Source organism: Corynebacterium sp. NPDC104732, from assembly GCF_055583565.1.
The window spans coordinates 110292-165087 of the sequence record NZ_JBVJNS010000002.1 but is presented as its reverse complement, the minus strand read 5'-3'; the positions used below and the strand labels follow the sequence as shown (position 1 = coordinate 165087).

The following is a 54796-nucleotide window of genomic DNA, read 5'->3' as shown; positions in this document are numbered from 1 at the left end:
GGCAGAAGTAGAACGGCTCCACGAGCGCGGAATCGAAGTATGGATGACAGTGACAAACCCGCAAGACGCAAGGGAAGCGGTAACCCGAGGCGCCGATGCCCTGATTTTGCAAGGCCCTGAGGCCGGCGGACACCGTTCGACGCTCACAGTAGCTGAAGAACCGGATCAGCGATCGCTGCTTGAGTTGCTCGGGGCAGTGGACGTCGATAAGCCCGTGCTTGCTGCCGGCGGCCTGACCACCGCAACCGCCGTCCGGGCCGCACTTGACGCCGGCGCCGTGGCTGCCGCGTGTGGCACCGCCTTCCTGCTTGCTGACGAAGCAGGCACCGCAAAGCTCCACCGCGAGAAGGTCGCCCGTGGCGGAAAAACCGCCCTCACGCGCGCATTCTCCGGCCGGTGGGCGCGTGGCATCGAAACACAATTCATGCGCGACCACCTCGATGCCCCCGCCATCTACCCCCATGTGAACACTTTAATGAAGCCCGTTCGGAGCGTTACCTCGGACACAAACTACGTCGCTGCATGGGCAGGTACGCAGGTAAAACATGCTTTTATGGGATCCGTAGCGGAAATCGTTTCCGCCCTGACTGAGGGGTTGCCAGACAACCAAAGCAAAACCCGGTAAATTCGAATATGTATGTCAACTAAACCATCACCCGTGGAGGACCACATGTCGGAGCAGACCCCGATTTCTCAAGCTGACTGGAACGAGCGCGTGGAGCTCGCCGAGAAGATGATCCCGCTGATCGGCAAGCTGCGTCGTGAGCACAACGTTGTCGTCTCGATCTTCGGCCGTCTGCTGGTTACCGCGACCGAGATCGACATCATCAAGTCTCACCGCTACGCTCGCCGCATCACCGAGCAGGAACTGCCACTGTCCCAGACCCTGCCAATCCTGGAGCAGCTCGTGGACATGAACCTCGGCACCGCTTCCATCGACCTCGGCGCACTGGCTACCAAGTTCGAAGCAGAAGGCGGCGACCTGCGCGCATTCCTCGAGCGTGAGCTTGCCGACGTCATCGGAAACGCCGACGAAACCCCACAAACCGACGTTGTTCTCTACGGCTTCGGACGCATCGGTCGCCTGCTCGCCCGCATCCTGCTGGCCCGCCAGGCAATGTACAACGGCCCACGCCTCCGCGCGATCGTCGTCCGCAAGAACGGCGACCAAGACCTCGTCAAGCGCGCCTCCCTGCTGCGTCGTGACTCGGTCCACGGCGCTTTCGAAGGCTCCATCACCGTCGACCACGACAAGAACATCATCTGGGCAAACGGCGCACCGATCCAGGTTATTTACTCCTCCGACCCGGCCACCGTCGACTACACCGAATACGGCATCAACGACGCCATCGTCGTCGACAACACCGGCCGCTGGCGCGACCGCGAAGGCCTCGAGCAGCACCTGAAGTCCAAGGGTGTTGCCAGGGTACTGCTCACCGCACCAGGCAAGGGCGACATCAAGAACATCGTGTACGGCATCAACCAGAAGGACATCACCCCAGAGGATCGCGTCCTGTCTGCCGCATCCTGCACCACCAACGCCATCACCCCAGTACTCAAGGTGGTCAACGACAAGTGGGGCGTCGAGTTCGGTCACGTGGAAACTGTCCACTCCTTCACCAATGACCAGAACCTGATCGACAACTTCCACAAGGGCGCCCGCCGTGGTCGCGCAGCCACCCTGAACATGGTCCTCACCGAAACCGGTGCAGCCAAAGCCGTATCCAAGGCTCTGCCAGAGTTCGAAGGCAAGCTCACCGGTAACGCCATCCGCGTTCCGACCCCAGACGTCTCCATGGCAGTGCTCAACCTGAACATGAAGTCCGACGTCACCGTCGACGAAGTCAACGACTACCTCCGCCAGGTATCCCTGACCTCCGTCCTGCGTCAGCAGATCGACTACATTAAGTCCCCAGAGGTCGTCTCCACCGACTTCGTGGGCTCCACCCACGCCGGCATCGTCGATGGCCTGGCCACTATCGCCAAGGGTAAGCAGCTCGTGCTGTACGTCTGGTACGACAACGAGTTCGGCTACTCCAACCAGGTCATCCGCATCGTCGAAGAAATCGCCGGCGCACGACCAAAGGTTCGCCCACACCGCCTCGAGCTGACTGAGGTTTAATATCGGTTGAATTTCTGGTTCTGTTTGACCAAAACAGGGGTAAGTTTTGGCCAGATGGAGCTGGAAATTCAGCACGTAACTAAGCCCGCCACACGGATCCCCTTCCGTCTGGCGGGCTTTTAGGGTTAAGCAGCAAAATGCGTGTCCGGCCGGGCGCTTTTATGTTGTTACTCCACCCCTGGGTCTACGGCCACGGCCCCGAAGTTTTTTGCTAAAACCCGGGAAGCATTTCCAGGGTCTTGGGCCGAAAGCAGTGAAATAGCAGGTGTGAAGCTTAAAAAATCACCGAAACCCGGGGAATGCTTCCCGGGTTTTGTGGGGTTAAGTAAAGAAAAGTGTGTGCCTTTACCCGATATTGCGCTTATTTGCTGTGAATACGATTCTGCGCCGCGGCCAGTCCCTGGGTAACGATCAACTCGGCGCCCTCGGCCGCGTCCGCGCAGATGGCTCCTAGGTCAGCGGCCTCTTGCACACTGAATGGTTTGAGCACGTAGGAAGCAGGATCTTGTCGTCCGGGCGGGCGGCCGATACCGATGCGGATGCGGTAGTAATCCCTGGTTCCAAGTGTTTGGCTAGTGGAGCGCAGACCGTTGTGTCCGTTTTCGCCACCGCCTTGCTTGAGACGCACCGTGCCGAAGTCCAGGTCTAGTTCGTCGTGGATGACGATGACATGGGCGGGTGGGATTTTAAAGAAGTCGCACAGTGCTCGGATCGGGCCACCGGAGAGGTTCATGAAGGTACGTGGCTTGGCGAGGACCACCTTGGTGTTGGCAATCCGGGTTTCTAAGATGTCCGCGTTTGATTTTTTGTGGACGCTGAATGAGCCCATGTGATCTTCGGCGATCTCATCGATGGCCATGAATCCCACATTGTGCCGGGTGGTTTCGTATCTGGCTCCGGGGTTGCCAAGGCCGACGATGAGGAATGGTTCAGACATGTTCTCTATTGTGGCACATCTGTTGAGGGGTGGGCTGAGGGTGTTTACTCCGACTGACTGTTCCGAACAGTGGAACAGTGACGTGGATTGTGTTTTGCGGCATTTTAGACTTTCGATACACAAATACCGAGAGTTTAAGGAGCTTGACTTACCATGCCGATTGCTTTGCTGGCCATGTCACACAGCCCGCTTCTTGGGATCAATGAGCTTCCGAAGGATGCTGAGCAGAGTTTGCACGCTGCGCTGAAATCCGCGAAGGATTTTGCGCGTGATTTTGATCCTGATCTGATTGTGACGTTCGCTCCGGATCATTACAACGGGTTCTTCTATGATTTGATGCCGCCGTACTGCATTGGGTACAAAGCTCGCAGCGTGGGTGATTACAACTCTCAGGAAGGTGAGCTCGATGTTCCTACCGAGCTCGCTGAAGAGATGGCCCAGTTTGTGATCGATAAGGGAATTGATATTGCAATTTCTCGCAAGATGGAAGTCGATCACGGTGCGGTTCAACCTGCAGAAATTGTCTTTGGTGACATTGCTGCCCGCAAGACCGTCCCGGTGTATGTCAACGGATTGGCCCGTCCATTTGTGCCGATGCAGCGCGTCCGCTTGATGGGAGAGGCGATCGGTGAGTTCCTGAAAGACCGCGATGAGAAGATTCTTCTTATTGCTTCCGGTGGACTGAGCCACGACCCGCCGGTGCCGCAGTGGGTGACCGCGAACGAAGAACAGCGGGCATTGCTTCTCGACGGCCGGAACCCAACTCCGGAAGCCCGCAACGCGCGCCAAGAACGCGTGATCAACACAGCTAAGGCGTTCGCTGCTGGTCAGGCTGAAATTCAGGACCTGAATCCGGAGTGGGACAAGGAGTTCATGAAGGTCTGCGCGTCAGGTACGCCAGCACTCTTTGACCAGTACCAGGCTGATGAGATGGACAAGCTTGCTGGCCATTCCTCCCACGAGGTCCGCACGTGGGTGGCGGCGTTTTCTGCGTTGGCTGCTGCACATCCTGAGTATGCGGTGGATTACCAGTTCTATGAGCCGATCAAGGAATACATCGCTGGTTTCGGCATTATGACCGCTAGTTAAAGGAAGAAGCTTTTTGATGAACGTAAACTACGAGGCAGTTGCGAAGGAACTCGCTGAGGCGTACACGACCAAGCAGCCAATCACTCCACCTCGAGAGACTCTGCCTGGTTTGGATCTGTCCGGTGCGTACCGGATTCAGCAGATTCAGGAGGAAATGCTGGTTGCTGCAGGCGAGAAGATCGCTGGCCGCAAAATTGGGTTGACGTCCCTCGCGATGCAACAGCAGCTGGGGGTCGATTCGCCAGATTTTGGTTTCTTTACCGAGAAGCAGGTATTCCGGTCCGGTGATGTTATTGACGCTTCCCAGTTTATTTCTCCAAAAGTTGAGCCTGAGTTGGGTTTTGTCCTGAACCGAGATCTGCCGGCCACCGCCACCATGGATGAGGTGCGTGAGGCGATCGGGGAAACGTTCCTGGCTGTGGAAATCATTGACTCTCGCGTCCGCGATTGGGACATCAAGCTTGTGGATACTGTTGCCGACAACGCATCCTGCGCTGCGATCGTCTTGGGCAAGGTTGCTGAAGAGATTGCTTTTGATGACCTGCCGTCGGTGACGGCAACCATGACCATTGATGGTGAGGCTGCGGGCACGGGCGAAGGTTCCGCTGTAATGGGACACCCGGTTGAGCCTCTCGTGTGGCTCGCCCAGACCTTGGGGGAGCAGGGAGTTGGACTGAAGGCCGGCGACATTGTGCTCACCGGAAGCTTCTGTGCCGCTGCGCCAGTGATTCCTGGTTCCACCGTTGATGTTGATTTTGGTCGTTATGGCCAACTGAGCGTTTCGTTTAGCTAATTAAAAAAGAATAAGGGGAGAAGATGGCAGAAAAGCTTAAAGCAGCTATCGTCGGGCCAGGAAATATTGGTACGGACCTGCTGATGAAGCTGCAGAAGAATTCCAAGAACGTTGAGCCGATTTACATGATCGGTGTAGATCCTACGTCGGATGGTTTGAAGCGAGCTGAAGATTTGGGTGTCCAGTCGTCGGCAGGCGGCGTGGAATGGATGCTGGAGCAGGATGTTAAGCCTGACCTGGTGTTCGAAGCGACCTCCGCGTATGCCCACCAGGCTAACGCGCCCCTCTACCGTGAGGCGGGCATTCGGGCGATCGATCTTACCCCGGCAGCGGTGGGCCCATACTTCTGCCCAGCGGTGAATCTGGATGAGCTGCAGGACGTGGACAACGTCAACATGATTACTTGTGGCGGTCAGGCGACCACCCCGATTGTTGCGGCAGTCTCTCGCGTCATTCCGGTCGAGTACGCCGAGATCGTGGCGTCTATTTCGTCTCGTTCTGCCGGTCCTGGTACGCGTGCCAACATTGATGAGTTTATGCAGACGACTGCGGCAGCGTTGGAACAGGTCGGCGGTGCGAAGAAGGCCAAGGCGATCTTGATCCTGAATCCAGTCGAGCCGCCGATGATGATGCGCAACACCGTGTACTGTGCGTTGCCTCCGGAGGCCGCGGCCCCGGGTGAGCTGCGGGATCAGATTCGTCAATCCATCGAGCACATGGTGGAAACGGTGCAGGCTTACGTTCCTGGGTACCGTCTTACTGCCGAGCCGCAGTTTGATGAGGCTCGCGAAGATTGGCAGGGGTGGGGCCGGGTGACCGTCTTGCTGGAGGTCGCTGGAGCTGCCGATTACCTGCCGGATTATGCCGGAAACCTCGATATCATTACCGCCGCTGCGGTGGCGACCGCCGACCGCATGGTTGATGTGCTGCGTGGGGAAGGAAAGTAACATGACCAAGATTCGTATCAATGACACCACTCTCCGCGATGGTTCCCACGCAGTGCGTCACCAGTACACAGAGGAGCAGGTGCGCGCCGTCGTACGCGCGCTTGACGACGCCGGAATTCAACTCATCGAAGTCACGCACGGCGATGGCCTGGGTGGTTCTTCTTTCAACTACGGTTTCTCCAAGACCAACGAGCTGGATCTGGTGTCCGCAGCCGTGGATGAGGCGAAGCAGGCAAAGATTGCGGTGTTGTTGTTGCCGGGCCTCGGCACTGTGGCCGATCTGAAGGAAGCGCATGCGCGTGGCGCTGGGATGGTCCGTGTGGCGACGCACTGCACGGAAGCAGATGTCTCCATCAAGCACTTCCAGGCTGCCCGTGACCTTGGCATGGAAACCGGTGGTTTCCTCATGTTGTCCCACCGCCTGGATCCTGCCGGCCTAGCTAAGCAGGCCAGGATCATGGTGGACGCTGGCTGCCAGTGCGTGTACGTGGTGGACTCCGCTGGTGCGCTCATCATGGAAGAGGCCAGCGACCGCGTGAAGGCTATCCTGGACGAGATCGGCGACGAAGCTCAGGTTGGTTATCACGGTCACCAGAACCTGTCCTTCGGCGTTGCCAACTCTGTTCTTGCGGTCCGTGCCGGTGCACAGCAGATCGACGGTTCCCTCGCAGGCCTGGGAGCCGGTGCAGGTAACTCTCCGACGGAAGTGCTCGCGACTGCTTTTGACCGTCTGGGTGTGGAGACCGGCGTGGATATCCCGAAGATTCTGTCCGCGGCGGAAGACGTTCTCAAGCCTATGGTGCCTCGCCTGCCAGCGATGGACCGCGGTTCGATCGTCCAAGGTCAGATGGGCGTCTACAACTCCTTCCTGCTCCACGCCGAGCGGGCGTCGGAGCGCTACGGCGTACCTACCGCTGATATCTTGCGGGAAGTTGGCCGCCGTGGCTATGTGGGCGGTCAGGAAGACATGATTATTGATGTTGCTGTGGCCCTGAAGAACGCCTAAAGCCTTGGCTTGGCCGCTAGCCAGCGTGGATTACGTGCTGGCTAGCGGTTTTTTCGTTCCTGTTGGCGCTGGAAATTCAGGAGGGACTTGCTTGCGGCGGCACAGGTGCGTCGTAAAGCATTGGCAAAAACGTCGGGTTTAAACTGCGCGGCGTGCCCCGAAATGGACATCGCTGCTACTGCCTGGTTATTTCGGCCGAAAATTGGAGCGGCGATGCAGGACAGGCCGAGCGCGATTTCTTGCTTGTCATATGCGAAGCCCTCGAGACGAACCTGTTCCAGCTCCTGGCGCAGTTCCTCAGGGTCAGTGATGGTGTAGGGCGTCCATTTCGGAAGACCACGTTGCAGTGCGGACTCGAGTCGGGTCTCGTCCCACGCGAGCAGGGCCTTACCAATTCCCGTGCACACCGCAGGGGCGCGCCCGCCGATGCGGGAAGGGGAGGATACGCGCTGGGCCGAGAACAGCTTGTTCACGTACACCACCTCAGTGCCTTCCAAATACCCCAACTGCACCGTGTGCCTAGTCTGCTCAAACAATGCGGCCAGGTGAGGAGTGAGTACTTCACTGATCATTTCGGCGGACTCGCTGACCGACTGCTGAGTCAGTTCGAAGCAAAGCGGGCCGAGTCGGTACACATCGTCAGCTCGTTCCACCGCGCCATTGGCCACGAGCATTGCGAGCAGCCGGTGAGCAGTGGATTTGGATAGCTCAGCACGGCGAGCGAGTTCACTCACGCCGACGCCGGACGCGTCATTGGGGCTGAAGCAACGCAGCAAACTGAACGCCTTGTCGACGGCGCTGCGGGTGTCTGGCGCGGTAGCCACGGGAGGAACCTCTTTTCATTTTTTCTTACATCGTACTCGGTGGGCGATTCCCAAAAAGTTCGCAAGCGTTGTGACTAACCCCGGGGGTGGCAGTCATTGATTCACTTGGGAAAACCGAGGACCTGGCTAGCTGAGATGTGTTTCATTATCGCCAGCGGGGGTAAGCGCTCATATCAATCGTTCCGCTAGGCGGAACGGCAGTTTTAATTTGACTCACATCGGGAGCAAAGTAATGCCATCACCCAATTGTGAACCGGATTACAAAAAGTCCTGAATGGTCGGTGGATCTCAAATGGGATTCCCCGTAGTAATCAAGGAGGAACTATGTGCACCCCTGACAACCCCATGCCTCGGGCAGGGCTCACCAGGCCGGAAGGCTTGGAGGAGAACCTTGACGTCACCGGCATGGTCAACCCAGAAGGTGGCCTAATCGATCGACGTATCTTCTCTGACGAGAAGGTCTACAACCAGGAAATGCGTCGCATCTTCGCCCGCAGCTGGCTGTTCATCGCGCACGAGGATCAGTTCAAGAAGCCAGGCGACTTCTTCCAGACCTACATGGGCGAAGACCCAGTCATCGCTTCTATGAACAAGAAGCGCGAAATCCGCGTTCTGCTGAACAACTGCCGTCACCGTGGCGCCCGCGTCTGCCGTGCAGACATGGGATCCACCAAAAACTTCACCTGTACCTACCACGGTTGGTCCTACGACCTCGATGGCAACCTCGTCAACGTACCAGCGCAGGAGTCCTACTCGTCCGACTTCAATCTCGCGGACTGGGGCCTGGTGACCGCACCACGTGTCGAAAGCTACAAGGGCCTCATCTTTGCCAACTGGGACAAAGACGCCGAACCGCTGGAAGACGCGCTCGGAGAGATGAAGTGGTACATCGATGCCTTCATGGACCGTGATCCAGAAGGCACCACCGTTGTCGGGGGCGTGACCAAATGGGTTTTGGAAGGCAACTGGAAGCTCGCAGCTGAACAGTTCGCAACCGACTGGTACCACGTCAACATGTCCCATGCATCCGCGCTGATGGTGATGTCTCCAACGGGCAAGGGACCAAAGAAAGAAATCGCGCAGCGTACCGGACGCCAATACACCGACGAACGCGGCAATGGTGCTGGCTTCCCAGTCCACCCGAAGAACCGCTTCGACGCCCAACCAGTACACGAATACTACGACTACGACTTCCTCCGTGAGCGCCTGTCTCCAGAGCAAGTCATGGGACCGCTGACCAACGGTCACGCCACGGTGTTCCCTAACTTCTCCTACCTTCCGGTGAACGGTTCCATCCGCGTCTGGCACCCAAAGGGCCCGAACAAGATGGAAGTGTGGTCCTGGACCGTCCTGGATAAGTCCATGCCCGAGGAAGTACGTCGCGCTCAGCGCCTCTACAACCTCCGCACTTTTGGCCCGTCCGGCATCTTCGAGCAGGACGACGGAGAAAACTGGTCTGAATGCCAGGCCAACGCACACGCGTTCATGGTCGGCAACACCGCGCTCAACTACCAGATGGGTATGGGTACTGAGCAACAGCGCGAAGACTACCCAGGAACCACCTCCGAGCTGTACTCCGATGCAGCAGGTCGTGGCCTCTACCGCAGGTGGCGTGAGCTGATGTCCACGCCAGCATGGCATGAAAACACCGATCAGTAACCGACACCGAACATAGGAGCATACCCATGAGCAATCCCGTCAAAGTAGCCCAGGTCGACGACATCGAGCAGGAGGAAGCAATCGTTGTTTCTCCAGAGACGTCTGGCCACCCAGTAGGCATCGCAGTCTTCCGCACCGATGAAGACGAATACTACGCGCTCGATGACATCTGCACCCACGCAGATGCGTCACTGGCAGACGGCTGGATCGAAGGAAACGAAGTTGAGTGCCCGATGCACTCCGGTCGTTTCTGCCTGAAGACCGGCAAGGTCCTGTGCATGCCAGCATCCGAGGACACCAACACCCACAAGGTTGAGATTCGTGACGATGAAGTGTGGCTTTACCCAGGCACTCCGGCGGAGGCCACCGATGAGTAATGTCACCATCGTAGGTGGCGGTATCGGCGGTTACACCGTGGCTTCGGAACTGCGCAACCGTGGCTTCGAAGGCGCCGTGACCATCATCGATCCACTCGGTTACCCCTACGATCGTCCGCCACTGTCAAAGGAAATCCTGCAGGGCTCCAAGAACGCCGAACAACTCCTGCTCGCACCGCGCAGCTGGTATGAGGAAAACAAGGTCACCCTGGTCAAGGCAAAGGTGGATCGGATCAAGCCCGAGGAGCGTGAGCTCGTTCTCGACGGCGGTGAGACCCACACTTTTGACAAACTCGTGCTGGCTACCGGTGGGCTACCACGGCCGCTGCCAGCTCCGGGCTTTGATGACCCAGATCTATTCGTGCTTCGTACCACTGAAGATGCGCAGCGTCTGAAGAAGGCCCTGGGCAAAGGCACTCGTTTGGCCATCATCGGCGCTGGTCTGATTGGTGCCGAAGTTGCGTCGAGTGCCCGAGAGTTGGGCGCTGAAGTCACCCTCATCGATCCTGTTCCAGTAGCGCTGGTACCAGCCGTCGGTAAGGAAATTGCCGAGCGTCTGCATGCGCTGCACGCTGCACACGGTGTTGAGACGGTGACCGGCTTTACGACGGGCATCCGTCGAGAAGGCGCCACCTTCGTCATCGACATCGATGGCAAAAACACCGTGACTGCAGACGTAGTCCTGGTTGCAGTGGGCATCATCCCAGAAGAAAACCTGGCCAAGTCCGCAGAACTGGAATGCGACGGTGGCGTTCTGGTCGATCATGCTCAGCGCACCACCGCTGACGGGATCTGGGCGGTAGGTGACTGCGCTCGCGTGCGCAATGCCGACGGCACCCTGGCACGACGCCACGAGCACTGGGAGTCCGCAATCTTCGACGCGCAAACCGCTGCCGCTGACATCTGCGGGCAAGAGCTACCAGAGCACGGCGCATCCTGGTTCTGGACAGACCGCTATGGCGTGCACGTGGAAGGCGTCGGCTCAATGACTGCCGAAGGCGAGACCGTGATTCGTCCAGATGAAGAAGGACAACCACAAGTGGTGTTCCGCGTTGCGCCGGACAACACCATCGTTGGTTGCACCGCGTACGACAAGGGAATGGCGGTACGCGCAGCCCGACGCCTGATTGATCGCAAGGTTGTGGTGGACCCCGAGGCGCTTGCTGATCCCGCGGTGAATCTGAAGAAGTTGGCTCGTTAGGCCGCATACCACTGACATACATAAGGGATGATTGAAGATGACTGACTTTCTCCGACGTGAAGACGTCACACTAGGCGATCGGGTCAGCGCTGAGACGTACTACGACCTGCAAAGCTTCTACTTTGAAGAAGCGGATCTGCTCGACGACGGCCGGTACGTTGACTGGCTGGAAAAGTTTGATAAGGACCTGTACTACTGGGCTCCTACCCGCACCAACCGGCTGCGCCGTCAACAGGCACTCAGCATCGCTGGGCCTGAAGAAGCAGCGTTCTATGACGAGACCTATGACTCGTTGGCGTGGCGCATCCGTCGTTTCGACTCCGGCATGGCTTGGGCTGAGGACCCACCGTCCCGCACCCGCCACCTGATCACCAACCTGCAGGCGCACCACGCTACTGACCCCGAAGGCACTGAGGTGATTGAAGCGCGTACCAACTTCCTCGTCTGGCGTACCCGCTTGGAACGCGAGCGCGATATCTTCGCTGGCACCCGCACTGACCTGCTGCGTGTCACCGACGAAGGCTACAAGGTGTTCGATCGACGCATCCTGCTGGACATCAACGTCCTGCCATCTAAGAACATCTCCACGTTCTTCTAAGGCGGTCACCAGATGTCCTTGCAGAACAAAACTGTATTTATCACCGGGGCCGGTTCCGGCCTCGGGGCTGCACTCGCACGTCGGTTCTACGACGCCGGAGCGAATGTAGTCTCGGTTGACATCGACGAAGCACGCGCACAGCAATCCATCAGTGATTTCGACGCTGACCGCGTCCTCGGTGTCGGTGCGGATGTCCGTGACTCAGATGCACTCGCTGCAGCAGTAGCGGCTACGGTGGAAAAGTTTGGCGGAATAGATACCGTCATCCCGAACGCCGGTATCTGGGACTACAACCGTTCCGTCACGCGTCATAACGGCCACGAGCTGGGCCAGATGTTCGACGAGATTTTCTCCATCAACGTCAAGGGATACCTGCTTACCGTCGAGGCGACCTGGCGCGAACTGGTGAAAACACGCGGCTCGATCATTATGACACTGTCAAACGCAGCGTTCTACGCCGCGGGTGGTGGCCCGATTTACACCGCCAGCAAGTTCGCTGACCGTGGCCTCATGTTGGAATTTGCCTATGAACTCGCACCAAAAGTGCGTGTCAACGGGGTTGCCGTTGGTGGTATGAAGACGGACCTGCGGGGCCCAGCCGCCATCGGAATGGAAAACCGCAGCTTCAAGGACACTCTGGAACGTCGCCGTGATGAGGGAAGAAACCCGTACATCCCACTGCACGACATTTCCACAGATCCATCAAGTTTCACCGGACCATATCTGATGCTTGCCGACGACGCAGAAGGCGGCAACATCACCGGCGCCATCATCAACGTCGATGGTGGCATTAGTGCCCGGGGCTTCGCCCAGGCAGCAGGAGGAGATGACCTGTGATTATCACTGGTGTAGAGCATCGTGCTGAAACGATCGACGTCAACCCATGCGCCCAGCTGGTACGCCACGCTACGTACCAGCCGGACCGTGTGGCCATCATCTATGGTGATGAGCAGTTCACCTACGGTGATCTTGAGAAGGTCGTGCGCAAATGGGCTCACTACTTTGAAGAGTCTGGCGTTCGTCAGGGCGATCGCATCGCTTACTTGGGCATGAACTCGAAATCCTTCATTTTCGCCATGCTGGGGGCGTGGCGAGTGGGCGCCACCTTCATGCCATTTAACTTCCGCCTCAGCGCCCCAGAAGTTTCGCAGCTATTGATGCAGGGAACACCGCACAGCGTGGTGGTGGAAGGGCCATACCTGAACCAGGCGAAGCACATCTACGGCATCGAGCGCCACCACGTGATCGTGGTTGACGACGATCCCATAGCAGAACCCGACGGCCGTGTGCCACTGTACTGGAATCAGACCTCCACCATGCCGGAAGCACCAGAACAGGCAGTGCGACCTCGCCCAATGGTGATGACTGACCTGGCATTGCTGCTGTTTACTTCTGGCACCACCGGCCTGCCAAAGGGAGCACAGCTCACTTTCGGCAATCTGTGGTGGAACTCCGTCAACGTGGACACCATGGTGGATTCCCGCCCTGGCGACGTCACCCTGGTGGCGGCCCCATTGTTCCACGTGGGAGCACTGAACTCCTTCGCTATTAAGGCACTGTCTCGGGGAAACACGGTTCTTATCCACCGCGGTTTCGACCCGGCACAGGTACTGAGCGATATTGAAAACCACCAGGTGGGTTCCACATTCATGGTTCCTGCTCAGCTTGAAGCACTCTATGCGCATCCGAATTTTGCTGACGCGAAGCTCGACTCTATGCGCGCCACTATCTGTGCTGGTGCGCCGGTGCCGCCTATCCTCATTCGCCGTTACCTGGAGAAGGGGATTGCTGTACAGCAGGCATGGGGGCTGACGGAGACAGCTCCGTTCGCTACTTATTTGCCGCCAGAGATGACAGAGAAGAAGATCGGCTCCTGTGGCATCCCTATGCCGTACACCGAGATTCGCCTCATGGATCCGGATACCGGTGAGGAAGTGAAGGAAGCAGGCCGGACCGGTGAACTGTGGGTGCGTGGGCCAAACGTAGCGACAGGCTACTGGAACAACCCAGAAGTAACCCAGAAGGCGTACACCGCCGGCTGGTTCCACTCGGGTGACCTTGGCCACCGCGATGAGGATGGCTACTACTACATTGTGGATCGACTCAAGGACCTCATCATTACGGGTGGCGAAAATGTGTACCCAGCTGAGGTGGAGCGCGTCATTGCAGAGCTGGATGGTGTTCGCGGTAACGCCGTCGTGGGACGCCGTGACGACAAGTGGGGTGAAATCGTGGTTGCGGTTATCCAGCCGGACCGTGACGCTGAAGTGAACCTCGAGGATGTGCGTAACCACTGCGAGCGCCACCTGGCTCGCTACAAGCTGCCGAAGCAGCTCTACGTGGTTGAGGAAATTCCACGTAACTCCGCAGGTAAAATCGACAAAATTGCCGTGCGTCAATTCGTGCGTGAGCAAGAGGAGCAGTAATGAACCATATTCTCATTCAAGATTCACCACTGCGCCATACCTACCCGTACGGGAAAGATGACGTGGAACTGGTTTTTGGATCCATCGATGAAATGACCGCAGAAATCCGCGAGATTTTCACCACCAATAAGGCTTGCCGCCGCGTGGTTGTTGCGGTTCCTGAGGGGGACCTCAGCGCCATCGCACAGTGTGAAAAGGCCGGTATGCGCTATGTCTTGGACGTGCAGCTTCGCGACGGCAATGATGTATCTCTCATGGTGGCAGAGCCGGATTGGGTAGTTAATCAGCCTAAGAACATGGATGAAATGGAGCTCAAGTGAATTTCAAAGAGCAGTGGGACGATTTTTACTCCCGCGTCGATGACGTAGCTATTACGCTCGGGCTGTACCCGATCTCTGGGTCTAAGGAGGAAGTCCGGGTCGGGATGCCGTTGTCAAAGGAGGTATCCCAACCAGCGGGAATGTTCTCCGCTCCAGCGTTGTTTGGGCTTGCTGATATTTCCGGCACGTGGCTGGCGATGCAGCAGGTGGAACCCGGGGTATTCCCGTTAGCTGTTGCCAGCTCGGTGAACGTCGTCTCGAACAAGAAGGAAGGCGACGCGATTGCGGTGTCTACGATTGTGCGTGCAGGGCGTAGCGTGATCGTCACCGATACCAGCGTGATTTCTTCCGTTGACGAGTCGATTCTAGCTAAGGTGGTCACCACCTATACGGTTCCGGCGCCTAAGAAGTAATTCCGTAAGGTTTACCGTCGCCTATCTCTAGTGTCCTGGGGAGGCGGCGGTTTTGTTGTTTTTGGGTGGTTAAGGGAGCAAAATGTGTGTCCGGTCGGCGTGTTGTCGGTTGTTACTTCACTTCTGGGGGCGTTGATCACGGCCCCTGAAGTTTCTTACTAAAGCCCGGGAAGCGTTCCCCGGGGCTCGGGCCGAAATCAGTGAAATAGCAGGTGTGAAGCCTAAAAAATCACCGTGACCCGGGGAATGCTTCCCGGGTTTTGCGGGGTTAAGCAACACAAGGGTGCGAACCTGCGGTTCAGACTCCTTCGGGAGATACCTCACGAGCCTGCAGTATCGGTCATTGCGGTTGAGCTGACGACATAAGCATGGAAGGGCCGGAAGGTTGCTGCGTGTGTGTGATCAGCTTTGGTTTTGGTGGTCGAAGCGTCACCTGGTGGTGCCGTTGTCTTTGCCTTTGTCCCAGGCAGACGGGGCATCGGGTCGGTTTTTGGTCACCGGAGTAAGGTGACCGCACCTGCAAGCACAGGTGCGGTACCACTGGTGGTATTGAACAAGATTTGTGGGTTTAAAGGGCCCGAAACAATATACAGCACCTGTTTACATGCCCTGACCTGGCTTTACTGTGGAATTCAGACACACATTTTGTCCCTTAGTCCTTTTTGGGTGCAGCAATCACATTCACTCCATGGTGTTCCAGTCTGTGGAACACCGCTCCCAACTTTACTGTGAGCGGGGCTACATTTACTTTCAACGATCGGCATAACCGCATTAGGAGGGTAATGTGAGTAAGATTTCAGAATTGATTGATCCAGTAGGCGGCTACGTCTCCGGGCGCATTTTCGTTGACGATGACATCTACGCCCAAGAACTCGATCAAGTGTGGCAACGTACCTGGGTTTTCTTAGCCCACGAAACCATGTTGCCCAAGCGAGGAAGCTACATTCAGACCTACATTGGCGAAGACCCAGTGATCGTCGTTCGCCAGAAGTCCGGTGAGGTCAAAGCGTTCCTCAACCAGTGTCGCCACCGGGGCATGCGCATTTGTCGAGCTGACCGAGGAGTGGCGAAGGGCTTCATGTGTTCCTTCCACGGTTGGGCCTACGACCTGGAAGGCAAACTGATCAACATCCCGCATGAGGAGACCGCGTACCCGCAGGGGATCGATAAATCCAAGCTCAGCGCCATTCAGGTTCCTCGGATTGAAAATTACAAGGGATTCATTTTCGGCTCCTGGGACGAGACCATCCCGCCTCTGGAGGAATACCTCGGAAACGCCAAATACTACCTGGATGGTTATGTGGATCGCTACGAGGGTGGCATGGAAGCTATCGCTGTTCACAAGTGGGTTCTTCCCGCAAACTGGAAATTCAATGTTGAGCAGCCAACCTCTGACATGCAGCACTCTGAGATTAGTCACGTGTCCGCAGTGGAAGCGCTGTCGTCCGGGTCCGATACCTTCGACCGTAAGAAGGGACGCGAAAAGATCCCGACGGGACGTCAATTCTTCAGCCCGTATGGTCACGGTGGTGCATTCTTCGGCGTCCGAGGCAAGGAAATCCCTAACACGGCCCCTGCGCTGATTGAATGGGAAAACACGGTGCGCGACTCCATTGAGCAACGCCTCGGCGAGTTCCGTGAGGTGCGTGGCCACATGAACGTGTTCCCGAACTTCATGTTGCTGGGCAACTACACCTTCCGCGTGACGCACCCACGCGGGCCACACGAGATGGAGATCTGGTCGTGGGCGTTCGTGCCTAAGGATGCTCCGGAGGAAGTTAAGGAAGCAATCCGTGTCGACGTGATGCGTACCTTCTCTCCAGGCGGCATGTTTGAACAGGACGACGCTGAAAACTGGGAAGAGATGCAGCGCATTCTTCGCGGTGCGAAGTCCCGTCAAACGGGTTTCACCTACAACATGCGTGGCGTGCCAGTAGTTCAGGACGACGACGGCTACCCGGGAGGGTCCACCGCACACGTCTATTCTGACAACGCAGCCCTCAATATGTATGGCTTCTACCGAGACCTGATGGAGGGACATTCCTGGGAGGAGCTAAAAGAGATGAGAGGCGGACGCCCAGAAGTGGAGACCGCTGATTTCAGCGCGGTCATGTCGGAGAACACGGAAAAGTAAGGAGAACTGAGGGCATGGACACTACAACGCTGCGAGTAGACGCGGAGACCGAACGCGCAATCACGCGCTTTCTTTACGACGAAGCCGAGCTCGTCGACAACATGCGCTGGGATGATTGGCTCACGTGCATGCACCCTGACATCTGCTACTGGGCCCCGGTGCGTGAGAATCGCGTCGCCCGCGAGCGCAAAGAAGAGTTCTACCCGAAGGGCACGTCCGTGTACTTCGAGGAAAACCTGGCGTTCTTGAAGCAGCGGGTATTCCGGCTGCAAACCCACATGGCATGGGCAGAGGAACCGCCGTCACGCTCACGGCACATGATTTCCAACGTGCGCATCGACGCCCGCGAGGACGGCAATTACAATGTTCGCTCCAATTTCCTGATCTACCGCTCCCGAGGCGAGCGCAGCCAAGACACCATCGCTGGCGAGCGACGCGATATCATCGTCGCCAACCCGGACGCCCCATTCGGGTTCCAGGTGCTGGAGCGCGAAATCCGCTTCGACATGGCGACGATCCTGGTGAAGAACCTCAGCCTTTTCTACTAACGAACAGGAGTAACGTATGAAGACCACACATCTCAATCGCATTGGCGTCGTGGTGTACGACCTGGACGCCACAGTGAAAGAGTACGAGCGAATCTACGGCATCACCAAGTGGGAGTTCGCAGACAACGCGCCCACTGACGGGGAAACAAACGGACGTCGCAATAACACTACGCCAGGAACGTGGCGCAGTGCCGTCGGGTCCACAGTGCCTCGGGAAGGGGAGGAAGGGCCAGGTGGTGAACCGGCACGGGCCCTCACCTTTGAACTCATCCAGCCAGTGTCTGGCGAATCCCCCTTCATGGAGCACCTGCGCACCAAGCGGGAAGGCATTTGCTTCATTCAGGTCGCCGCGGAAGGCGATGGGATTGAGGAGCATTTTGCGTCGTTAAGCGTGCCTTGTGCCTACCGCGCCACCGTCGGAGGCGAGCAGCGCTCCTTCTACGACACCCGCGAGCGCCTCGGTGGCTTCTACGTGGAAATGGTGACCAAGGTGCAGCAGCCGATCAGCGATCAGGGGGCTCCGTCGCCGCTGCCGACGCAGGGCATGTACCATTTCGGTGTCCTCGTCCACGATGTGTTGGCGACTCTGGATGACTATCGGGCGATTTTCGGAATCCAGCGCTTTGAGATGAAGACGTGGGAAACCGGTTTCGGCAGGTTGGATGCGCCACAATACCGTGGCGAGAAGGTCGACCACGGCTACTTCACGGCTCAGGGCTTTGCCGGCGACTTCGGCTTCGAGATCATCCAGTGCAATCACGGTCCAAGCCACTACAACCGCGAATTCTTCGATATCCGTGGCCCCGGAATCCACCACATTTTTAGCTGGATGACCAAGGATGATGCGCAGTGGCAGCGAGTAGTGGACGATATGACTGCCGCCGGACACCCACTGTGCATGGGCTCGACACTGCGCGGCGAAGCAGCAGAATTTGGATATTTCGACCTGTTCGATGCACTTGGCGGGTACTTGGTTGAAGGCGTGGTGCGTCGTCGACCTGCCGCGCCAGAGTATCAGGCACCGGACTGGGTCATCGACTTCGAGGAGCAGGCATGATACGCCTCACCGCCAGGTTTGCACAGCTTGACGACGCCCTCCTGACTGAAATCGCTGCTGCTCGCGAAGCGGTAGCGCAGTGTGAGGTGTACCGGAGCCTCGCAGCAGGTGAAGAAGCATACGCGCTGGCCATGCTGTGTGACGACGAGAAAGACATAGCCGCGCTTCTGGAGCGAAGCGGGCAATTACCAGCGCTATCCCAAATCTTCACAGATGGAGACGTGGAGATCTACCGTCAGTCCTCGTATCAGCTCGCCGACGGGTGCTGGACGCCCACCGATGCGACGACCGAACCTGGGCCCATCATGTGGCCCGCCGCCGGGCCGGTATCCATCGTCATTCAAGGTGCCTACCAGCCCAATGAGCTGATGCGGGAGCTGACGGCGCGAGAAATCGCAGAAACGCGACGTGAACCCGGTTGTATCCACTACGCCTGGTACGAGAATATCGAGCTTCCTGACCACCTCATGCTGCTCGAGTTATGGGCCGATCAGCGGATCTACGATCTCCATTGGCAAGGAAGGATGCGCAGCGTCGAGCTACGTGGTGATTCCGGTCGTCAACCTGCGCCGATGCTTCGGGGAGAACCGTCACGAGAGTTTTACCGTCAGCAAGCCTTTGAACTTCACTACGGAATGTTCCTGCCACGTGAACCCGAGCGTTATGCGGAGACTGTGCGCTGGGAAGCACGCTAACAGTGTTCCGTCAGGTGGAACGCATTCCCCCTTTGTTTCTTTGAAGGGGGAACAATGGCAACAACGATCTGCTAAGTGACAGTGAAGTGAGGAAGAAAAATGGCTCAGATCCCTGATTACCGCACCGATGACTTTTTCGGTTTGGAAGACAAATGGCTGGAAACCGCTGAAGGTGAAATCACGCACTACCACGAGCTGGGCGAGGGCGCACCTATCCTGTTCCTCCACGGCTCTGGTACGGGCGTCACCGCTGCTGCCAACTGGTGGCTCAACCTCCCTGAACTAGCAAACTATGGTCGCTGCATTGCGATTGACTCCGTCGGCTACGGCCAGACCGTTGTCGCAGAAGGGACCAAGTACGGCATTAAAGAGTGGGTTCGCCACGCAGTGCGCGTTCTGGACGCGCTGGGCATCGAAAAGACCTGGATCGTTGGCAACTCCCTCGGCGGCTGGCTGGCCTTCCAATTTGCCATTGACTACCCGGAGCGCTTGCTGGGCATCGTCTCCATGGGTACCGGTGGCGCAAAGCTCACCGGTGCACTGAAGGGACACTCGAACCCGAACCTCACCCCAGAAGGCATCCGGGATACCCTGGAGTTGTTTGTTGTCGATCATGACTTGATTTCCGACGAGTTGGTGCAGCTGCGCTACGAATCCGCGCTCAATGACACCGCGTCGGATCGACTCAAGGAAGTGGTCGCTGCTCGTGACCGCGACCGCAACGAACTGCCACTCGACTTCGACGTCCTGGCCAAGCTCGACATCCCCGTCTTGCTTATCCACGGCGTACAGGACCGCGTGATCCCGGTGTCTCGTACCTGGGACATCCTCAACGTTGTGCCACACGCTGATGCACACATTTTCTCGCAATGTGGCCACTGGTCTCAGGTGGAGCGAGCAGAAGAATTCAATGAAGTGGTAGGAAAGTGGCTCGAACGCCACATGTAATCGCACAAGAATATGGGGCTGCGCCAGCGGGCGTGGCCCCATTTTTATTGGCCAGGAATCCCAATGTTTTCGCAGGTCAATAGTGGTGTGTTTCGGGGAACGGAACACCATAGCAATTAATTGTGTGCTCTGCCTTACTCTTTAGAAACCGCTGTATGTTAAGTCACATTGCATAGAGAGTAAGGTCCCGATGACTAATACTTTGACTCATAGCCAGGAACTGGTTGCGGAAAGCAAGGATCCGACGTTGCGTCGGAAAGCTCAACTTTCCAGCTTTCTCGGCAGCGCCGTGGAATACTACGACTTCTTGCTGTACGCAGCAGCCGCCGGACTGGTCTTTCCCTCGTTGTTCTTCGGCAACCTCAGCCCAGCAATGGGAACCACGCTATCCTTCATCATTCTCCTCATTGGGTACATCTCCCGCCCAATCGGCTCCATGGCATTCGGTCACTTTGGCGATAAATATGGTCGCAAGAACGTCCTGATTGTCACCCTGCTCACTATGGGCATCGTTTCGGTTTGTATTGGCCTGCTTCCTTCGGCCAACCACATTGGTGTCGCAGCACCGATCATTCTGGTGGTGCTACGCACGGTCCAGGGCATAGCTGTTGGCGGTGAGTGGGCAGGCGCAACGCTCATGGCTATGGAACATTCCAAGCGGGAAAGCAAGGGACTAGGTGCATCCTTTGCTATCGCTGGTGGCCCTGCCGGTGCTGTGCTGTCCACGCTCACGTTGGCGTTATTCTCAAACATTTCTGGAGATAGCTTCGCAGATCCTAGCTCGTACTTTGTTACTGACTGGGGCTGGCGTGTTCCGTTCCTACTCTCCGCGGGAATTGTAGTGTTCGGCCTGTACCTGCGTTCCCAGGTGAGTGAGTCCCCTGAGTTCGAGCAGGCACGCAAACAAGGCAATGTGCAAACTGGTGTCCCGCTGATGAAGATGCTCAAAGATTCTCCGACCGAGATCGTTTTGGGGTCGTTGGCTGCGATGGCTGGTCTGTTCATGCAGGGACTGCAGGGCACCTTTATGGTTCCTTACATCGTAAAGTTAACTGCGGGGACGGAGAATCCGATTGACCGCGCAGATGGCCTAATGATGGTCACCATCGGCTCCATCATCGCGATTTTTGTGATGCCGGCGATCGCGGCGTTGTCGGACGTGTACGGACGTCGTCGAGTGATGATCACTGGTGGCATGGTCTCGATCGCAGGGCTGTGGGGTGTCACGAGCCTGATTGAAACCGGCGAGCCACTGCTCATTTGGATCGGAATGATCTTGATGGTGTGCGTAGTCCAGCCGGCACAGTACGGCCCGATCGGTGCATTCCTATCTGAGAAGTTTGATGCAGCTCACCGCTACACCGGCTCCGGAATGACCTTCCAGCTCGGTTCCATCCTCGGTGCAGGTACGGCTCCGCTGGTGGCAAATCGCCTGGTTTCTGCAGAATCCGGACTCACTCCAATCGTCATTTATGGTTCTGTCCTCTTCGTCATCAGCTCCTTGGCTATCTACTTCTCCAAAGAAACCGCACATACCGAAACTCATGCGGAGCGCTTCGAAGAGACCTCCGTGTTTAAGGCCTAGAACTGTTGCAGCTGGATTAGGTTGAGTATTCGCGCATAGAACGAGCATCTTGGACAGGCGCCTGATAGGGATTAGGGGCGTGAGGAGAAACTACGCTAACGTAGCGCATTTACCGCGGTGAATAGTAAGGAAAGGCGTAGGCACTAGATCCGCAACGCAAATCCCTATCAGGTTCCAAAAACAAAAATGCCGGGAAGGTAGTCACCCTCCCGGCATTTACGCTGTGAAGAATTATTCTTCGGTTTCCTCAGCTGCTGGAACCTCTGGAGCGTCTTCAACGACGCCAGCTTCAGCAGCAGCCTCGTCGGCTTCAGCTTCGTTGTCTTCTGGGGCAACGAAGTTGATCATGAGCAGCTCTGGCTCGTCGACAAGCTCAGCGCCTGCAGGCAGCTCGATGTCGGCAGCGGTGATCTGCTCGCCCACCGTCTTGCCCTCGATGGAGATGGTGATCTCTTCTGGGATGGACATGACGTCTGCGAGGATGCGGATGGTGTCGGTCTCCTGCATGACCATGGTGCCTGGGCCAGGGGTGCCTTCTGCAACAACTGGAACCTCAACCTCAACGGTCTCGCCCTTCTTGATGGCGAGCAGGTCAGCGTGATCGATCTCCCAGGTCAGAACGTTCTGGTCAACGTGCTTGATCATGGCGAGCTGCTTCTCGCCCTCGATGTTCACGGACACAACAGCGTTCACGCCGTGGTTACGGACAATCTTGGTGAACTCGATGCGGTTCACGTTGATGTGAACTGGCTCGAAGCCGTTAGCGTAGATGACGGTAGGGATCAGGCCGGCCTTGCGTGCACGACGTGCGAAGCCCTTGCCGAATTCCTTACGTGGGGTTGCGTCCAGGGAGATAGCCTGGTTGGACATATTCAGCCTCCTTAAAGTTCATTGTGTGAAGGCCGCATGACAAGCAAAACGCCTGCGGCCAACTCGCGGAATGTGTCGTCGTCGAGTTTTCGCAGGCGTGTTCTCAAAAACTATCGCGTCGATAACGGCCCAGATTAGGTGCCCTCGCCGAGACGGTGATAACTTACCATGTCTGTGAGGTATTTCCAAAGCAGCTGCGGGGTATCAGATCGTGTCGTCGTCTTTTGCGAGAAGGCGTTCTTTGGACGCACAATGAGGATAACCGAAAATTTGTCTAGATAGGCCCTTGCATCGATGACTTCTTCCCATGATTCCTTAGAGAATTTCGGCGTTGCCCCCGTGCGAGATGATGTCGGCACCGATAAGTGGTTCAACCTAATCTTTGGTGGTCTGCTCATCGCTACCGTAGTGAGTCTCTTCCTGTGGGCTACCGGACAAATCGGAGCGGGAAACCACGTTGTACTTCTGATAACTACCATCGCCTTCGGCTGCTTCATGGCCTTCAACATCGGCGGCAATGACGTAGCCAATTCCTTTGGCACGTCCGTGGGGGCCGGCACGCTGACGATGAAACAGGCCTTGCTCATCGCAGCGGTCTTTGAAGTCGGTGGTGCGGTCCTGGCTGGTGGCGATGTGACGGACACGGTGAAGTCCGGCATTGTCAAGTTTGAGGGTGTCAGTCTTCAGCCGATGGATTTCGCCTACATCATGTTGGCTGCGCTGTTGGGGGCAGCGTTGTGGCTCCTGGTAGCAACGAAGCTGGGGTGGCCGGTGTCCACGACGCACTCCATCGTGGGCGGCATCGTGGGGGCCGCGGTGACTCTCGGCTTCGTCTCCGATGCGACGGGCGACATGAGCCCATGGGCGATCGTCCAGTGGGGTGAGATCGGCAATATCGTGATCAGCTGGTTCCTATCACCCGCGCTCGGCGGACTAGTGGCCTACGCGCTGTACTTCACGGTGAAAAAGACGATCCTGGTGTACAACGACAAAGCAAACGCCAAAATTGAACAGATCCGCCAGGAGCGTACTCAGCTCGCAGAACAACAAAAAATCAAGCTCAGTCGTCTCAGCGGCGATGAGCTTATCCGGGTCAATGATGCAATGGCGCGAGATGCGGTGACCACCTCGAACGGCACCTACGCGGTTTCTGACCTGGAGAGTGATTATTTCCGACAGCTGCACCGGATTAACTCCCAGGTAAAGGGGGTCGGTACCCACCGCGCTCTCATCCGCTACGTGCCGCTTCTGGCACTGTTCGGTTCAGTGGTTATTACGTCGATGATGCTGTTCAAGGGGCTGAAAAACATTGGCCTGCACTTGACCACAATGGGGAACCTGAGCATTATTTTGATGGTCGCTGCTGTGGTGTGGATGGCTGTTTACATCTTTGCGCGCACCATGGTGGGCAAGGACTTGGAGCGATCAACCTTCGTCCTGTTTTCTTGGATGCAGGTGTTCACCGCGGCGACGTTCGCGTTTTCCCACGGCTCCAACGACATCGCCAACGCCGTAGGACCGTTCGCCGCGGTCCTGGATGTGCTCAAGCATGACGCGATCCAGGCGAAGGCAGAAGTGCCGATGCCACTGATGATCACCGCCGGTATTTCCCTGGTGGTGGGGCTGTGGTTCATCGGGCGCCATGTGATTCAGACCGTGGGCACCGGGCTGACGCAAATGCACCCGGCGTCAGGTTTTTCGGCGGAGCTCTCGGCGGCCGGCGTGGTGATGGGCGCGTCGCTGTTGGGCCTACCCGTGTCCTCCACCCACATCCTCATCGGCGCGATTTTGGGTGTGGGCTTGGTCAATCGCTCCGCCAACTGGGGCTTGATGCGCCGAATCGCGATGGCATGGGTCATTACTATCCCAGTGTCCGCGGTCGTCGGCGCCGTAGGCTTCGTGGTCTTACGTGCGGTATTCGGTGCCTAACAACCGCAGCGTCCGCAGCTGACCCTCGACGCTTGGTGCAGCGAGGGTCGTGATGAGTTCGTCTGCCTGCACCTCGCCGGCGAACTCACGGAAGTACTGCGCTACCTCCGCAGGCTTACCGACGGCGGTGTATCGCAACATTTGCCGCACCTGTTCGGCGGCAGGTGATGCCAACAACAGCTGCTTATCGGATTCGCTGAACTTACGATTCCTCCCAATCAGGGCTTCTACCCGCAGTCGGAAGGACTCCTCAGCTTCAGCAACGGCCTGGTTGGGGTCGTCGGAGACGATCGCGTTCAGTGCTGCGATGAAGTGTGGCTCAGGATGAGCCTCGGAGGGCTGGTAGTTGTCCCGGTACACATGGGCAGCTTGTTTCAGATGCGTCGGTGCGAAATGCGAGGCAAAGGCATAGGGTAGCCCCAGTTTTGCGGCAAGTTCGGCGCCGAACAATGACGAGCCCAAGATATACAGTGGCACGTTCGTACCGCGGCCCGGATACGCATTCACATCGGTGGTAGACCGGCCTTCTCCGAGCAAGGACTGCAGTTCAGCTACATCAGCGGGAAAATGTTCCGCGGCAGCAGGGGAGCGTCGTAAAGCGCGCAGCGTCACCTGATCCGTGCCCGGCGCACGCCCGAGCCCGAGGTCGATGCGGGGGCCGTGAATGGTGGCTAGGGTGCCGAACTGCTCGGCAATCACCAGTGGGGAGTGGTTGGGGAGCATCACGCCACCGGAACCCAAACGGATCGTGGAAGTGTGGTTCGCAACATGGCCAATCAGGACCGAGGTGGCGGAGGAGGCGATGGTCGGCATGTTGTGGTGCTCGGCGTACCAGACGCGGTGAAAACCGTACTGCTCGGCCTCCTGGGCGATGCGAACCGAGTTAGCGATGGCAGACTGGATGGTCATGCCGGGGCGGACATGGACGAGATCGAGGATGGAAATCATAGAAATGAGAAATCTCCCTATCGAGTTGAGTTACCCCATGGTAAAACACCCAACCCGATAGGGAGATGAAGGCAGCTTTTAGGCTTGGCCTTCGAAAAGGGTAGTCACGGAACCGTTTTCGAAGATTTCCTTGATCGTGCGGGCCAGCAGCGGAGCGATGGACAGCACGGTGAGGTTGTCCCAACCCTCGGTGGACTGAGGCAGGGTATCTGTGGTGATGACTTCCTTCGCACCGCACTGGGACAGACGCTCACGAGCTGGCTCGGAGAACACGCCGTGGGTGCAGGCAATGATCACGTCGGAAGCGCCAGCTTCACGCAGCACGCCGACGGCGCCTGCAATAGTTCCACCGGTATCGATCATGTCATCGAGCAACACACACGTCTTGCCAGCGACGTCACCGACAACGCGGTTCGCTACCACCTGGTTGGCTACCTCGGTGGAACGGGTCTTGTGCACGAATGCGAGCGGGGCATCGCCGAGGGTGTTCGCCCACTTCTCTGCGACCTTCACGCGACCGGCATCAGGGGAGACCACGCAGATGTTTTCCAGCGAGTAGTTTGCCTTGATGTAATCCGTGAGGATAGGCATGGCATGCATGTGGTCGACTGGGCCATCGAAGAAGCCCTGGATCTGGTCAGTGTGCAGGTCCACGGACACGATGCGGTCTGCACCAGCAGCCTTGAGCAGGTCAGCAACCAGGCGAGCGGAAATAGGCTCACGGCCACGGTGCTTCTTATCCTGGCGAGCGTATGGGTAGAACGGCAGGATCGCGGTGATGCGCTTAGCGGAGCCACGCTTGAGCGCATCGATCATGATCAGCTGTTCCATCAGCCACTTGTTCAGCGGCTGAGTGTGGGACTGGATGACGAAGGCATCGGAACCACGTACCGACTCCTCGAAACGAACAAAGATCTCGCCGTTAGCGAAATCGCGCGCGGTCATCGGGGTGAGCTCAACACCCAGTTCTTCAGCCACAGCCTCGCCGAGTTCCGGGTGCGCACGCCCGGAAAACAGCATCAGGTTCTTCTGGCTTTCGGTCCAATGTGCAGTCATAATGACGCAGCTTAGCCTTCCTGCTCGGAGTTTTTGGCGTTTTCGGCATCCCGCAAAGCCGCCTCAGCCGCTTCGGCTGCTGCGGTGCCTGGGCGCTTCCGCTGGACCCAGCCTTCGATATTGCGCTGGCGTCCACCGGAAACGACGAGAGCTCCTGGCGGGACATCGTCCTTAATTACTGTACCCGCTCCGGAGTAGGCACCGTCACCGACGGTCACTGGAGCGATAAACATCGTGTCGGAACCAGTGCGGACATGCGAGCCCACCACGGTCTTGTGCTTGTTCACGCCGTCGTAGTTGACGAACACAGAAGAGGCACCGATGTTGGAATGCTTGCCGATCGTTGCGTCCCCCACATAGGTCAGGTGCGGAACCTTCGACCCTTCGCCGATCTGGGCATTCTTGGTTTCCACAAAGCCACCCAGCTTGCCCTTGGCACCCAACTTCGTGCCAGGGCGCAGGTAGGTAAACGGTCCGACGGTCGCTTCCGGGCCGATCTCGGAGTCGAACGCGTGGGTGCGGACCACGGAGGCACCATCACCCACAGTGACATTCACCAGCGTGGTGTCCGGACCGACTTCCACGCCATCGCCGATGACGGTTGTGCCACGCAGCTGGGTGCCCGGGTGAATAACAACATCCTGTCCGATTTTCACCTGGACATCGATGAAGGTGGACGCGGGATCAATAAGGGTGGCGCCACCACGCATCGCCTTTTCTCGCAGGCGTGCGTTCATTTCTGCATTCATTGCAGTGAGCTGCACGCGGTCGTTCACGCCGGCAATCAGCATGGCGTCGTCAAGCATGTGCCCGCGCACAACCTTGCCTTGCCGACGCGCAATGCCCACGACATCGGTGAGGTAGAACTCGCCTTGAGCGTTGTTGGTGTCCAACTGGGTGACGGCTTCGCGCAGCAACGCAGCATCGAAGGCATACACACCAGAATTGATCTCGGTGATCGCGCAGGTGGCCTCGTCAGCGTCCTTCTCCTCCACAATCGCGGTGATACCAGCCTCATCGCGGACGATGCGACCGTAGCCCGTCGGATTGTCGATGTTCGCGGTAAGAACTGTGACAGCAGCGTCAGAGCCATGCTCGGCGATCAAGCCTTGTAGAACGTCGCCACTGAGCATCGGCACGTCGGAGGTGGTGACTACAACCGTCCCGTGAAAATCCTGCGGAAGCGCCTCCAACCCACACGCAACCGCGTGGCCAGTGCCGTTTTGCTCCTCCTGCACTGCCGTCTTCACTTCGGCAACGGGCAGAGCTGCGGTCTCGGCTTCGATAGCTGGGATAACTTGATCACGGCAATGGCCTACAACAGCGATCAAATGCTCAGGCATTAGTTCTGCCGCCGCATGCAGAGCGTGGGAAAGCATGGAACGTCCAGCAACTTCGTGCAGCATCTTCGGCTTAGTGGACTTCATACGAGTACCAGCACCAGCAGCGAGGATGACTACCGCAACAGGGTTGCTCATGGGTCTCCGATCATGTGGATTCGAGGATTTATACCCCAATGAATCTACCGCACAGGAAAAACTGGCGTGGGAATTTACGCCCCGCGTGGGCCGGTACTTACATCATCAAGCCCTCGGGCTGCGACAAAACCAACAACTCCTAGGGCTGATAAAAACAGTAACGCCGCCTGGGGGCCAAGCATCGACAGCCCGCCAGAGACCACACCGGCGAATAACAAGATGACGCCCATTGCCGAGTTAGCAATCGCGACATACCGCGTCCGCTTCTCACCCTTGGCCATATCCACCACATAGGTTTTACGTGCCACCCGCACCGCGGTGTGGATCAGATGCAACATCAAAAACGAGAGCGGAATAAACCACACATTCACCGCTTCACCAGCCCACCGGTCAGCCGCCAGCACACCCAACAACAGCACCGATGCTGAGACAGCACCAAAACGCATGACATCCTTACTTGACCGATCCGACCACACACCAGCGATCCGACCTCCCACGATCGACGCAACACCGCTAGCGAGCAAAAACGCCCCCAAACTGCTTGGAGCCAACATCACCAAAAAAGTAGGAGACAATGCCGACACCAACAACAATGAACGCACAACAACAAACCTGCGAAAGCTACGATCCTCGCGAAGCGTCTCCAATGAATCGCGCAGCCAATGGTTAGGCGCCCGCTCCGGAATCTCGGGAACAGGTTCCTTGATCGTCCGAAAGATAGCTCCCGCCAGCAGCCACGCACACGCCGACGCCCCAATCAAACCAATCAGCAAAAACATCGGTGGGGTACTGCCCAGCGCCAACAACGCCGCCCCGATTACCACCACCGAAACACCACCGGCCATTGTCGCGGTGCCAGTGACTTTGCCTCGGCTTCCCTTCGAAATCGTGCGGCCCTGCACATCCTTAGACGCAATCGAACACAATGCTCGGCCACCGGCCAACACGCCCAGCAGCACCACCGTCAACGTTCCGAGCAACACACCACGGGTGAAAAGCGCAGCGACCGCGATCCCCGCCGCCGCGGTCCCCTGGATAACCGATCCCCAGACCCAAATCATCTTTCGGCGCTCATGACGCACCACCCACGGCGTTAACGCAGCCTGCGGCAACATTGATCCCGACTCGCGAATCGGCACCAACATCGCTGAGAAAAACGTCGGAGCACCAGCGGTATGCAAAATGTACGGAAGTACCGTTTTCGCCGCCACAACCTGGTCACCAATGCTCTGCAACCCATTGGCACCAACAAACCTGCGGGCATTAAAGCGCTCATTATCCATGAAATGGATGGTAACGCGATTTTGATTGCGAAATTGGGCTGAGGGACCAGATTGGGCGCGAGACCCTGAGTCTTCGGCGGATCGGGCCAATGCTTTCTTAAAGCTGCAGGGGGTGACGAACAGGCTTGTTGCAGACCCAGCCCGTCGTACCGTGATGATGGGCACCCTAAAAGCCGGAACCGCGTATGCGCGTGTGCCGGAGCCTGGTGCGTGTGCGTTTTGCCTCATGTTGGGTTCCCGAGGTGCTGTGTACGATCATGAGACCGTGCTCGGTGAGGTTGGGCGCTATCACGACAACTGTCGTTGCTTAGCTATCGAGGTCACCGGTAGAGCTCCATTGCCTCAGATCAATCAGGATTTGATGGCTCAAGTCAAGGTGTTCGACCGTGAGTTGGGCAGGCCTGCAGATGTGAAGGACTGGCGCCAGTGGGTCGATGCGTCGAGGCAACAGGCCGGGCAGGACACGATGTGGCCACGGTTGAAGTACGTGCGGTTGCCTCGGTACAAAGGCGATGGCTTATCGACGGTGTTTCCCGGTGAGAAGCTGCCTCCTCTGGATAATATGCCGGGCCATGTGCTGCACGGGTGGCGGGACAAGCCAAAGAAGGATGGAAGCGGCTGGCCTCACGACGAGAGTCTCGCGGATGGGCATCGATGGGACACGCAGCGGTCAGGTGCATCAACGTTTCCACGTGAATGGACAGACCAACAAATCGTAGATGCTATCCGTGAGATAGTCGAAGAACCAACCTTCTTTGACTCGAAAAGAGTCTCCAGAACCGTCTGGGGGCACCTCGATGGTGTGACAATACAAGCCGTTTACGACGTCTTGCCTGATGGTAAAGTTAAGTTCAGAACAGCATACCCTGTTGACAGGGTCCCGAAGTCCGCCAGAAAGCGAGGTTAGCATGGGCTTCTACGAAGACGTTGCACAGTACTATGCCGAGCTTTCCAACAAGTTGCCAGCGACTCTGGATAAGGAAGGATGCGAGATCGCGCTGCGAGCTGGAGAACCAGAATCCGCTGTTACCGAGTTATTGGAACTAGCATACGAAGATGGAACATTAACCTACGAAATCCTAAACGAAGCTGAATCAAGGGTAGATTCTGCAACAATGGAAGATTTTGTCAATGCCCTTCGAGAATATATGAAGCGCGATAGCGTCGCCTAGGTAGGTTTCGCGCCGGGTTCGATTCTCGGCCGACGCACGATCAAGACCCCATGTCCCCTGGTTGGGACGTGGGGTTTTGTCATGCCCACATCAAAAAAATCCCAGGAGGAAACAACAGTGGACACCAACGAGTCAACAACGAACGATCACGTCGCTGAGAATACTTCGGTACAGGACGACGGAGTCAACGACAAGCAGCACACCCCAGAACAGCAAGACACGTTCGATCGTGAGTACGTCGAGAAGCTCCGCCGTGAGAACGCGAAGTACCGCACGAAAGTCAAGGAACTGGAACCTCAAGCAGCCAAGCTTAAGGAGATCGAGGACGCTTCGAAAACTGAGCTAGACAAAGCGCTTGAACGAATCATAACCCTTGAGGCAGAAGCGTCGGCGGCCCAGTCGAAGGCCCTCCGCGCAGATGTAGCGCAGTCGAAGGGGGTGCCGGTGTCGCTTCTGCCTGACGCAGGCTCCAAGGAAGACCTTGAAGCAGCTGCTGATCAGCTGCTGGCATGGGCAAACAAAACCCCTGCGTTGCCGAAAGTCACTGGGGTGGGCAAGGACACCTCGGGGATATCCCGAGACGAACTAGCCCGCTCGATTCTAGGAGTTGGCTCGAACTAATGATCAATTTCCGGTAGTGAAAGGAATAACTGATGACCACCTACAACGAAAAGTCCCTCCTCGGTGGCGATGGCGGGACTAATCTTTTACCCCGATCGGTCTCGAACGAAATCTGGAAGCAAGCAACCGCACAAGACGTTTCAGTTCCACCGAACTAGATCTATCTCCCGGCCCGTGTTCAAGGGCTGTTAAAGGCGTCACATTATCAAGTGCACGGGTGAAAGTGGCCCCTAGTTGTTCGGGAAATCCGGATAGCTGGGGGCCGGTTTTTATTTTCTGAGCTGCAGCGTTCGAGTGGTTTTGTGACTATTTTTTGACTATTTTTCCTACCGGAAGAGGCAGGAAACGGCAGGTCACGGCAGGATGGTCAAGGTATGGAAAAACCCGCTGAATTGACATAAAAAGCCAGTTCAGCGGGTGTTTTTGTACAGCTTCCCCACCAGGACTCGAACCTAGAATGACGGTACCAAAAACCGGAGTGTTGCCAATTACACCATGGGGAACCACAGCCAAAGCTGCGTTACAGATTTTACATCATGTGGTGGGAAAACAAATAATGGGGTGTGACCTGCCCTGATGTTAAGGTTTATTGCATGGCTTCGAAGCGGATGACGGGTAAACAGCGTCGTGAGCAGCTTATCGATATTGGTCGTGCGGTGTTCGCGGAAAAGGGGTTTGGTGCCTCTAGTGTGGAGGAAATCGCTGCTAGGGCGGGGGTTTCTAAGCCTGTGGTGTATGAGCATTTTGGTGGCAAAGAGGGGTTGTACGCGGTGGTTGTAGACCGTGAGATGCAGGCTCTTGAAGCTACGATCACGGATGCGCTTGGTCCTGCGAAGGCGAGACAGCGGATTGAGAATGCGACGTTGGCGTTGCTGACGTTCATTGAGGAGCGTACTGACGGTTTCCAGATCCTGGTGCGTGACATGACGCCGGGGGAGAACCGCACCTATTCGACGTTGCTGAATGACACCGTCGCGGAGGTGTCGCATATTTTGGCGCATGCGTTTGAGAAGACGGGGAATGATCCCGAGATGGCGGTGCTGTATGGCCAGGCGCTGGTGGGGATGATTTCTGGTACGGCGCAGTGGTGGCTGGATGTGCGGGAGCCGTCGAAGGAAGTGGTGGCGGCCCATATTGTTAATCTGTGCTGGAATGGTTTGGCACGGTTAGAAAAAGACCCGACGATTAATCTAGGAGAACAGTGAGCTCGACCACCGCCCCGATGCTGGCAGGACTGCTGAAAGTTGCCGGTCAGGATCCTAAGCTGAAAGGGCTCCTCGCTAATGCTGGACAGTCGCGTCTCCACCTCACCGCGATTGACCAGGCTCGACCTTGGGTGCTGGGGGCTTTGGCACAGCGCGCGCCGGTGCTTGCTGTGGTGGCAACGGGTCGGGAGGCGGAGGACCTCACTGCCGAGCTGAAGGCCATGCTTGGCGACGCCGTTGCTTGGTTTCCCAGCTGGGAGACACTTCCTCATGAACGGATGAGTCCGGGACTGGATACCGTCGGTAAGCGTGCAGAAGTGCTGCACAACCTGGACAAGTTGAAGATTGTAGTCACTGCTGCGCGGGGCTACTGTCAGCCGTTTCTGGAAACGGCGAATGGGCGAGCGGCACTGACGATTGAGCAGGGTAACGAATACGACTTCGATGAGCTCACCCGTGAGCTGGTGTTTCGCGCGTACAACCATGTGGACATGGTGGCGCGCAAGGGTGACTTCGCTACCCGCGGCGGGATCATTGACGTTTTTCCAACCACCGCGGAACAGCCCGTTCGTTTGGAATTCTGGGGCGACGAGGTCACCGACATCCGCCCCTTCGCCGTGGCGGATCAGCGTGCGATCCCTGAGCTGGAACTGCAGCAGGTTGACCTGTATCCGGCGCGGGAATTGCTGATTGACGACGGCGTCGCAAAGCGTGCTGGCGAGCTCGCCACACAGCACACCGGCAACGCCGCCCTGGTGGAGCTTTTAACGAAAATCAGTGAAAAGCAGCCTGCCGACGGCATGGAGGCGTTGATACCCGCGCTCGTCGATACTCCGCTGCGCACCCTGCCGGAGCTGATGCCGCAGGGCACCCATGTGGTGCTGATGAATCCTGAGAAAATCCGCACCCGCGTTACTGACTTGCAGGCAACCGATGCAGAGTTTCTGGCTGCCGGGTGGGAGGCCGCCGCGATGGGTGCCGATGGGCCGCTTGCCGCCGCCACCTTGGACCTGGAGGCGAGCTCCTACCGCAGCTTCGATTCGCTCCTCACTGGCGATATCGTGTGGACTTTCGCGCCCCCGGGCATGATGTTCGCCCCCGAGGAAGAGACACTGCCACTGGACTTTGATCCTGCACCGGCGCCCCGTGGCGACCTCAAAGAGATCGATACCCTCATGGCGATGCTGCTCGCGCACACCAACTCCGGTGGCCGGGCAGCCTTCGTTGCCCCAGCTCAGGGCGCTATCAAGCGCATGATCGAGCGCTTTAAAGAAAAAGGGATCGCTGCGCGGGTGGCCACGCCCGGCTGGCAGCCCTCCCCGGGCGAAGTGACTCTCTACCAAGCCCTCGCACACAGCGGCTTGGTATTCCCGGGTCCGCAGCTGGTGGTGGTGTCCGAAACTGACCTGACTGGTAACCGGGTCGGGGACATTGCCGGCGCTAAACGACGCCCAGCCCGCAAACGCCACCGCGTCGACCCGCTCGCTCTTAAACCTGGGGATCTCGTGGTGCACGAAACGCACGGCATCGGCCGCTTCCTCAAAATGACTGAGCGGGAAATGGCCGGCTCCCGCAGGGAATACCTGGTGCTGGAGTATGCCGCTTCCCGACGCGGCGGCCCCGCAGACCAGTTGTACGTCCCAATGGATGCGCTGGACATGCTCAGCCGCTATGTCGGTGGGGAGAAGCCGACCCTATCGAAGATGGGCGGGTCGGACTGGAAGAACACCAAGAAGAAGGCCCGTGCCGCCGTCCGAGAAATTGCTGGTGAACTGGTGGAACTGTACGCCAAGCGCCAATCCGCGCCGGGGCACCCGTTTGCTCCTGACTCCCCGTGGCAACACGAGATGGAAGATAACTTCCCGTTCGTGGAGACGGAGGACCAGATGCTCGCCATCGATGCCGTGAAGGCGGACATGGAGAAGCCTGTCCCGATGGACCGCGTCATCGTCGGAGACGTGGGCTACGGCAAGACGGAAGTGGCGGTGCGTGCCGCGTTCAAAGCGGTGCAGGACGGCAAACAAGTGGCGGTGCTGGTGCCGACGACCCTGCTCGCCCAGCAACACCTGGCCACGTTCGAGCAGCGTATGGACGGTTTCCCGGTAACAATCCGCGGGCTGTCTCGCTTTACCCCCGGCCTCGAGTCGAAGGAAACGATTCGCGGTCTTGCCTCTGGGGATGTTGACATTGTTATCGGCACGCACCGCCTGTTGCAGACCGGTGTGCACTGGAAGAACCTTGGACTGGTCATCGTGGACGAAGAGCAACGCTTCGGTGTCGAACACAAGGAGCACATCAAGGCGCTGCGCACCGCCGTGGACGTGCTCACTATGTCCGCTACGCCGATCCCGCGCACCCTGGAGATGTCCATGGCGGGCATTCGCGAGATGTCGACTATCCTTACCCCGCCCGAGGACCGGCACCCGGTGCTGACATATGTCGGCGCGCAGGAGGAGAAGCAGGTTGCGGCCGCGATTAGGCGCGAGCTGCTTCGCGACGGCCAAGTGTTCTACGTCCACAACAAGGTCTCATCAATTGAGAAGAAGGCCCGGGAAATCCGCGACCTGGTTCCCGAGGCCCGCGTGGTTGTCGCGCATGGTCAGATGTCAGAAGAACTCCTGGAACAGACCGTGCAAGGGTTCTGGGATCGCGAATACGACGTCCTCGTCTGCACCACCATCGTGGAAACCGGCCTAGACATCGCCAACGCCAACACCTTGATCGTGGAAAACGCCCACCACATGGGGCTGTCTCAGTTGCACCAGCTCCGCGGCCGTGTTGGGCGTTCCCGCGAACGGGGCTACGCCTACTTCCTATACCCCAAAGGCGCCACACTCACGGAAACCTCGTACGACCGGCTCGCCACCATTGCACAGAACAACGACCTGGGTGCCGGCATGGCCGTCGCCATGAAAGACCTGGAAATGCGTGGTGCCGGCAACGTCCTCGGCGCCGAACAATCCGGGCACATCGCCGGAGTTGGTTTTGACCTTTACGTTCGCCTCGTGGGGGAGGCCGTGGAAGCATTCCGCGCCATGGCCGACGGCAAGGTGCTCGACGCCACCGACAAAGAACCGCGCGAAATCCGCGTCGACCTGCCCGTGGACGCCCATATCCCAGAAAGCTACATCAACTCCGAACGTCTACGCCTAGAGATTTACCGCAAACTCGCCGCATCCACTTCCGAGTCTGACCTAGTTCTTGCCGTGGAAGAGATGGAAGACCGCTACGGCCCGATCCCAGTGGAAGTATCACGGCTGCTCTCCGTCGCACGCCTCCGACACCTGATGCGCAAGGCCGGACTAACCGACATCGCCGTCCAAGGCACCCGCATCAAAGTCCACCCAGCGGAACTGCCCGATTCCAAACAAATCCGACTCAAGCGCCTCTACCCAGGCGCAACCTACCGCGCAGCAGCGAAAGCAATCCAAATCTCATTCCCAAAGGCCGGCCGCAACATCTCCTCACCAGACCTCCGCGACGTCGAACTCCTGCAATGGATGGCCGACTTCATCTCCAAAATGTTCGACGTACCCGCCATCGACATCACAGGCGGGAAAGCGAAAACCGAGCGGGTGATCTCCATCAGATAGGGCCGTGTCGGATTTGGTAATGCAAAGTGACTTTTTCGTGCTGGTTTCGTCGGTTTGCGTTACCAGATTCGACATCGGGTTCTCTGTTACCAAATCCGGCAAGGGATCTCTAAAGGCTCAACGCCCCGGTTGATAGCCCGTACACTGCGAATCCTGCGCCGATGATGACGGCGGCGACGATGACCCATTCGAAGGTGTTGAACCATTTTTCGCCGGTTTTTACGCGCTGCCAGATGTACGGTACAAGGCCGGGGAGGACGAGCAGAGTGCCGAAGAGCAGGTAGGTGATGTCTGCGGCGTAGAACAGCCAGAGCGAGTAGATGAAGGCGATGACGGCGATCATCAGGTGGCGTCGGTTTTCGCGGCCGGTGACGGAGGGCCCGGAGTCGTCGAAGCGGGTTCCGGCGTGCGGGTGGGTGATCCCTTTTCCTCGGGTGGTGAGCAGCAGTAGGTAGAGGGAGGAGAAGACGTACGGCAGCATGTACATCATCGTGGCCAGCTGCACCATGGAGGTGTAGGTGGTTTCGTTGAGGAAGAAGATGATGACGCAGATTTGGATCACTGTGGTGGAGATGAGCTGCGCGCTAAATGGTGCACCTGCCTTGTTGAATTTTCCGAAGCGGGCGGGCAGGAGGCCGTCGATGGCCATCAGCGAGATGGGTTCTGCGCAGAGCATCTGCCAGGACACGTAGGCGCCGAGCACGGAGACGCAGAGTCCGAGGGAAACTAGCAGGCCTCCCCACGGGCCGACGGCTGCTTCGAGCACCGCTGCCAGGGAGTTGTCACCGAGTGCTGCGAGTTGCTGTTGGGTGAGCACACCGTAGGAGAGGGTGGTGACGGATACGAGGAGCGCGAGCACGGCGATGAAGCCGATCATGGTGGCGCGGCCCACGTCTTTGCGGGTGCGGGCCTGCTTGGAGTACACGGATGCGCCTTCCACGCCGATGAAGGCCCAAACGGTGAACAGCATCATGCCTTTGACCTGGTCGAGGAGGGAGCCGGTTTCGCCGTGGCTGCCCCACATGTCGAAGGTGAATTTATCCCAGCTAAACCCGACGAAGGCGACCAGGATGAGGAAGGCGAAGATGGGCAACAGCTTTGCGACGGTCGTTACCACATTCATCGCTGCCGCCTGCCGGATTCCTCGGGTGAGCATGAAGAAAATCACCCAGGTCAGGACGGAAACAGCGATCGCGCTGGCGAGCTGGTTTTCTGGGTCGAACAGTGGGATGTAGTGTCCGAGGGTAGAGAAGAACAGGGTGGCGTAGCCCACCTGTGCGATCACGGATCCGAGCCAGTATCCCCAGGCAGAGGCGAATCCGACGAAGTCTCCGAGTCCGGCACGGACGTAGGAGTACACACCCGAGTCGAGGTTTGGCTTGCGGATTGCAAGGGCGTGGAAAACGAATGCGATGGAGAGCATGCCGACGCCGGCAATGCCCCAACCTATGAGCATCGCCCCCGGCCCGGCCACAGATGCAGCCTGCTGGGGGAGTGCGAAAATACCGGCGCCGACGGTGGAACCGATGATGAGAGACACCAGGGTCCACATGCGGACGGTGTGCTTCGTTTCTACAGTGTTATTCACTGATACTTGTGCTTTCAGGGTGTTGGTCACTGGCTTAGCCTAGCCAAGAGAGATGAAGAATATCTACTTGTAATTAAGCAGATGTTTTTTGGAAATGGACACTTTTATTCTTGAACGCTGTTCGAAGGCTAGGCTATTTGCAGATCGAGAGGAGAAAAGTCGTGGATAATCGCAGTTTTGCCCAGTTTCCTGGAGAGGGCGATACCCCGGTTCGGGTGGACTCGCTGCGCAATGCGCAGTGGCTCATGGCCCAAGCTCTGCGGGTCGGAGAGTGGGAGCGCTCCATGACTCACGAAACACTCTTGCCCTATTTACGTGAGGAAGCAGCCGAGTTTGCGGACGCGGTGGCAAAGTGGTCACGGACTCAGGACGACGCTACAGAAACCGAGCTTTTGAACGAGCTGTCCGACCTCCTTCTACAGGTCTTGTTTCATGCCGAGCTCGCTCGTCGACGCGGCAGCTTCGATCTTGACGATGTAGCAGCCGCATTCGTATCCAAGATGCACAGTCGCGCCCCTTACCTTTTCGACGGCGGGGACGACGTGATTACTATCGCTGAGCAGGAGCGATACTGGGAAGAGGGTAAGCGTCGGGAAAAGGGAATCGGGCAGCAGTGAGCGTCGGCAAGCCTGCGCTGTAAGATCGGCAGCTATGGGTTCTGTAGCGAAAAAGGCGTTCGGGTGCGGCGTGATAGTCGTGCTTGCTGTTGTGCTCGTGATCTCCATGGTCGGCTGGGTGCTATCCGCATTGCACACCCCTAACCCGCTCCGCCCACGCATTGCCGTGCCTGACGACGTGCCTCCCGCCGGCGCCGTAGAGGTACCCCATATCGACGTCAACGCCCCGGGAAGAACCTCCGAAAAACTCACATTTTGGGCCGAACCCATCTCCAAACAAATTGATGTCTCACCAGCGGCGATCCAGGCTTATGGCAACGCTGAACTGATCGCTCAGCAGAGCTGGCCCGACTGTCACCTGCGCTGGAACACCCTCGCCGGCATCGCCCAAGTAGAAACTCGCCACGGCACCTACACCGGCAAACTCTTCGAGGGAGCTTCCATCGGCCCAGACGGCGTAGTTAGCCCACCAATTTTCGGCATCAAGCTCGACGGATCTCCCGGCTTCGCCAACATTCCCGACACAGACGGCGGGCTTATCGACGGCGATACCGAGCATGACCGAGCCGTCGGCCCGTTCCAATTCATTCCAGAATCATGGAAACGCTACGGCCGCGACGCTAATGGAGACGGATTCAACGACCCGCACCAAATCGACGACGCAGCCCTGTCCGCGGCGAACTTGCTATGCACCAACGGCGGCGACCTTGCCACGCCAGAAGGCTGGGCGAAAGCCGTCTACGCCTACAACCAATCCGACAAATATCTAGCTGATGTCCGCGACGCAGCAGCAGCGTACGCCGTCAATCAACCAGCGTATTAAGCTCATTCCTCCGCTTAGGGGGAATCAACGTGGCCAGGCCCAAAAATTCGTGCCACAATTGACGGTAAGTGTGACAAGCTCGCGCTAAGAAACACATTCCTTCATCAATTAGGAGGCCAACAGTGGCTGAGATCATGCACGTTTTCGCTCGTGAAATCATGGATTCCCGTGGCAACCCAACCGTCGAAGCAGGTGTCGTCCTTGATGACATGTCTAGCGGCGAAGCTGGCGTTCCATCTGGCGCATCCACCGGTGCACACGAGGCTCACGAACTGCGTGATGGTGGGGACCGCTACCAGGGCAAGGGTGTCCTGAAAGCTGTTGAAGCTGTCAACGAGGAAATCGCAGACGAGCTCGCTGGTTTCGAAGCCGACGATCAGCGCGCCATAGACCAGGCAATGATCGACCTGGACGGCACCCCAAACAAGTCCCGCCTCGGCGCAAACGCCATCCTCGGCGTTTCCATGGCAGTGGCCAAGGCAGCTGCGGAATCCGCCGGCCTGCCACTGTTCCGCTACATCGGTGGGCCAAACGCTCACGTCCTGCCGGTTCCAATGATGAACATCCTCAACGGTGGCGCACACGCTGACTCCGGCGTCGACGTCCAGGAGTTCATGATCGCCCCAGTCGGCGCCGAGACCTTCGCTGAGGCACTGCGCATGGGCGCTGAGGTGTACCACACCCTCAAGTCCGTCATCAAGAGCAAGGGCCTGTCCACCGGCCTCGGTGACGAGGGTGGCTTCGCGCCTTCCGTCGAGTCCACCAAGGCTGCTCTGGACCTGATCGTTGAGGCTATCGAGAAGGCTGGCTACAAGCTGGGCGACGACGTCGCACTGGCTCTCGACGTAGCATCCTCCGAGTTCTTCAAGGACGGCAAGTACCACTTCGAAGGTGGCGAGCACACCGCTGAAGAGATGGCTAAGGTCTACGAAGAGCTCATCTCCGAGTACCCAATCGTCTCCATCGAGGACCCACTGCAGGAAGACGACTGGGAGGGCTACGTCACCCTCACCGAGACCATCGGTGACAAGGTGCAGATCGTGGGCGATGACTTCTTCGTCACCAACCCAGAGCGCCTGGCCAAGGGCATCGAAATGAAGGCCGCCAACGCGCTGCTGGTGAAGGTTAACCAGATCGGTACCTTGACCGAAACCTTCGACGCTGTCGAGCTGGCACACCGTAACGGCTACCGCACCATGATGTCCCACCGCTCCGGCGAGACTGAGGACACCACCATCGCGGACCTCGCAGTTGCCCTCAACTGTGGCCAGATCAAGACCGGTGCACCAGCACGTTCCGAGCGCGTTGCCAAGTACAACCAGCTCCTGCGCATCGAGCAGCTCCTGGGTGATGCTGCTGTCTACGCAGGTCGCTCCGCATTCCCTCGCTTCAAGTAAGAACTAGAAGCACCCACAAACCCGGCCCCTGGCGGCCGGGTTTGGTTTGTTTTGAGACAGCGGAGATTTAGCGTACCGATGGGATTTTTCAGGCGCGGATCATCCCATCCGTACGCTCGATTTCGCTTCTCATCTGGGCTATTCACGGCGCGCCAGGTGTCAGGCTAAAGATGAGAGAAGTAAAGTGGGCAACACAATGGCTTTGACATCGAAACGCTCCAGCAAACGCATCCCTGTGCAACATCGCAGGTCAGATGTGAAAAATCAGGCTGTGAAAAAGAAGCGTGGTCGGTTTAAAGTGGGAACGCTAGAACTGATGGTCGTGGCCTTTGTCTTGATCGTTTTCCTTGTCACCATCACTGTGCCACTTCGCAACTATTTCGAGCAGCGCAATGAAATTCGGGCGGTGAACGCGGCGATTGCCCAGAAACAGCGCCACAAGGAAGAGCTGTTAGGTGAGCTGGAACGCTACAAGAGTAAGGCGTACCTGGATGAGCAAGCCAGGAATCGTCTTGGGGTTATTGCCCCTGGTGAAGTGGCTTTTCGTATCATGGATCCGTCGATGACCAAAGACGATGCGCTTACTTCTACCGATCATAAAACCCCAGAAAAGGTTAGCCCGTGGTATGACACGTTGTGGGGATCGGTTGCGGTTCCTCCGCAGTCTGCCCCCGATGATTCGATAGAACCTACTACGGAGTTGAAGCTGCCGATTGAACCTGCGGAGCCACCTGTTCCGCCACAAGAGCCCCTGCCATGACACAATGTGTGCATGACTGTTTCTGAAGTTGAACTTGCAGCGGTTGCTGAGCAGCTGGGCCGGGAGCCCCGCGGTGTTCTTGAGATTTCTTACACCACACCAGATGGCGTCCCGGCCGTGGTGAAAACTGCACCTCGCCTTGACGACGGCACCCCGTTCCCAACCCTCTACTACCTGACGGAGCCACGCCTTACCGCGGAAGCCTCGCGCCTGGAAGTAGCGCACGTGATGAAGTGGATGCAGGCGCGGCTGGCTGAGAGTGAGGAGCTGCAGGAAGAATACCGGAAAGCTCATGAACACTTTCTTGCTGAGCGAAACGCTATCGAGGATCTGGGCACCGATTTCTCTGGCGGCGGTATGCCAGACCGGGTCAAGTGCCTTCATGTGCTCATGGCGTACGCGCTGGCAGAAGGGCCAGGACGGGTTCGGTTTGGGACGGAAGCGGTTGCGCTCGCTGCCGAGCACGCCCAGCTACGTGGAACGGCGATCCCCGCCAACTGGCCAACCCTCGAGGACCTGGGGATCTCCCTGGACCTGTTCGATTTTACGCACGCTGAGGTCAAATAAATGACGCGCATTGCGGCCGTGGACTGCGGCACTAACTCTATCCGACTGCTGATCTCGGACTTCGACGGAAAAACCTTTACGGACGTCTACCGGGGCATGAAAATTGTGCGCCTCGGCCAGGGCGTTGACGCGACCGGAAAAATCGCTGAGGACTCGATCGTTCGGGCGCGGATCGCGCTCAGCGAGTTTGTGGAGATCATGAAACACGAGCAGGTTACGGCCCTGCGTATGGTCGCCACCTCTGCCACCCGGGACGCCGAGAACCGCCAAGAATTCCTTGACATGACCGCTGAGCTTCTAGGACAGGTTATTCCCGGCAGCATCGCTGAAGAGATCAGTGGGGAAGAGGAAGCGAGGCTGTCGTTTCAGGGGGCCGTCGCGGATCTCGGTCCAGAAGCGAAGACGGTATGCGTCGTTGACTTGGGAGGAGGAAGCACGGAATTTGTCGTCGGTAAGCGCGATGGCACAATCCTCGGCGCACACTCCGCGCAGATGGGCTGCGTCCGCCTCACCGAACGCATCATGACCTCCGACCCCGCCACCGACGAGGAAGTGGTGCAGGCCCGGGACTACGTGGCAAGGCAGCTTGCCGACGTCCCCACTCACGTTCCCATTGCCCAAGCTGACACCTTCGTCGGCGTCGCAGGCACCTTCACCACCATCTCAGCCCTGGCGCAAGGCCTGGAAGAATACGATCCTGCCCTCATCCATGGCTCTAAACTGCGCTTCGACGCGTCCCGCGTGCTGACCTCCTCACTAATCGGCAACACCTCCGCCGAACGCGCAGCGCACCCAGTGATGCACCCTGGCCGCGCTGACGTTATCGGCAGTGGTTCAGTGGTCGTGGAAGGGATCATGGACATGATCGAGGCCGCAACCCCGGTACGGACCCTCATCATCTCCGAAAAAGACATACTCGACGGCATCGTCGCAGGGTTAGTGTGACCCTGTTTTCATGATGGTTCTCTCGTGCACTACGCTAATTGAGTAGCCCCGGGTAACCGGGAGGTGCACAGCAAGCCCCTATAGCCCAATTGGCAGAGGCAGTGGACTTAAAATCCATTCAGTGTCGGTTCGAGTCCGACTGGGGGCACCAACAAAACCGCAGGCCAAAGCCATTTTCGGCGCATGAAAACAGGCAAGCGACTACAAAACGACTACACTTTTTCACGAAACACCCCGGCACAACCCATCCAGCACCGTCGCCACAGCGTCCAAATCCTCATCAAAAAGATCCGCATACACATCCAGCGTCATTGCCGCCGACTTGTGCCCCAACTGCGTCTGCACCACCTTCACATTCGCCCCTGCCGAGACAAGCAAACCGGCGGCCACGTGCCGAAGACCGTGCGGGGTAAGCGTCGGCACCTTTGGGATGTTGAACTTATCGCCCGGGTCAGCGATACGGTCATTCACTTTCTTAATCGCCGTGGCCAGAAAATTCCCCTTACCCGGCGTGCGCAACGGCCCACCCACAGGGGATTCCCACACCCAGTCATCCGGCCCCTTGCCCTCCGTGAGCGCCACGAGCTTATCCATCACGTTCCTGGGGCACGCCACAACCCGCCGCTCATGCGTTTTCGGTGTACCCACCACGATGTCACGGCCCACCTTCACCGCGTTGCGCTCCACGCTGATCCGCGAGCGCAAAACTTTAAGATCCCGCACCTGTAACCCGGCAGCCTCACCCCAGCGCAGCCCCGTGGTCCCGAGCAGCCAGATAAGCTCAGGCCTGGATGAGTTATCGGCCACGGCCCTAAGCTGCTCCATCGTCCAGTACACTTTCACTGGCTGATTTTTGCGGGGTAGTTTAATCCCCGCAGCGGGGTTTACGCGGATCATCTTATCTAGCACAGCGATGTCCAGGATTTGCCGGAGGATCGCGTGGTGGTGGCGCCTCGTTGAGGCTGACCAGTCACCCTCGCGGTGCACCCACTCCACAACCTCGGAGGTGCGGATACTCGCGATCATCCGATCACCCCAGTAGGGTTTGATGTGGTTCTCCCAGTCCAGGAAGTCCACCCGCTGGACGGAGGGCTTAGTGTGCGCACGTGAGGTTTTCCACTGCTTCTCCAGGGAGGCTACTGTGGCCTTGCCGTGCTGTGGGTCGATCCAGTCGCCGGTAGCTATGCGGGTGGTGTTTTCTGAGGCCCACAACTCGGCCTCAGCTTTCTTGTGGAAGCCTTTTTTTCCGCGTAGTGCGCCGGATGGATCGCGGTATTGTACCCGCCAGCGGTCGCCTTGTTTTGTCTTATATTTTCTGATTGATGCCACTGGTATACTTTTCTGTGCTGACCAGCGCTGAGAGAATGCGCCAGGTGGCGACTCCCGAGGCGCCGGTGTGCGTTTTCGTGTGTGCCCCACCCCCTTTGGTTCTGCAGGCCATGTTTCAAGGGGGTGGGGCTTTGGTGTGTTTTAGGCTGCTTGCCAGCGGTTACGCCCGTCCGCTGCTGGTGCGCACACCATGGGTTTACCGGTCTTCGAGACACCTGTTCCGCCGTCGCAGAAGGCGCCTGGGTGGACAGTGCCTGCCGGTGCGGGGGCTGGTGCCGGTGCGGGGGCTGGTGCCGGTGCGGGGGCTGGTGCCGGTGCTACGGGGGCGGGTGCGGGGCGCTGCGCCAGCATGGTATCCGAGCACTGCTGCGTCCACCCAGTCGTGCCATCGGTGAAAAACGTCGTGCCCGTCTCATGAATGTATGGGTCACCACAGGAGTCGATCACCTTGTCTAGCACGCGTGGCGTGTCGTGTCCTGGGGCGCCCGTGAACCCAATGACAGGTGGGGGAGCGTCGTTTACTGTCTCGGGAGCCTGCTGTGGTGCTGGGGCGATGGGCGAGGGGGCGGGGGCCTCGGCCGGAGCCACCGAGGTAGTGGACGTGGCAGTCGGGGTGGATTTTTGCGACGCCTGTGTTGTGGTGGTGCTCAGCGTGGTGGGCTGCGGTGTTGGGCTGGTGTCGCTGTCGGGGCTGGAGCACCCCGAGAGAATAAGTGCAGCCACGAGTATGGGGATGGCGTTTTTCATGATGCTTCCTTTCTTAGGTGGTGGTCTCGCCAGATGCTGGCGAGGTGTGGGGTGACGCCGAGTTCGTGGGCGATAGCGCCGATGTGCCCGTCGTGGAGGCGTTCGGCGGTGGCGTACTCCACGGGTGATATTAGGAGGTTTGCTGCCCAGATGTCGGCGCGGCGTTCTAGCCGTGGGTTGTTGTGCTCGGTGTCGCCGTGGACGTGGTGGGCGAGTTCGTGCGCGAGGGTGCACCTGCGGGTCCAGTAGTCTAGGCCCCTGCGGAGCAGGATCATGCGGCGCCCCTTGAGGTACATGCCGTCAAGGTCAGGGCGGAGGGCGTCGGTCTCGATGACGTGGACCCCGAAGGCGTCCACGATGTCATCAATCTCCACGATTTTCTCCTAAGGACTATCTGGCTCGGTGAGCTCTTCACTGCGATGGTGTGCAGCGCCTCGGAGCTCGTTAGCTTCTTCGATTGCAGCAGCGATGTCATCATCGCTCATGGCTCGGACATGACTGTCACCGTCCTCGAACATGTGTGTGACGTTGGTTGGTGTACGTCGACGCGCTGCGAGTTCGCTCATTGTGTCCAGCTTCGACTTAGCAGCCGCCCCAAGCTCGACGAGGTCGGTAAGCGACAGTTCTTCTTCGGCGAGACGTTTCACCAGCTGCGGGACCGTCGCTGCTGCCAGTGTTGTGCCGTCCCCTTCGAAGAAGTCATAGACGTCCTGAATGGTTAAGAACCCAAGTTTGCTCAAGGCGAGCACTGGGTTAATTTTCCACGCCCCGCTGAGCTTGAGTGCGTCATCTGCGGTGAGCGCGCCATTAATTCGCTTGTTTGCAGTTTTTCGAGTGACGTTCAGGATCTCGGCCACTTCTTGGTCGGTGATCGGTGTGCCGACTTGCTGAGAAAACCATTTCTTTATGTCCATGCAAACAACCCTAGTGGGTAAAAAAGTTCCCATCAAGTATGGGGGTAGCAGGGGAAAGGGAATTGCGATACCCCCATGTGTGTAATTTATGTTGACTGGTGGCAGAAGATGGGTAAATATAATACATATCAACAGGAAAAGCCCAAGGAGATGGGGAATGTTTTTACTCTCGCTAGATGAGATTGCTCGCGTTAAGCGAATCAATCGGATTGATGGGGTTGTTGACCTTGCGGAAATCACAGGGGTGAACCGAAAGACGTGGGGTGAAGCTCTGAAGCACCGGATCCCCACACCAAAGGTGCTACAGGCACTAGCAGCTCTAGGTGCCCGCTCCGACCGAATCCTAATCTACGAGCCGCAAGACGCAGCAGCATAAAACACACAACAAAGAAAGGAGGCTCAAAAATGAAGACTAAAGCAGAACGAATTCAGGAACTTTTGGACTACATCGCCCCCATTGCAAAAGAGTCGCAAGACCTCGTCTATCCAGACGGGAAACTCGCTGACACCTGGACGGATGAGCAAGATGAGCGACTGGCCTGGTGCCTGGCTGAAGAAAGCAGAATCTCCAAAGAGATCCGGAAGGTCTGCGAAGAAGAATCCCCCGGTGCTGCAACACCAGGGGAATTGATCACCATCCCGATCGAGGAATACGGGAAGGGGAGCTACAAGCTGCGCGAATTAGTCGCGGCTGTTGTTGAGCTGGACCCCAAGCTCGATTCGGTCAATTTGCTTCTGGAGTAGCTGCATCCCCAAGGCTAGTGAGCGCTGCGATTCGGCCATTGCCTTCTCGTACTGCGTAGAAGCCAGCTGGACAGCGCGATCTGCAGCAATGCCGGCGTGATCAAAATCGTTCAAATTCACAGTTTTTCACCTCACTTCCCGGGGAAGCGTCCCCTGAATAAGTGAAGCACAAACAAACCTTGCAAGTGACCTAGTCAGGGCAAAAAGAAAATGCCCCCTGCAGGAACAGAGGGCACTAAATAGAAAGGAAAAATTTTTCCATGTCTCATCTTATACCACTTCATGACAATGGTGGTGTTCAAGCCGTCCTGGGCCGCGACCTACATGCATTCCTTGGGGTGCAATCGAACTACCGCGAGTGGTTCCCCCGCATGGTTGCATATGGCTTCGAAGATGGGAAAGACTACGCGTCGAAAAATCGACGGGTACAAGATTCCCTCGGACGCGAGCGGGAAGCTACCGATCACATCATCTCTTTGGACATGGCGAAAGAAATCTCCATGATCCAACGCTCGGAGAAGGGTAAGCAGGCTCGCCAGTACTTCATCGAATGCGAGAAAAAGGCGAACGCCCCAAGGGTCAACGGTGCGGAGCTCACCCGCCTCGAACTGATCCAGATCGCGATGAACGCGGAAACCGAACGCCTCGCCTTGGAGGCGAAAAACAAGGAGCTCGAACCCAAGGCAGACGCCTATGACAGTTTCCTCGACGCAGACGGCACCTACAGCGTCGGAAACGTCGCGAAAATGCTCGGACTGTCGCAAAACAAAATGTTCGACCGGCTCCGCAGCGAAGGCGTACTGATCGCCAAGGGTGCCATGCGGAACACCCCATACCAAAAGTACATGCACCACTTCGCGGTGAAGGCCCATGAGTACGAACGTAAAGACGGCACCCGAGGCACCTCGTACACGACGCGCGTGCAGCCCTCCGGTATCGACTTCATCCGCAAAAAGCTCGGCCTGAGCCGTATCGACCCAGAACTACCAGCCGCCAACTAACCAGAAAGGAACCCTGTCATGGATGTGAATCGTGTGCGTGCGGAGATTGATGGGCTTGCTTGGGCGGTGTGTGACCTGCTCACAGTACCGGAGCCGAATATGCCCGTGATTATGCGGATGGTGGCTGATCGTCAGCGCCTGATCACGCAGCTCAACGACTATCAGAACACCGTGATCAAAGGGGCGGTGTAGATGAAAATCCCGTTCCACCTCCTGATCCAACGCCCAGACCTCAAAGAAGCCCTGGGCCGGGTCAAAAACCCAAGAACACCAACCTACAAGACACGGAAGTTTCCAACTTTCAAGACTCACCAATAGTAGCCCGCCTGGTTGGCAATGGGCGTCGGGTTCGATTCCCGCGCCGGGCACAGGTTGTGCGTGGGGAAGCGCATAACCCCTTGTTACTTGAAAATTCTATAGTGCATAGCGCCGGGGGATACGGGGCGCAGGACATAGGAGAGCGTGGTGCTTAGATCGCGATGACCCTATGGAATGCGTGCCCACACCATGAGGGGTTCGCAGCCCCTTGTGAGGTAACGACCGGCGCGCATAGAAATACCAGCCTGCATAGCTCAGTTGGTAGAGCTCCGTCCTTTTAAGTCGGATGTCCCTGGTTCGATTCCAGGTGCAGGCACCAGGTGGGGTGTCAAACCAGTGGTCTTGTATGTTCCCCACAGGCAAGCCGTGTCCACGACCAGCCAAATCGCCATAGCTTCCGCTGCGAGACACGCGCTGCACCCCACCCAACAAAACGTCACATTGACACAAAAAAACGCCCGTCCCACCTGCCACCAACAGGAAAAGGACGGGCCCTTTTTCGACCCCCACACACCAAAAAAGAGGAGGAATCAATGACCAAGCCTACCAAAGCCGAGCTTGTCGCCCTCATGGACGACATCGAAAACGTCATCCTCGAACGCAAATCCTGGCTCACCACCGCAGAATTTGCACAGCTAGCCGGACGACACCTTAGGACGATCCAGCTCGACTGCGCGAGCGGACGCCTCCCAGCCCAGCAGACCCGCAAGCATGGGAAATACTTGATCCACTACCAGCAACTGCTGACCTACACCCCATCAGAGCGTGCGGCATGAGTAAGGAATTGACTGGCCTCGCGGAGGCCGTCGGCGTGTATCAACCGCGCCCACGTATCACCCATGACATGCACTATGGCGCACTGTACGGTGCCATGATCGTCGTCGCGCTATGGCAGGTGGCATTTTGAGCATCCAGGCCATCATCACCCCCAAGGCCCCAGTGGAGGACTTACCATGAGCGCCACTACCCATGAGTTGTTGAAGCGCTTCGCCGCCGGACGCCCAGTCAACAAGTCCCAAGTCGCCGAACTGATCACCGACGGGCTAGTCACCACCTGTGATGACGGAACCACCTACCTCACCGAGAAGGGTTTTACTGCCCTCACTAATCAAGGAGACCCCACCCATGAGCACTAAAACCTGGCTATCCAAGGAACTCACCCTTGACCTGCTCGCTATCACAATTCATTCCTTCAACAAGATTTATCAGCGGATCTCTGAAGATGGTACCGGCAGAGTGTCGCCGTGGCCGGTGCCGGAGGATGTGGCACGTGAGCAGCAGGCTACGGAGCTTGAACAGAAACCGGAGTCCACCACAGATTCTGAACCGTCACCACAGGAACCAGCCCCAGCCCCAGCCAATGGGCATGACTACGCCGCACTGCACACTAAAGCCCAAGGCCTGCTCCGCGACATCAACCTCGCCGGTGATGTCGAATGGATCACAGGCACCCTCTTCCCACACTTCGGAGTGAAGTCGCTTACTGAAGTGCCGAAGACGCGACTGCCAGAGCTTGTGGACATGACCGAGGCTAGGCATACCGAGGTGAAGCAGTGACCGATACCTACCAACGGCTTGTAGAAGGGGACCAGGCAGACCCTAGTGACCCGGTCGCTAGGGCTGCTGTGCAGACCATGATCGACGCCGGTACTATCACCCACGTCGAAGACAAGAAAGGCGAGGTATGGCCTGTCTTATCTTTACTGAAGGCGTCGGTGAAACTCAATCCGAAGCATGTGCCGCCGAATAAAGCTAGGTTGCCTTTCACCCAGGTCGCGTCTTTCGGCGTGATGGCACCAGCCGATGAGACATTAGATGCCCCAGCACCGCAGCACGCGGGGCGGGCGCATGCACTCCTGTCCGCCTCGGGGGCTCACCGGTGGATCAACTGCACCCCATCCGCAAGGATCTCCGAGCGCTACCCAGACACCACGTCACAAGCTGCAGAGGAGGGCACGGCAGCTCACGAGCTCGCCGAGCATAAGCTGCGAATCCTTGCTGGGCTCGAGTCGTCGTGGGAGCCTAGCTCGTGGTTCGACGAGGACATGGACGCCCACACTGACGATTATGCGGACTGTGTCATGGCTGAACTTAAGGCAGCGCAGGAGGATAGCCTTGCTGCGTTTCTCGCGATCGAGCAGCGCCTTGATTTTAGCCACATCGTGCCGGACGGCTTCGGCACGGGTGACGCCCTGATCGTCGGCGACGGCACCCTTACTCTTGTCGACCTAAAATACGGGAGGGGGGTGGAGGTATCAGCTGCTGGTAATCCGCAGCTCCGACTGTACGCCCTGGGGGCGCTCAAGCAGTTCGGCATGATCTATGCGATCGACACTGTCCGCATGGTGATCTTCCAGCCACGCCTCGCCAATACAAGTATCGACGAGATCACCGTGGCGGAGCTAATGGAATGGGCAGAGACAGTTGTGAAGCCAACAGCCGAGCTGGCCATGGCTGGTGGGGGTGAGTTGCGGGCGGGGGAATGGTGCACGTTCTGCCCGCACAGAGCACAGTGCCCCGCACTCGCGAGCCTCTATATGGAGCCGCTAAAGCCCATGATTGAAGCAGCGGAGCCACCCGCGCCTGACACACTTAGCGATACTCAGATTGCTCAGATTGTACAGCTGGAAAAGGACATTAAGAAGTGGCTCACCGCGGTCACCGAGCACGCCTTGGAGAAGGCCAACCTAGGCCACACCTACCCGGGGCTCAAGCTCGTCGAAGGCCGGTCAGTACGCAAATACTCCGACGACGACGCAGTCGCCAAGGCCGTCAAAGCCGAAGGCTTGGATCCATGGGAGCACAAGCTCCTCGGCATCACCGCCATGACCAAGCTCATGGGCAAGAAAAAATTCGACGCTCTCCTCGGCGACTTGTTGGTCAAGCCTGAAGGCAAACCAACCCTGGTGCCAGAGTCAGATAAGCGCCCAGCACTCACGGCCGCTACTGCGGACACCGTGTTCCCACCAATTAAGGAAACAGCATGAGGATATTCAATCAACTACCGGAGCCCACCGCAGATCAACGCCAACTTGCTCTCATAGCAGCAGGAGTCTTCGCAGCCTACATCGACGCCGGATTCACCCGCGAAGAATCCATCGACCTCCTCAAAACCTCCATTGCAGCAAACTCACAAGGAAGTAACCAATGACCAATGTTTTCATCTGCCGCCTCGAGGTCAAGATCGCCAAAGCAATCGGCCTAAAACCCTCGAACTCCAACCACTGAAGTAACCAACCCTCGCCGCTAGTCGCGATGATCCACCGGCACCACGCCCAATCTGAAAGGAACCCCCTATCATGGCACTCACCAACCGCCACGCAACCTTCCCAGCACGCCTGTCCTTCAACGATCTGTTCACCCCACGCACCCAAGACGAAGACCCGAACAGCACTCCGAAGTACCAGGCAGTGCTCCTTATCCCCAAGAACGACACCAACGTCGTCACCGTCCTCAACAACGCCATCGACGCCGCAGTCAAAGACGCTGTAGCCCGAGGAACCCTCAAGGCACCAATCGACCCAACACAGACCCAGTACCCGCCACTGCGCGACGGCGACAAGCCAAAGAACGACGGCACCAGCCGAGGCGACGCATACACCGGCCACTGGTACGTCTCCGCAAAGGCAGGTGAAGCCCGCAAGCCATTCGTTGTTGACCAGGCCACCCAACCGATCATCGACCAGGCAGAGATCTACTCCGGCTGCTACGTCAACGCCTGCGTGGAGTTCTACTGCTACGCAAACAAGGGCAACGTGGGTGTGGCAGCGTCGATCATCGGTGTGCAGAAGGTCAAGGACGGCGAGCACCTCGGCGCCACGCCACTGGAAGCTGGGGATGTTTTCACCGCTCTGCCAGGCTCTAACGCTGGGCTCGGCTTCTAACCACCAGCCCCCTTCTCATTTTCGGCCCCACCTGCCTTTTGTGCTCGTGGGGCCGATCCCTATTCTTCAACCCTCACAACTCAATAACAGGAACCACCAGTGAGCGCTGACTACGAACAACTCGCCCTGTTCCATGACTCCGGGCCTGATCTGCCCCCGATGCGGTGAGTCCAGCCCCACCCCGTACATGCACCGCATCAATCACAGCCACGTAGCAGGCACGGATCTGTGCACCACACTGCTGCTGCGGAAAAGACACAAGGAGAACCCACGATGAAAGCAATATCCCTTGGCGCTAACCCCAACACCCCTCGGGTTGTTTGCTTCGGTGTCCGCGGGGTGTGAAGAACACCCTCGAAGCGTGGGAACAAGACATGCCCATTAATGATGCGATTGCCGCGTTCATGCTCACCAAGAATTTGATTAAGCCCGGCCAGTCCGGTGGCTACGCGTTGACGAAGTTCGGGCAGAACGTGCGGAAGAACCTGTTGAACCAGTTGAAAGGAATGGACTAGTGGTCTGGGAGGAGCCGGAAGAGATGGACAGGAATTTTTACCGTGATTTTTGGGAAGAAGAAGACGCGGATGTGGATAGTGATTTGGCTTATGAGATGTGGAAGGACGAACAATAATGAGCAAGCATTTTGAGCTGACAGGAGAGACGATCACGGTGTGCGGAAGGACGCTGTATCGGATTAGGGCGACGCGTGATATCCCACAGCATAGCGTGACGGTCGGTGACTTAGGGGGGTTTGTGGAGTCGGAGGATAATCTCGCTGGCAACGCGTGGGTGTCCGGCAACGCGCGTGTGTACGGCAACGCGCAGGTGTACGGCAACGCGCAGGTGACCGGTGACGCGCAGGTGTCCGGTGACGCGTGGGTGTCCGGTGACGCGTGGGTGTCCGGTGACGCGTGGGTGTCCGGTGACGCGTGGGTGTCCGGTGACGCGTGGGTGTACGGCAACGCGCGTGTGTACGGCAACGCGTGGGTGTACGGCAACGCGCAGGTGTCCGGCAACGCGCAGGTGTACGGCAACGCGCAGGTGTACGGCAACGCGCAGGTGTACGGCAACGCGCAGGTGTCCGGTGACGCGCAGGTGACCAGCAACGCGCGTGTGTACGGCAACGCGTGGGTGTACGGCAACGCGCGTGTGTACGGCAACGCGCGTGTGTACGGCAACGCGCAGGTGACCAGCAGTAGGCACGTCCTGACTCTCTCCCCAATCGGGGCAGAAAACCAAACCGTCACGCTCTGCAAAACCACCACAGGGCACACCCTAAAAGTCGGATGTTGGACAGGCACAGCCGACACCCTCATGGAAGAAGTCGCCCGCAGACGCGAAAAATACTGGGGCGACAACGAACACAAAAACCAGGCACTGACCAGCGAATACAAGGCGGTGTTGACCCTGGTGTGGAACCGGATCAAAGAATGGGAGGCAGAAAAATGAGCAAGCAAATTTTGGTTAATGTTGATGTTTTGCGTGACCTGGCGGGGGAAGCCCCCAGCGAGTGGGCTAAAAACGAGGCTAGGAAACTGCTCCAGCCCGCCCCAACAATCGGCACCGTGTGCACCCACGAAAAATATGGTGACGCGGTCGTTGTTGACGTGCTGGAAAAAGACCTTGTGACCGTGTTTGCGAAGGCCCGTAACCCAGAACTAATCACCGTAGACGCGTCCGAACTTAAATACCACCCCACCACCCTGTTTGAACAATTGGATTTCGATGCCGCCCCTGAGGGCACGATCATCGCACCCAATAACCCCATGCTGCACCTGAGGATCAAAGACTCCGGGTTCTGGATATGTGACGACGAAGGTAACCAAAACACCAGCCTGGAGATGACCAAACTGGGGGCATGGACTGTGATCCGCTGGGGGCACGGACAATGAAACGCATTGACGAAGCAGCACAAGCTAAATACTGCGCCCAGGCCCTCGCAGACGCGGGACTACTCGCACCAGAACTACCCGAGATTAAAACGCTAGATGACGACACTTACCACTGGCGCGGTACTCACACGATACTGTGCCACGATTACAGCGCGGGTGTGGCAACGGAAGCGGAAGCACCGGGCGGTGTAACAGCCGTTGGGGACGAAATCTATATCGACGTTGACCACGGAGATCAAATCTTGACACCCGCCGAAGCCCGCACCCTGGGACTCGCCTTACTCGCAGCAGCAGAACAGGTAGCAGAGGGGAACCAATGAATAGGTGGCGCTGGTACGGCAACAACAAGGTTTACCAGCGTGCTATCCAGCTTTTCCTCGAAGAAAACGGCGGTAAATCATGGTGGGAAACCACCTGTGAGATGCGCCGGAAATACCACGACCGAGCAGTAAAGGAACTGATATGACCCTCCCGCCCTTTGACGAGTTGAAGCAACTCCAGGCGCAGCACACACCGGGGCCGTGGCGCGCCAGCCCGATCCCGGGCCGTGACACACTCCACTACATCACCAACCCCACTGGGGTGGTGATCCCGCGTGACACCTCCAGCCAGGCGGGGGAAGCGAACACACGTCTCACGTGCTACGCCCCCGACCTGTTGGCTGAGGTGATCCGCATGAGGGAGCGGGTAGCCGATGTGCGGGATATGGCCCGGCAACTATCCGAAAACCCCACCATCATGACCACCGAACAACACCTGTTCGCCGACATCGCCGACGAACTCGACGAAACCTTAGGAGACGAACAGTAATGCCACGATATGTCATCAAGACCGCGCCCGATAAGGACGAATACGTCCTATGGTCAACCGTCGTAGACAACGCTGTATCCCCGGTGCTCGCACGCGCTGAAATGGCCGAGCACCTGCTTCAGGAAGCAATCGAGGACGCTAAGAAGTCCATCGAAAAGCAGTTAGACCGACCACACCACGCTGCGGATGAAGACCCGTTTCTCGTCACGAACATCGAACACGATGACTTCGAGGGCTTCTATGATCTCGATTCCGCCAACCTTGCCGAGTTTGTGCGTGCCCAAGCAAACGGCGATGCCGAGACCCTCAAGCGCCTGCTATCAGAAGTCGGAGACGAAGCATGAGACTTCCGACAGTTGACGAACTCGAACGCCTGGAGAACATGCAGTGAACGACATCGAAGCACGTGCCCGCAGGTTGCAGGCAGCATACGAACGCAAGCAAGCATCGCGGTACATGGCGCACACACCACGCCCATGGGAACGCATCAGCCAGCCAGAACGCGACGAACACACCGGCATCACCCAAGCCGTCCTGAACGGTGAAACCAAGTACAACGGCACCAAAATCCCCACATGGGTGAAAATGATCATCGAGGAACCACTATAAAACACTACAAGCACTGG

Annotated in this window: 63 protein-coding genes and 3 tRNA genes (1 of these 66 running past the window's edge); 53 read left to right on the top strand and 13 right to left on the bottom strand. The window is 57.8% G+C overall.

Features of this window, described 5'->3' with window-relative positions:
• Positions 1-625, top strand: the 3' portion of a protein-coding gene (locus tag ACZ6ZO_RS02410) for a nitronate monooxygenase (protein WP_465290264.1). It extends 392 nt beyond the left edge of the window; the window shows 625 of its 1017 coding nt (coding positions 393-1017); its start codon lies off the left edge, out of view; its stop codon occupies positions 623-625.
• A 45-nt stretch (positions 626-670) separates the two neighbouring features.
• Entirely contained in the window at positions 671-2122 is a 1452-nt protein-coding gene (locus ACZ6ZO_RS02405; protein WP_465290262.1) for a glyceraldehyde-3-phosphate dehydrogenase, read from the top strand.
• A 361-nt stretch (positions 2123-2483) separates the two neighbouring features.
• Here the strand turns inward: ACZ6ZO_RS02405 and pth are convergent, their stop codons facing one another.
• Complete coding sequence (gene pth / locus ACZ6ZO_RS02400; protein WP_465290260.1) at positions 2484-3059, bottom strand: aminoacyl-tRNA hydrolase; 576 nt, start codon at positions 3057-3059, stop codon at positions 2484-2486.
• 153 nt (positions 3060-3212) lie between these two features.
• Here pth and ACZ6ZO_RS02395 point away from each other — a divergent pair, with 153 nt between their 5' ends.
• From ACZ6ZO_RS02395 to dmpG, 4 genes are read left to right on the top strand one after another with little or no spacing between them, the layout of a single operon-like run.
• Positions 3213-4148: a 3-carboxyethylcatechol 2,3-dioxygenase gene (locus tag ACZ6ZO_RS02395; protein ID WP_465290258.1), complete on the top strand. Its 936-nt coding sequence runs from the start codon at positions 3213-3215 to the stop codon at positions 4146-4148.
• 16 nt (positions 4149-4164) lie between these two features.
• Positions 4165-4941 carry a 2-keto-4-pentenoate hydratase gene (locus ACZ6ZO_RS02390; protein WP_465290256.1) on the top strand — a complete coding sequence of 259 codons (777 nt, stop codon included), beginning with the start codon at positions 4165-4167 and terminating at the stop codon, positions 4939-4941.
• A 23-nt stretch (positions 4942-4964) separates the two neighbouring features.
• Positions 4965-5888: an acetaldehyde dehydrogenase (acetylating) gene (locus ACZ6ZO_RS02385; RefSeq protein ID WP_465290254.1), complete on the top strand. Its 924-nt coding sequence runs from the start codon at positions 4965-4967 to the stop codon at positions 5886-5888.
• A gap of 1 nt (position 5889) precedes the next feature.
• Complete coding sequence (dmpG, locus tag ACZ6ZO_RS02380; protein WP_465290252.1) at positions 5890-6894, top strand: 4-hydroxy-2-oxovalerate aldolase; 1005 nt, start codon at positions 5890-5892, stop codon at positions 6892-6894.
• Positions 6895-6935: 41 nt separating this feature from the next.
• Here dmpG and ACZ6ZO_RS02375 read toward each other — a convergent pair whose 3' ends face one another.
• Positions 6936-7718, bottom strand: a complete 783-nt coding sequence (locus tag ACZ6ZO_RS02375) for an IclR family transcriptional regulator (protein ID WP_465290250.1) — start codon at positions 7716-7718, stop codon at positions 6936-6938.
• A gap of 324 nt (positions 7719-8042) precedes the next feature.
• On the opposite strand from ACZ6ZO_RS02375, the gene ACZ6ZO_RS02370 reads away from it, so the two are divergent.
• The 14 genes from ACZ6ZO_RS02370 to ACZ6ZO_RS02305 all read left to right on the top strand — a co-directional run bounded on the left by ACZ6ZO_RS02370 (position 8043) and on the right by ACZ6ZO_RS02305 (position 21679).
• Positions 8043-9377, top strand: coding sequence for an aromatic ring-hydroxylating dioxygenase subunit alpha (locus tag ACZ6ZO_RS02370; RefSeq protein WP_182386565.1), 1335 nt, complete (start codon positions 8043-8045; stop codon positions 9375-9377).
• Positions 9378-9403: 26 nt separating this feature from the next.
• A complete protein-coding gene (locus tag ACZ6ZO_RS02365; protein WP_182386564.1) occupies positions 9404-9754 on the top strand; it encodes a non-heme iron oxygenase ferredoxin subunit in 351 nt (116 codons plus the stop codon).
• A complete protein-coding gene (locus ACZ6ZO_RS02360; protein ID WP_465290247.1) occupies positions 9747-10955 on the top strand; it encodes an NAD(P)/FAD-dependent oxidoreductase in 1209 nt (402 codons plus the stop codon). The genes ACZ6ZO_RS02365 and ACZ6ZO_RS02360 overlap by 8 nt, the downstream gene beginning before the upstream one ends.
• 37 nt (positions 10956-10992) lie before the next feature.
• Positions 10993-11553, top strand: a complete 561-nt coding sequence (locus ACZ6ZO_RS02355) for an aromatic-ring-hydroxylating dioxygenase subunit beta (protein WP_465290245.1) — start codon at positions 10993-10995, stop codon at positions 11551-11553.
• A gap of 12 nt (positions 11554-11565) precedes the next feature.
• Positions 11566-12390 (top strand): SDR family NAD(P)-dependent oxidoreductase, encoded by an 825-nt coding sequence (locus ACZ6ZO_RS02350; protein ID WP_182386561.1) that lies wholly within the window; start codon positions 11566-11568, stop codon positions 12388-12390.
• Positions 12387-13979, top strand: a complete 1593-nt coding sequence (locus tag ACZ6ZO_RS02345) for an acyl-CoA synthetase (protein WP_182386560.1) — start codon at positions 12387-12389, stop codon at positions 13977-13979. Before ACZ6ZO_RS02350 ends, ACZ6ZO_RS02345 begins: the two co-directional genes overlap by 4 nt.
• Complete coding sequence (locus tag ACZ6ZO_RS02340) at positions 13979-14299, top strand: hypothetical protein (RefSeq protein ID WP_182386559.1); 321 nt, start codon at positions 13979-13981, stop codon at positions 14297-14299. Before ACZ6ZO_RS02345 ends, ACZ6ZO_RS02340 begins: the two co-directional genes overlap by 1 nt.
• Positions 14296-14712, top strand: coding sequence for a PaaI family thioesterase (locus tag ACZ6ZO_RS02335; protein ID WP_182386558.1), 417 nt, complete (start codon positions 14296-14298; stop codon positions 14710-14712). The genes ACZ6ZO_RS02340 and ACZ6ZO_RS02335 overlap by 4 nt, the downstream gene beginning before the upstream one ends.
• A gap of 784 nt (positions 14713-15496) precedes the next feature.
• Positions 15497-16846 carry an aromatic ring-hydroxylating oxygenase subunit alpha gene (locus tag ACZ6ZO_RS02330; RefSeq protein WP_465290241.1) on the top strand — a complete coding sequence of 450 codons (1350 nt, stop codon included), beginning with the start codon at positions 15497-15499 and terminating at the stop codon, positions 16844-16846.
• 14 nt (positions 16847-16860) lie between these two features.
• Positions 16861-17394, top strand: coding sequence for an aromatic-ring-hydroxylating dioxygenase subunit beta (locus ACZ6ZO_RS02325; protein ID WP_465290239.1), 534 nt, complete (start codon positions 16861-16863; stop codon positions 17392-17394).
• Between the two features lie 16 nt (positions 17395-17410).
• A complete protein-coding gene (locus ACZ6ZO_RS02320) occupies positions 17411-18451 on the top strand; it encodes a VOC family protein (RefSeq protein WP_465290237.1) in 1041 nt (346 codons plus the stop codon).
• Entirely contained in the window at positions 18448-19146 is a 699-nt protein-coding gene (locus tag ACZ6ZO_RS02315) for a putative quinol monooxygenase (protein ID WP_465290235.1), read from the top strand. Before ACZ6ZO_RS02320 ends, ACZ6ZO_RS02315 begins: the two co-directional genes overlap by 4 nt.
• A gap of 99 nt (positions 19147-19245) precedes the next feature.
• On the top strand, positions 19246-20094 hold the full coding sequence (locus tag ACZ6ZO_RS02310; protein WP_417925021.1) for an alpha/beta fold hydrolase: 849 nt from the start codon (positions 19246-19248) through the stop codon (positions 20092-20094).
• 190 nt (positions 20095-20284) lie between these two features.
• On the top strand, positions 20285-21679 hold the full coding sequence (locus ACZ6ZO_RS02305; RefSeq protein ID WP_465290233.1) for an MFS transporter: 1395 nt from the start codon (positions 20285-20287) through the stop codon (positions 21677-21679).
• 231 nt (positions 21680-21910) lie between these two features.
• Here the strand turns inward: ACZ6ZO_RS02305 and ACZ6ZO_RS02300 are convergent, their stop codons facing one another.
• Positions 21911-22549 (bottom strand): 50S ribosomal protein L25/general stress protein Ctc, encoded by a 639-nt coding sequence (locus ACZ6ZO_RS02300; protein WP_465290231.1) that lies wholly within the window; start codon positions 22547-22549, stop codon positions 21911-21913.
• Between the two features lie 294 nt (positions 22550-22843).
• On the opposite strand from ACZ6ZO_RS02300, the gene ACZ6ZO_RS02295 reads away from it, so the two are divergent.
• Positions 22844-24478, top strand: coding sequence for an inorganic phosphate transporter (locus ACZ6ZO_RS02295; RefSeq protein WP_465290229.1), 1635 nt, complete (start codon positions 22844-22846; stop codon positions 24476-24478).
• Here ACZ6ZO_RS02295 and ACZ6ZO_RS02290 read toward each other — a convergent pair.
• The 4 genes from ACZ6ZO_RS02290 to ACZ6ZO_RS02275 all read right to left on the bottom strand — a co-directional run bounded on the left by ACZ6ZO_RS02290 (position 24455) and on the right by ACZ6ZO_RS02275 (position 29243).
• The gene (locus ACZ6ZO_RS02290) at positions 24455-25426 is read right to left on the bottom strand and encodes an LLM class flavin-dependent oxidoreductase (protein WP_208769001.1); all 972 of its coding nucleotides are present in this window, start codon (positions 25424-25426) and stop codon (positions 24455-24457) included. The two genes, ACZ6ZO_RS02295 and ACZ6ZO_RS02290, sit on opposite strands and share 24 nt — an antisense overlap.
• Before the next feature lie 78 nt (positions 25427-25504).
• A complete protein-coding gene (locus ACZ6ZO_RS02285; RefSeq protein ID WP_182386547.1) occupies positions 25505-26482 on the bottom strand; it encodes a ribose-phosphate diphosphokinase in 978 nt (325 codons plus the stop codon).
• Positions 26483-26493: 11 nt separating this feature from the next.
• Positions 26494-27960 carry a bifunctional UDP-N-acetylglucosamine diphosphorylase/glucosamine-1-phosphate N-acetyltransferase GlmU gene (gene glmU / locus ACZ6ZO_RS02280; RefSeq protein ID WP_465290226.1) on the bottom strand — a complete coding sequence of 489 codons (1467 nt, stop codon included), beginning with the start codon at positions 27958-27960 and terminating at the stop codon, positions 26494-26496.
• A gap of 74 nt (positions 27961-28034) precedes the next feature.
• A complete protein-coding gene (locus ACZ6ZO_RS02275) occupies positions 28035-29243 on the bottom strand; it encodes an MFS transporter (protein ID WP_465290224.1) in 1209 nt (402 codons plus the stop codon).
• 25 nt (positions 29244-29268) lie between these two features.
• On the opposite strand from ACZ6ZO_RS02275, the gene ACZ6ZO_RS02270 reads away from it, so the two are divergent.
• The 3 genes from ACZ6ZO_RS02270 (at position 29269) to ACZ6ZO_RS02260 (ending at position 31036) form a co-directional block, all read left to right on the top strand.
• Positions 29269-30150 (top strand): VG15 protein, encoded by an 882-nt coding sequence (locus ACZ6ZO_RS02270; RefSeq protein WP_465290222.1) that lies wholly within the window; start codon positions 29269-29271, stop codon positions 30148-30150.
• A gap of 1 nt (position 30151) precedes the next feature.
• Entirely contained in the window at positions 30152-30415 is a 264-nt protein-coding gene (locus tag ACZ6ZO_RS02265; RefSeq protein ID WP_465290220.1) for a hypothetical protein, read from the top strand.
• 117 nt (positions 30416-30532) lie between these two features.
• Positions 30533-31036, top strand: a complete 504-nt coding sequence (locus ACZ6ZO_RS02260; RefSeq protein ID WP_465290218.1) for a hypothetical protein — start codon at positions 30533-30535, stop codon at positions 31034-31036.
• Positions 31037-31467: 431 nt separating this feature from the next.
• Here ACZ6ZO_RS02260 and ACZ6ZO_RS02255 read toward each other — a convergent pair.
• A tRNA-Gln gene (locus ACZ6ZO_RS02255) sits at positions 31468-31539 on the bottom strand.
• A gap of 90 nt (positions 31540-31629) precedes the next feature.
• Between ACZ6ZO_RS02255 and ACZ6ZO_RS02250 the strand changes: the two genes are divergently transcribed.
• Entirely contained in the window at positions 31630-32241 is a 612-nt protein-coding gene (locus tag ACZ6ZO_RS02250; protein ID WP_465290216.1) for a TetR/AcrR family transcriptional regulator, read from the top strand.
• Between the two features lie 17 nt (positions 32242-32258).
• Positions 32259-35834: a transcription-repair coupling factor gene (mfd, locus tag ACZ6ZO_RS02245; RefSeq protein ID WP_465290450.1), complete on the top strand. Its 3576-nt coding sequence runs from the start codon at positions 32259-32261 to the stop codon at positions 35832-35834.
• Positions 35835-35943: 109 nt separating this feature from the next.
• Here mfd and ACZ6ZO_RS02240 read toward each other — a convergent pair whose 3' ends face one another.
• A complete protein-coding gene (locus ACZ6ZO_RS02240) occupies positions 35944-37452 on the bottom strand; it encodes an amino acid permease (protein WP_465290214.1) in 1509 nt (502 codons plus the stop codon).
• Positions 37453-37583: 131 nt separating this feature from the next.
• Here ACZ6ZO_RS02240 and ACZ6ZO_RS02235 point away from each other — a divergent pair, with 131 nt between their 5' ends.
• From ACZ6ZO_RS02235 to ACZ6ZO_RS02205, 7 genes are all read left to right on the top strand, one after another.
• Positions 37584-38039 carry a MazG nucleotide pyrophosphohydrolase domain-containing protein gene (locus tag ACZ6ZO_RS02235; RefSeq protein WP_343159517.1) on the top strand — a complete coding sequence of 152 codons (456 nt, stop codon included), beginning with the start codon at positions 37584-37586 and terminating at the stop codon, positions 38037-38039.
• Between the two features lie 34 nt (positions 38040-38073).
• Complete coding sequence (locus tag ACZ6ZO_RS02230; RefSeq protein ID WP_208769009.1) at positions 38074-38862, top strand: lytic transglycosylase domain-containing protein; 789 nt, start codon at positions 38074-38076, stop codon at positions 38860-38862.
• Positions 38863-38984: 122 nt separating this feature from the next.
• Positions 38985-40259: a phosphopyruvate hydratase gene (gene eno, locus ACZ6ZO_RS02225; RefSeq protein WP_182386539.1), complete on the top strand. Its 1275-nt coding sequence runs from the start codon at positions 38985-38987 to the stop codon at positions 40257-40259.
• Between the two features lie 271 nt (positions 40260-40530).
• Positions 40531-41019 (top strand): FtsB family cell division protein, encoded by a 489-nt coding sequence (locus ACZ6ZO_RS02220; RefSeq protein ID WP_208769010.1) that lies wholly within the window; start codon positions 40531-40533, stop codon positions 41017-41019.
• A gap of 12 nt (positions 41020-41031) precedes the next feature.
• Positions 41032-41586: a DUF501 domain-containing protein gene (locus tag ACZ6ZO_RS02215; RefSeq protein ID WP_465290211.1), complete on the top strand. Its 555-nt coding sequence runs from the start codon at positions 41032-41034 to the stop codon at positions 41584-41586.
• On the top strand, positions 41587-42531 hold the full coding sequence (locus ACZ6ZO_RS02210; RefSeq protein ID WP_343159519.1) for a Ppx/GppA phosphatase family protein: 945 nt from the start codon (positions 41587-41589) through the stop codon (positions 42529-42531).
• A 74-nt stretch (positions 42532-42605) separates the two neighbouring features.
• A tRNA-Leu gene (locus tag ACZ6ZO_RS02205) sits at positions 42606-42682 on the top strand.
• A gap of 71 nt (positions 42683-42753) precedes the next feature.
• On the opposite strand, the gene ACZ6ZO_RS02200 is transcribed toward ACZ6ZO_RS02205, so the two are convergent.
• From ACZ6ZO_RS02200 to ACZ6ZO_RS02185, 4 genes are all read right to left on the bottom strand, one after another.
• Positions 42754-43860 (bottom strand): tyrosine-type recombinase/integrase, encoded by a 1107-nt coding sequence (locus ACZ6ZO_RS02200; RefSeq protein WP_465290209.1) that lies wholly within the window; start codon positions 43858-43860, stop codon positions 42754-42756.
• A gap of 141 nt (positions 43861-44001) precedes the next feature.
• Positions 44002-44607 (bottom strand): hypothetical protein, encoded by a 606-nt coding sequence (locus ACZ6ZO_RS02195; RefSeq protein WP_465290207.1) that lies wholly within the window; start codon positions 44605-44607, stop codon positions 44002-44004.
• The gene (locus ACZ6ZO_RS02190; RefSeq protein ID WP_465290205.1) at positions 44604-44981 is read right to left on the bottom strand and encodes an ImmA/IrrE family metallo-endopeptidase; all 378 of its coding nucleotides are present in this window, start codon (positions 44979-44981) and stop codon (positions 44604-44606) included. The genes ACZ6ZO_RS02195 and ACZ6ZO_RS02190 overlap by 4 nt, the downstream gene beginning before the upstream one ends.
• A 9-nt stretch (positions 44982-44990) precedes the next feature.
• Positions 44991-45521: a hypothetical protein gene (locus ACZ6ZO_RS02185; protein ID WP_465290203.1), complete on the bottom strand. Its 531-nt coding sequence runs from the start codon at positions 45519-45521 to the stop codon at positions 44991-44993.
• A 157-nt stretch (positions 45522-45678) separates the two neighbouring features.
• Between ACZ6ZO_RS02185 and ACZ6ZO_RS02180 the strand changes: the two genes are divergently transcribed.
• From ACZ6ZO_RS02180 to ACZ6ZO_RS02085, 20 genes are all read left to right on the top strand, one after another.
• Complete coding sequence (locus ACZ6ZO_RS02180; protein ID WP_465290201.1) at positions 45679-45897, top strand: XRE family transcriptional regulator; 219 nt, start codon at positions 45679-45681, stop codon at positions 45895-45897.
• A 29-nt stretch (positions 45898-45926) separates the two neighbouring features.
• Entirely contained in the window at positions 45927-46265 is a 339-nt protein-coding gene (locus tag ACZ6ZO_RS02175) for a hypothetical protein (RefSeq protein WP_465290199.1), read from the top strand.
• A gap of 260 nt (positions 46266-46525) precedes the next feature.
• Positions 46526-47266, top strand: a complete 741-nt coding sequence (locus tag ACZ6ZO_RS02170; protein ID WP_465290197.1) for a phage antirepressor KilAC domain-containing protein — start codon at positions 46526-46528, stop codon at positions 47264-47266.
• A gap of 18 nt (positions 47267-47284) precedes the next feature.
• Complete coding sequence (locus ACZ6ZO_RS02165; RefSeq protein WP_465290195.1) at positions 47285-47458, top strand: hypothetical protein; 174 nt, start codon at positions 47285-47287, stop codon at positions 47456-47458.
• 369 nt (positions 47459-47827) lie between these two features.
• Positions 47828-47903 (top strand) — tRNA-Lys (locus ACZ6ZO_RS02160).
• Between the two features lie 214 nt (positions 47904-48117).
• Entirely contained in the window at positions 48118-48360 is a 243-nt protein-coding gene (locus tag ACZ6ZO_RS02155; RefSeq protein ID WP_465290193.1) for a hypothetical protein, read from the top strand.
• Positions 48357-48491: a hypothetical protein gene (locus tag ACZ6ZO_RS02150; protein WP_465290191.1), complete on the top strand. Its 135-nt coding sequence runs from the start codon at positions 48357-48359 to the stop codon at positions 48489-48491. The genes ACZ6ZO_RS02155 and ACZ6ZO_RS02150 overlap by 4 nt, the downstream gene beginning before the upstream one ends.
• Positions 48492-48537: 46 nt before the next feature.
• Positions 48538-48720, top strand: coding sequence for a hypothetical protein (locus tag ACZ6ZO_RS02145; protein WP_465290189.1), 183 nt, complete (start codon positions 48538-48540; stop codon positions 48718-48720).
• Positions 48710-49141 carry a hypothetical protein gene (locus ACZ6ZO_RS02140; protein ID WP_465290187.1) on the top strand — a complete coding sequence of 144 codons (432 nt, stop codon included), beginning with the start codon at positions 48710-48712 and terminating at the stop codon, positions 49139-49141. The genes ACZ6ZO_RS02145 and ACZ6ZO_RS02140 overlap by 11 nt, the downstream gene beginning before the upstream one ends.
• A complete protein-coding gene (locus ACZ6ZO_RS02135; protein WP_465290185.1) occupies positions 49138-50571 on the top strand; it encodes a DUF2800 domain-containing protein in 1434 nt (477 codons plus the stop codon). Before ACZ6ZO_RS02140 ends, ACZ6ZO_RS02135 begins: the two co-directional genes overlap by 4 nt.
• On the top strand, positions 50568-50735 hold the full coding sequence (locus ACZ6ZO_RS02130) for a hypothetical protein (protein WP_465290184.1): 168 nt from the start codon (positions 50568-50570) through the stop codon (positions 50733-50735). Before ACZ6ZO_RS02135 ends, ACZ6ZO_RS02130 begins: the two co-directional genes overlap by 4 nt.
• A gap of 148 nt (positions 50736-50883) precedes the next feature.
• Positions 50884-51468 (top strand): DUF2815 family protein, encoded by a 585-nt coding sequence (locus ACZ6ZO_RS02125; RefSeq protein WP_465290182.1) that lies wholly within the window; start codon positions 50884-50886, stop codon positions 51466-51468.
• Positions 51469-51842: 374 nt separating this feature from the next.
• Positions 51843-51983 (top strand): hypothetical protein, encoded by a 141-nt coding sequence (locus ACZ6ZO_RS02120; RefSeq protein ID WP_465290180.1) that lies wholly within the window; start codon positions 51843-51845, stop codon positions 51981-51983.
• Between the two features lie 115 nt (positions 51984-52098).
• A complete protein-coding gene (locus ACZ6ZO_RS02115; RefSeq protein WP_465290178.1) occupies positions 52099-52917 on the top strand; it encodes a bactofilin family protein in 819 nt (272 codons plus the stop codon).
• Entirely contained in the window at positions 52914-53360 is a 447-nt protein-coding gene (locus ACZ6ZO_RS02110) for a hypothetical protein (protein WP_465290176.1), read from the top strand. Before ACZ6ZO_RS02115 ends, ACZ6ZO_RS02110 begins: the two co-directional genes overlap by 4 nt.
• On the top strand, positions 53357-53680 hold the full coding sequence (locus ACZ6ZO_RS02105) for a hypothetical protein (RefSeq protein ID WP_465290174.1): 324 nt from the start codon (positions 53357-53359) through the stop codon (positions 53678-53680). The genes ACZ6ZO_RS02110 and ACZ6ZO_RS02105 overlap by 4 nt, the downstream gene beginning before the upstream one ends.
• Positions 53677-53826, top strand: a complete 150-nt coding sequence (locus ACZ6ZO_RS02100) for a hypothetical protein (protein WP_465290172.1) — start codon at positions 53677-53679, stop codon at positions 53824-53826. Before ACZ6ZO_RS02105 ends, ACZ6ZO_RS02100 begins: the two co-directional genes overlap by 4 nt.
• The gene (locus ACZ6ZO_RS02095) at positions 53823-54170 is read left to right on the top strand and encodes a hypothetical protein (RefSeq protein ID WP_465290170.1); all 348 of its coding nucleotides are present in this window, start codon (positions 53823-53825) and stop codon (positions 54168-54170) included. Before ACZ6ZO_RS02100 ends, ACZ6ZO_RS02095 begins: the two co-directional genes overlap by 4 nt.
• Positions 54170-54514 (top strand): hypothetical protein, encoded by a 345-nt coding sequence (locus ACZ6ZO_RS02090; RefSeq protein ID WP_465290168.1) that lies wholly within the window; start codon positions 54170-54172, stop codon positions 54512-54514. Before ACZ6ZO_RS02095 ends, ACZ6ZO_RS02090 begins: the two co-directional genes overlap by 1 nt.
• Positions 54515-54557: 43 nt before the next feature.
• Positions 54558-54779 carry a hypothetical protein gene (locus ACZ6ZO_RS02085; protein ID WP_465290166.1) on the top strand — a complete coding sequence of 74 codons (222 nt, stop codon included), beginning with the start codon at positions 54558-54560 and terminating at the stop codon, positions 54777-54779.
• Positions 54780-54796 lie beyond the last annotated feature (17 nt).

What these genes read in the sequence shown, in the direction of transcription:
- ACZ6ZO_RS02300 (WP_465290231.1), bottom strand. Translation starts at nt 22,549, where the DNA reads ATGTCCAACCAGGCTATCTCCCTGGACGCAACCCCACGTAAGGAATTC.
- ACZ6ZO_RS02140 (WP_465290187.1), top strand. Translation starts at nt 48,710, where the DNA reads ATGAGCACTAAAACCTGGCTATCCAAGGAACTCACCCTTGACCTGCTC.
- ACZ6ZO_RS02390 (WP_465290256.1), top strand. Translation starts at nt 4,165, where the DNA reads ATGAACGTAAACTACGAGGCAGTTGCGAAGGAACTCGCTGAGGCGTAC.
- ACZ6ZO_RS02395 (WP_465290258.1), top strand. Translation starts at nt 3,213, where the DNA reads ATGCCGATTGCTTTGCTGGCCATGTCACACAGCCCGCTTCTTGGGATC.
- ACZ6ZO_RS02155 (WP_465290193.1), top strand. Translation starts at nt 48,118, where the DNA reads ATGACCAAGCCTACCAAAGCCGAGCTTGTCGCCCTCATGGACGACATC.
- ACZ6ZO_RS02100 (WP_465290172.1), top strand. Translation starts at nt 53,677, where the DNA reads ATGAATAGGTGGCGCTGGTACGGCAACAACAAGGTTTACCAGCGTGCT.
- ACZ6ZO_RS02170 (WP_465290197.1), top strand. Translation starts at nt 46,526, where the DNA reads ATGTCTCATCTTATACCACTTCATGACAATGGTGGTGTTCAAGCCGTC.
- ACZ6ZO_RS02265 (WP_465290220.1), top strand. Translation starts at nt 30,152, where the DNA reads ATGGGCTTCTACGAAGACGTTGCACAGTACTATGCCGAGCTTTCCAAC.
- ACZ6ZO_RS02175 (WP_465290199.1), top strand. Translation starts at nt 45,927, where the DNA reads ATGAAGACTAAAGCAGAACGAATTCAGGAACTTTTGGACTACATCGCC.
- ACZ6ZO_RS02295 (WP_465290229.1), top strand. Translation starts at nt 22,844, where the DNA reads ATGACTTCTTCCCATGATTCCTTAGAGAATTTCGGCGTTGCCCCCGTG.
- ACZ6ZO_RS02285 (WP_182386547.1), bottom strand. Translation starts at nt 26,482, where the DNA reads ATGACTGCACATTGGACCGAAAGCCAGAAGAACCTGATGCTGTTTTCC.
- glmU (WP_465290226.1), bottom strand. Translation starts at nt 27,960, where the DNA reads ATGAGCAACCCTGTTGCGGTAGTCATCCTCGCTGCTGGTGCTGGTACT.
- ACZ6ZO_RS02215 (WP_465290211.1), top strand. Translation starts at nt 41,032, where the DNA reads ATGACTGTTTCTGAAGTTGAACTTGCAGCGGTTGCTGAGCAGCTGGGC.
- ACZ6ZO_RS02310 (WP_417925021.1), top strand. Translation starts at nt 19,246, where the DNA reads ATGGCTCAGATCCCTGATTACCGCACCGATGACTTTTTCGGTTTGGAA.
- ACZ6ZO_RS02355 (WP_465290245.1), top strand. Translation starts at nt 10,993, where the DNA reads ATGACTGACTTTCTCCGACGTGAAGACGTCACACTAGGCGATCGGGTC.
- ACZ6ZO_RS02405 (WP_465290262.1), top strand. Translation starts at nt 671, where the DNA reads ATGTCGGAGCAGACCCCGATTTCTCAAGCTGACTGGAACGAGCGCGTG.
- ACZ6ZO_RS02180 (WP_465290201.1), top strand. Translation starts at nt 45,679, where the DNA reads ATGTTTTTACTCTCGCTAGATGAGATTGCTCGCGTTAAGCGAATCAAT.
- ACZ6ZO_RS02165 (WP_465290195.1), top strand. Translation starts at nt 47,285, where the DNA reads ATGGATGTGAATCGTGTGCGTGCGGAGATTGATGGGCTTGCTTGGGCG.
- ACZ6ZO_RS02195 (WP_465290207.1), bottom strand. Translation starts at nt 44,607, where the DNA reads ATGAAAAACGCCATCCCCATACTCGTGGCTGCACTTATTCTCTCGGGG.
- ACZ6ZO_RS02230 (WP_208769009.1), top strand. Translation starts at nt 38,074, where the DNA reads ATGGGTTCTGTAGCGAAAAAGGCGTTCGGGTGCGGCGTGATAGTCGTG.
- ACZ6ZO_RS02115 (WP_465290178.1), top strand. Translation starts at nt 52,099, where the DNA reads ATGAGCAAGCATTTTGAGCTGACAGGAGAGACGATCACGGTGTGCGGA.
- pth (WP_465290260.1), bottom strand. Translation starts at nt 3,059, where the DNA reads ATGTCTGAACCATTCCTCATCGTCGGCCTTGGCAACCCCGGAGCCAGA.
- ACZ6ZO_RS02105 (WP_465290174.1), top strand. Translation starts at nt 53,357, where the DNA reads ATGAAACGCATTGACGAAGCAGCACAAGCTAAATACTGCGCCCAGGCC.
- ACZ6ZO_RS02350 (WP_182386561.1), top strand. Translation starts at nt 11,566, where the DNA reads ATGTCCTTGCAGAACAAAACTGTATTTATCACCGGGGCCGGTTCCGGC.
- ACZ6ZO_RS02090 (WP_465290168.1), top strand. Translation starts at nt 54,170, where the DNA reads ATGCCACGATATGTCATCAAGACCGCGCCCGATAAGGACGAATACGTC.
- ACZ6ZO_RS02120 (WP_465290180.1), top strand. Translation starts at nt 51,843, where the DNA reads ATGCCCATTAATGATGCGATTGCCGCGTTCATGCTCACCAAGAATTTG.
- ACZ6ZO_RS02305 (WP_465290233.1), top strand. Translation starts at nt 20,285, where the DNA reads ATGACTAATACTTTGACTCATAGCCAGGAACTGGTTGCGGAAAGCAAG.
- ACZ6ZO_RS02370 (WP_182386565.1), top strand. Translation starts at nt 8,043, where the DNA reads ATGTGCACCCCTGACAACCCCATGCCTCGGGCAGGGCTCACCAGGCCG.
- ACZ6ZO_RS02385 (WP_465290254.1), top strand. Translation starts at nt 4,965, where the DNA reads ATGGCAGAAAAGCTTAAAGCAGCTATCGTCGGGCCAGGAAATATTGGT.
- ACZ6ZO_RS02130 (WP_465290184.1), top strand. Translation starts at nt 50,568, where the DNA reads ATGAGGATATTCAATCAACTACCGGAGCCCACCGCAGATCAACGCCAA.
- ACZ6ZO_RS02365 (WP_182386564.1), top strand. Translation starts at nt 9,404, where the DNA reads ATGAGCAATCCCGTCAAAGTAGCCCAGGTCGACGACATCGAGCAGGAG.
- ACZ6ZO_RS02340 (WP_182386559.1), top strand. Translation starts at nt 13,979, where the DNA reads ATGAACCATATTCTCATTCAAGATTCACCACTGCGCCATACCTACCCG.
- ACZ6ZO_RS02110 (WP_465290176.1), top strand. Translation starts at nt 52,914, where the DNA reads ATGAGCAAGCAAATTTTGGTTAATGTTGATGTTTTGCGTGACCTGGCG.
- ACZ6ZO_RS02315 (WP_465290235.1), top strand. Translation starts at nt 18,448, where the DNA reads ATGATACGCCTCACCGCCAGGTTTGCACAGCTTGACGACGCCCTCCTG.
- ACZ6ZO_RS02095 (WP_465290170.1), top strand. Translation starts at nt 53,823, where the DNA reads ATGACCCTCCCGCCCTTTGACGAGTTGAAGCAACTCCAGGCGCAGCAC.
- mfd (WP_465290450.1), top strand. Translation starts at nt 32,259, where the DNA reads ATGCTGGCAGGACTGCTGAAAGTTGCCGGTCAGGATCCTAAGCTGAAA.
- ACZ6ZO_RS02210 (WP_343159519.1), top strand. Translation starts at nt 41,587, where the DNA reads ATGACGCGCATTGCGGCCGTGGACTGCGGCACTAACTCTATCCGACTG.
- dmpG (WP_465290252.1), top strand. Translation starts at nt 5,890, where the DNA reads ATGACCAAGATTCGTATCAATGACACCACTCTCCGCGATGGTTCCCAC.
- ACZ6ZO_RS02325 (WP_465290239.1), top strand. Translation starts at nt 16,861, where the DNA reads ATGGACACTACAACGCTGCGAGTAGACGCGGAGACCGAACGCGCAATC.
- ACZ6ZO_RS02150 (WP_465290191.1), top strand. Translation starts at nt 48,357, where the DNA reads ATGAGTAAGGAATTGACTGGCCTCGCGGAGGCCGTCGGCGTGTATCAA.
- ACZ6ZO_RS02360 (WP_465290247.1), top strand. Translation starts at nt 9,747, where the DNA reads ATGAGTAATGTCACCATCGTAGGTGGCGGTATCGGCGGTTACACCGTG.
- ACZ6ZO_RS02275 (WP_465290224.1), bottom strand. Translation starts at nt 29,243, where the DNA reads ATGGATAATGAGCGCTTTAATGCCCGCAGGTTTGTTGGTGCCAATGGG.
- ACZ6ZO_RS02290 (WP_208769001.1), bottom strand. Translation starts at nt 25,426, where the DNA reads ATGATTTCCATCCTCGATCTCGTCCATGTCCGCCCCGGCATGACCATC.
- ACZ6ZO_RS02145 (WP_465290189.1), top strand. Translation starts at nt 48,538, where the DNA reads ATGAGCGCCACTACCCATGAGTTGTTGAAGCGCTTCGCCGCCGGACGC.
- ACZ6ZO_RS02320 (WP_465290237.1), top strand. Translation starts at nt 17,411, where the DNA reads ATGAAGACCACACATCTCAATCGCATTGGCGTCGTGGTGTACGACCTG.
- ACZ6ZO_RS02250 (WP_465290216.1), top strand. Translation starts at nt 31,630, where the DNA reads ATGGCTTCGAAGCGGATGACGGGTAAACAGCGTCGTGAGCAGCTTATC.
- ACZ6ZO_RS02125 (WP_465290182.1), top strand. Translation starts at nt 50,884, where the DNA reads ATGGCACTCACCAACCGCCACGCAACCTTCCCAGCACGCCTGTCCTTC.
- ACZ6ZO_RS02185 (WP_465290203.1), bottom strand. Translation starts at nt 45,521, where the DNA reads ATGGACATAAAGAAATGGTTTTCTCAGCAAGTCGGCACACCGATCACC.